Origin of the sequence: Janthinobacterium sp. GW456P (genome assembly GCF_002127655.1) — a bacterium.
Taxonomy (GTDB): domain Bacteria; phylum Pseudomonadota; class Gammaproteobacteria; order Burkholderiales; family Burkholderiaceae_D; genus Janthinobacterium.
In genome coordinates this window covers 1-53,714 of sequence record NZ_NEHB01000016.1, presented here as the reverse complement: position 1 = coordinate 53,714, position 53,714 = coordinate 1, and the positions used below count along the sequence as shown (strand labels likewise).

General features: G+C 63.5%; 60 protein-coding genes and 1 pseudogene (1 of these 61 running past the window's edge). 19 read left to right on the top strand and 42 right to left on the bottom strand.

From position 1 onward, the window contains the following. From CBW66_RS16485 to CBW66_RS16455, 7 genes are all read right to left on the bottom strand, one after another. Window positions 1-333, bottom strand: the 5' portion of a protein-coding gene (locus tag CBW66_RS16485) for a hypothetical protein (RefSeq protein WP_086138160.1). Its footprint begins 54 nt before the window's first position; the window shows 333 of its 387 coding nt (coding positions 1-333); the start codon lies at window positions 331-333; its stop codon lies off the left edge, out of view. Further along, window positions 327-695 (bottom strand): hypothetical protein, encoded by a 369-nt coding sequence (locus CBW66_RS16480; RefSeq protein ID WP_139841644.1) that lies wholly within the window; start codon window positions 693-695, stop codon window positions 327-329. Before CBW66_RS16480 ends, CBW66_RS16485 begins: the two co-directional genes overlap by 7 nt. 13 nt (window positions 696-708) lie before the next feature. Then, window positions 709-1,170, bottom strand: a complete 462-nt coding sequence (locus CBW66_RS16475; RefSeq protein WP_086138158.1) for a penicillin-insensitive murein endopeptidase — start codon at window positions 1,168-1,170, stop codon at window positions 709-711. 282 nt (window positions 1,171-1,452) lie between these two features. Further along, a complete protein-coding gene (locus CBW66_RS16470) occupies window positions 1,453-1,905 on the bottom strand; it encodes an HD domain-containing protein (RefSeq protein WP_086138157.1) in 453 nt (150 codons plus the stop codon). Between the two features lie 13 nt (window positions 1,906-1,918). After that, window positions 1,919-2,140: a hypothetical protein gene (locus CBW66_RS16465; RefSeq protein ID WP_086138156.1), complete on the bottom strand. Its 222-nt coding sequence runs from the start codon at window positions 2,138-2,140 to the stop codon at window positions 1,919-1,921. Continuing rightward, window positions 2,118-2,651, bottom strand: a complete 534-nt coding sequence (locus CBW66_RS16460) for a hypothetical protein (RefSeq protein ID WP_086138155.1) — start codon at window positions 2,649-2,651, stop codon at window positions 2,118-2,120. The genes CBW66_RS16465 and CBW66_RS16460 overlap by 23 nt, the downstream gene beginning before the upstream one ends. Before the next feature lie 118 nt (window positions 2,652-2,769). Then, entirely contained in the window at window positions 2,770-4,371 is a 1,602-nt protein-coding gene (locus CBW66_RS16455; RefSeq protein WP_230492012.1) for a sensor domain-containing diguanylate cyclase, read from the bottom strand. Between the two features lie 161 nt (window positions 4,372-4,532). Here CBW66_RS16455 and CBW66_RS16450 point away from each other — a divergent pair, with 161 nt between their 5' ends. From CBW66_RS16450 to CBW66_RS16435, 4 genes are read left to right on the top strand one after another with little or no spacing between them, the layout of a single operon-like run. Next, on the top strand, window positions 4,533-5,852 hold the full coding sequence (locus tag CBW66_RS16450; protein ID WP_086138153.1) for a sensor histidine kinase KdpD: 1,320 nt from the start codon (window positions 4,533-4,535) through the stop codon (window positions 5,850-5,852). A 56-nt stretch (window positions 5,853-5,908) separates the two neighbouring features. Further along, the gene (locus CBW66_RS16445) at window positions 5,909-6,658 is read left to right on the top strand and encodes a hypothetical protein (RefSeq protein WP_086138152.1); all 750 of its coding nucleotides are present in this window, start codon (window positions 5,909-5,911) and stop codon (window positions 6,656-6,658) included. A 5-nt stretch (window positions 6,659-6,663) separates the two neighbouring features. Next, the gene (locus CBW66_RS16440) at window positions 6,664-6,906 is read left to right on the top strand and encodes a hypothetical protein (RefSeq protein WP_139841643.1); all 243 of its coding nucleotides are present in this window, start codon (window positions 6,664-6,666) and stop codon (window positions 6,904-6,906) included. A gap of 50 nt (window positions 6,907-6,956) precedes the next feature. Further along, window positions 6,957-7,901 (top strand): SMP-30/gluconolactonase/LRE family protein, encoded by a 945-nt coding sequence (locus CBW66_RS16435; RefSeq protein ID WP_170932977.1) that lies wholly within the window; start codon window positions 6,957-6,959, stop codon window positions 7,899-7,901. Window positions 7,902-8,077: 176 nt separating this feature from the next. Here CBW66_RS16435 and CBW66_RS16430 read toward each other — a convergent pair whose 3' ends face one another. Beyond that, window positions 8,078-9,145 carry an SDR family oxidoreductase gene (locus CBW66_RS16430; RefSeq protein WP_086138150.1) on the bottom strand — a complete coding sequence of 356 codons (1,068 nt, stop codon included), beginning with the start codon at window positions 9,143-9,145 and terminating at the stop codon, window positions 8,078-8,080. A 99-nt stretch (window positions 9,146-9,244) separates the two neighbouring features. On the opposite strand from CBW66_RS16430, the gene CBW66_RS16425 reads away from it, so the two are divergent. Next, complete coding sequence (locus CBW66_RS16425) at window positions 9,245-10,141, top strand: LysR family transcriptional regulator (protein WP_086138149.1); 897 nt, start codon at window positions 9,245-9,247, stop codon at window positions 10,139-10,141. Between the two features lie 3 nt (window positions 10,142-10,144). On the opposite strand, the gene CBW66_RS16420 is transcribed toward CBW66_RS16425, so the two are convergent. From CBW66_RS16420 to CBW66_RS16360, 13 genes are all read right to left on the bottom strand, one after another. Beyond that, complete coding sequence (locus CBW66_RS16420) at window positions 10,145-11,107, bottom strand: ABC transporter substrate-binding protein (RefSeq protein WP_086138148.1); 963 nt, start codon at window positions 11,105-11,107, stop codon at window positions 10,145-10,147. Window positions 11,108-11,166: 59 nt separating this feature from the next. Beyond that, the gene (locus CBW66_RS16415) at window positions 11,167-12,141 is read right to left on the bottom strand and encodes an ABC transporter permease (protein WP_058051391.1); all 975 of its coding nucleotides are present in this window, start codon (window positions 12,139-12,141) and stop codon (window positions 11,167-11,169) included. Window positions 12,142-12,160: 19 nt separating this feature from the next. After that, window positions 12,161-13,693, bottom strand: a complete 1,533-nt coding sequence (locus CBW66_RS16410) for a sugar ABC transporter ATP-binding protein (RefSeq protein WP_230492013.1) — start codon at window positions 13,691-13,693, stop codon at window positions 12,161-12,163. Window positions 13,694-13,774: 81 nt separating this feature from the next. Then, window positions 13,775-14,641 (bottom strand): fumarylacetoacetate hydrolase family protein, encoded by an 867-nt coding sequence (locus CBW66_RS16405; protein WP_086138146.1) that lies wholly within the window; start codon window positions 14,639-14,641, stop codon window positions 13,775-13,777. Between the two features lie 21 nt (window positions 14,642-14,662). After that, on the bottom strand, window positions 14,663-15,418 hold the full coding sequence (locus tag CBW66_RS16400) for an SDR family oxidoreductase (RefSeq protein WP_086138145.1): 756 nt from the start codon (window positions 15,416-15,418) through the stop codon (window positions 14,663-14,665). A 19-nt stretch (window positions 15,419-15,437) separates the two neighbouring features. Then, on the bottom strand, window positions 15,438-15,767 hold the full coding sequence (locus CBW66_RS16395; protein ID WP_086138144.1) for an L-rhamnose mutarotase: 330 nt from the start codon (window positions 15,765-15,767) through the stop codon (window positions 15,438-15,440). Then, window positions 15,764-16,606 carry an amidohydrolase gene (locus tag CBW66_RS16390; RefSeq protein WP_205701173.1) on the bottom strand — a complete coding sequence of 281 codons (843 nt, stop codon included), beginning with the start codon at window positions 16,604-16,606 and terminating at the stop codon, window positions 15,764-15,766. Before CBW66_RS16390 ends, CBW66_RS16395 begins: the two co-directional genes overlap by 4 nt. Then, window positions 16,603-17,619 carry an aldo/keto reductase gene (locus tag CBW66_RS16385; protein ID WP_086138143.1) on the bottom strand — a complete coding sequence of 339 codons (1,017 nt, stop codon included), beginning with the start codon at window positions 17,617-17,619 and terminating at the stop codon, window positions 16,603-16,605. Before CBW66_RS16385 ends, CBW66_RS16390 begins: the two co-directional genes overlap by 4 nt. An 11-nt stretch (window positions 17,620-17,630) precedes the next feature. Further along, window positions 17,631-18,860 carry a UxaA family hydrolase gene (locus CBW66_RS16380; RefSeq protein ID WP_086138142.1) on the bottom strand — a complete coding sequence of 410 codons (1,230 nt, stop codon included), beginning with the start codon at window positions 18,858-18,860 and terminating at the stop codon, window positions 17,631-17,633. Beyond that, window positions 18,857-19,192: a UxaA family hydrolase gene (locus tag CBW66_RS16375; RefSeq protein ID WP_086138141.1), complete on the bottom strand. Its 336-nt coding sequence runs from the start codon at window positions 19,190-19,192 to the stop codon at window positions 18,857-18,859. Before CBW66_RS16375 ends, CBW66_RS16380 begins: the two co-directional genes overlap by 4 nt. Before the next feature lie 25 nt (window positions 19,193-19,217). Beyond that, complete coding sequence (locus tag CBW66_RS16370; RefSeq protein ID WP_086138140.1) at window positions 19,218-20,135, bottom strand: GntR family transcriptional regulator; 918 nt, start codon at window positions 20,133-20,135, stop codon at window positions 19,218-19,220. Between the two features lie 114 nt (window positions 20,136-20,249). Further along, on the bottom strand, window positions 20,250-21,386 hold the full coding sequence (locus CBW66_RS16365) for a D-mannonate oxidoreductase (protein ID WP_086138139.1): 1,137 nt from the start codon (window positions 21,384-21,386) through the stop codon (window positions 20,250-20,252). Between the two features lies 1 nt (window position 21,387). Then, window positions 21,388-22,398 carry a zinc-binding alcohol dehydrogenase family protein gene (locus CBW66_RS16360; RefSeq protein ID WP_086138260.1) on the bottom strand — a complete coding sequence of 337 codons (1,011 nt, stop codon included), beginning with the start codon at window positions 22,396-22,398 and terminating at the stop codon, window positions 21,388-21,390. A 339-nt stretch (window positions 22,399-22,737) separates the two neighbouring features. Here CBW66_RS16360 and CBW66_RS16355 point away from each other — a divergent pair, with 339 nt between their 5' ends. Together CBW66_RS16355 and CBW66_RS16350 are read left to right on the top strand one after the other, a co-directional pair. Next, entirely contained in the window at window positions 22,738-23,769 is a 1,032-nt protein-coding gene (locus CBW66_RS16355) for a MerR family transcriptional regulator (RefSeq protein WP_086138138.1), read from the top strand. A gap of 69 nt (window positions 23,770-23,838) precedes the next feature. Beyond that, window positions 23,839-24,918, top strand: coding sequence for a hypothetical protein (locus CBW66_RS16350; RefSeq protein WP_086138137.1), 1,080 nt, complete (start codon window positions 23,839-23,841; stop codon window positions 24,916-24,918). Here CBW66_RS16350 and CBW66_RS16345 read toward each other — a convergent pair. Then, on the bottom strand, window positions 24,893-26,113 hold the full coding sequence (locus tag CBW66_RS16345; protein WP_086138136.1) for a D-amino acid dehydrogenase: 1,221 nt from the start codon (window positions 26,111-26,113) through the stop codon (window positions 24,893-24,895). The two genes, CBW66_RS16350 and CBW66_RS16345, sit on opposite strands and share 26 nt — an antisense overlap. After that, window positions 26,110-26,562: a helix-turn-helix domain-containing protein gene (locus tag CBW66_RS16340; protein ID WP_086138135.1), complete on the bottom strand. Its 453-nt coding sequence runs from the start codon at window positions 26,560-26,562 to the stop codon at window positions 26,110-26,112. The genes CBW66_RS16345 and CBW66_RS16340 overlap by 4 nt, the downstream gene beginning before the upstream one ends. Window positions 26,563-26,648: 86 nt before the next feature. Between CBW66_RS16340 and CBW66_RS16335 the strand changes: the two genes are divergently transcribed. Further along, window positions 26,649-27,842, top strand: a complete 1,194-nt coding sequence (locus tag CBW66_RS16335; protein WP_086138134.1) for an MFS transporter — start codon at window positions 26,649-26,651, stop codon at window positions 27,840-27,842. Here CBW66_RS16335 and CBW66_RS16330 read toward each other — a convergent pair. From CBW66_RS16330 to CBW66_RS16315, 4 genes are all read right to left on the bottom strand, one after another. Next, a complete protein-coding gene (locus CBW66_RS16330) occupies window positions 27,839-28,534 on the bottom strand; it encodes a Crp/Fnr family transcriptional regulator (RefSeq protein WP_070221800.1) in 696 nt (231 codons plus the stop codon). The genes CBW66_RS16335 and CBW66_RS16330 overlap by 4 nt on opposite strands. 155 nt (window positions 28,535-28,689) lie before the next feature. Then, the gene (locus tag CBW66_RS16325; RefSeq protein WP_170932976.1) at window positions 28,690-29,367 is read right to left on the bottom strand and encodes a response regulator; all 678 of its coding nucleotides are present in this window, start codon (window positions 29,365-29,367) and stop codon (window positions 28,690-28,692) included. 3 nt (window positions 29,368-29,370) lie between these two features. Next, window positions 29,371-30,603, bottom strand: coding sequence for a GAF domain-containing protein (locus tag CBW66_RS16320; RefSeq protein WP_086138133.1), 1,233 nt, complete (start codon window positions 30,601-30,603; stop codon window positions 29,371-29,373). A 64-nt stretch (window positions 30,604-30,667) separates the two neighbouring features. Beyond that, window positions 30,668-31,249: a DJ-1/PfpI family protein gene (locus CBW66_RS16315; RefSeq protein ID WP_086138132.1), complete on the bottom strand. Its 582-nt coding sequence runs from the start codon at window positions 31,247-31,249 to the stop codon at window positions 30,668-30,670. Between the two features lie 171 nt (window positions 31,250-31,420). On the opposite strand from CBW66_RS16315, the gene CBW66_RS16310 reads away from it, so the two are divergent. Both CBW66_RS16310 and CBW66_RS16305 read left to right on the top strand, forming a co-directional pair. Next, window positions 31,421-31,855 carry a hypothetical protein gene (locus tag CBW66_RS16310; protein ID WP_086138131.1) on the top strand — a complete coding sequence of 145 codons (435 nt, stop codon included), beginning with the start codon at window positions 31,421-31,423 and terminating at the stop codon, window positions 31,853-31,855. A gap of 66 nt (window positions 31,856-31,921) precedes the next feature. Next, window positions 31,922-32,221 (top strand): antibiotic biosynthesis monooxygenase, encoded by a 300-nt coding sequence (locus tag CBW66_RS16305; RefSeq protein WP_086138130.1) that lies wholly within the window; start codon window positions 31,922-31,924, stop codon window positions 32,219-32,221. A 149-nt stretch (window positions 32,222-32,370) separates the two neighbouring features. Here CBW66_RS16305 and pncB read toward each other — a convergent pair whose 3' ends face one another. Beyond that, window positions 32,371-33,561 carry a nicotinate phosphoribosyltransferase gene (gene pncB, locus CBW66_RS16300; RefSeq protein WP_086138129.1) on the bottom strand — a complete coding sequence of 397 codons (1,191 nt, stop codon included), beginning with the start codon at window positions 33,559-33,561 and terminating at the stop codon, window positions 32,371-32,373. A gap of 78 nt (window positions 33,562-33,639) precedes the next feature. Further along, window positions 33,640-34,503 (bottom strand): cysteine hydrolase, encoded by an 864-nt coding sequence (locus CBW66_RS16295; RefSeq protein WP_086138128.1) that lies wholly within the window; start codon window positions 34,501-34,503, stop codon window positions 33,640-33,642. A 72-nt stretch (window positions 34,504-34,575) separates the two neighbouring features. Here CBW66_RS16295 and CBW66_RS16290 point away from each other — a divergent pair, with 72 nt between their 5' ends. After that, window positions 34,576-34,815, top strand: a complete 240-nt coding sequence (locus CBW66_RS16290) for a TIGR02450 family Trp-rich protein (RefSeq protein ID WP_086138127.1) — start codon at window positions 34,576-34,578, stop codon at window positions 34,813-34,815. Here the strand turns inward: CBW66_RS16290 and CBW66_RS16285 are convergent. Next, a complete protein-coding gene (locus CBW66_RS16285; protein WP_086138126.1) occupies window positions 34,797-35,051 on the bottom strand; it encodes a hypothetical protein in 255 nt (84 codons plus the stop codon). The genes CBW66_RS16290 and CBW66_RS16285 overlap by 19 nt on opposite strands. 137 nt (window positions 35,052-35,188) lie before the next feature. Here CBW66_RS16285 and CBW66_RS16280 point away from each other — a divergent pair, with 137 nt between their 5' ends. Next, window positions 35,189-35,488, top strand: coding sequence for a hypothetical protein (locus CBW66_RS16280; RefSeq protein WP_086138125.1), 300 nt, complete (start codon window positions 35,189-35,191; stop codon window positions 35,486-35,488). Between the two features lie 17 nt (window positions 35,489-35,505). On the opposite strand, the gene CBW66_RS16275 is transcribed toward CBW66_RS16280, so the two are convergent. Further along, a complete protein-coding gene (locus tag CBW66_RS16275; RefSeq protein ID WP_086138124.1) occupies window positions 35,506-36,060 on the bottom strand; it encodes a nuclear transport factor 2 family protein in 555 nt (184 codons plus the stop codon). 114 nt (window positions 36,061-36,174) lie between these two features. Beyond that, entirely contained in the window at window positions 36,175-36,780 is a 606-nt protein-coding gene (locus CBW66_RS16270) for an FMN-dependent NADH-azoreductase (RefSeq protein WP_086138123.1), read from the bottom strand. 134 nt (window positions 36,781-36,914) lie between these two features. Between CBW66_RS16270 and CBW66_RS16265 the strand changes: the two genes are divergently transcribed. Beyond that, window positions 36,915-37,832: a LysR family transcriptional regulator gene (locus CBW66_RS16265; protein WP_086138122.1), complete on the top strand. Its 918-nt coding sequence runs from the start codon at window positions 36,915-36,917 to the stop codon at window positions 37,830-37,832. A 238-nt stretch (window positions 37,833-38,070) separates the two neighbouring features. Then, on the top strand, window positions 38,071-38,298 hold the full coding sequence (locus CBW66_RS16260) for a hypothetical protein (protein ID WP_086138121.1): 228 nt from the start codon (window positions 38,071-38,073) through the stop codon (window positions 38,296-38,298). Window positions 38,299-38,301: 3 nt separating this feature from the next. Here CBW66_RS16260 and CBW66_RS16255 read toward each other — a convergent pair whose 3' ends face one another. The 6 genes from CBW66_RS16255 to CBW66_RS16230 form a co-directional block, all read right to left on the bottom strand. Further along, on the bottom strand, window positions 38,302-38,613 hold the full coding sequence (locus CBW66_RS16255) for a MerR family transcriptional regulator (protein ID WP_086138120.1): 312 nt from the start codon (window positions 38,611-38,613) through the stop codon (window positions 38,302-38,304). A gap of 3 nt (window positions 38,614-38,616) precedes the next feature. Then, window positions 38,617-39,543 carry a DnaJ C-terminal domain-containing protein gene (locus tag CBW66_RS16250; RefSeq protein WP_086138119.1) on the bottom strand — a complete coding sequence of 309 codons (927 nt, stop codon included), beginning with the start codon at window positions 39,541-39,543 and terminating at the stop codon, window positions 38,617-38,619. A gap of 94 nt (window positions 39,544-39,637) precedes the next feature. Beyond that, window positions 39,638-40,318, bottom strand: a complete 681-nt coding sequence (locus CBW66_RS16245; RefSeq protein ID WP_086138118.1) for a beta/gamma crystallin-related protein — start codon at window positions 40,316-40,318, stop codon at window positions 39,638-39,640. Window positions 40,319-40,477: 159 nt separating this feature from the next. Further along, window positions 40,478-41,470, bottom strand: coding sequence for a beta/gamma crystallin-related protein (locus tag CBW66_RS16240; protein WP_170932975.1), 993 nt, complete (start codon window positions 41,468-41,470; stop codon window positions 40,478-40,480). 102 nt (window positions 41,471-41,572) lie between these two features. Then, complete coding sequence (locus CBW66_RS16235; protein WP_086138116.1) at window positions 41,573-42,439, bottom strand: beta/gamma crystallin-related protein; 867 nt, start codon at window positions 42,437-42,439, stop codon at window positions 41,573-41,575. Between the two features lie 179 nt (window positions 42,440-42,618). Beyond that, complete coding sequence (locus CBW66_RS16230; protein WP_086138115.1) at window positions 42,619-43,296, bottom strand: beta/gamma crystallin family protein; 678 nt, start codon at window positions 43,294-43,296, stop codon at window positions 42,619-42,621. A 192-nt stretch (window positions 43,297-43,488) separates the two neighbouring features. Between CBW66_RS16230 and CBW66_RS16225 the strand changes: the two genes are divergently transcribed. The 3 genes from CBW66_RS16225 to CBW66_RS16215 all read left to right on the top strand — a co-directional run bounded on the left by CBW66_RS16225 (window position 43,489) and on the right by CBW66_RS16215 (window position 48,139). Beyond that, window positions 43,489-44,883: an MATE family efflux transporter gene (locus CBW66_RS16225; protein WP_086138114.1), complete on the top strand. Its 1,395-nt coding sequence runs from the start codon at window positions 43,489-43,491 to the stop codon at window positions 44,881-44,883. 18 nt (window positions 44,884-44,901) lie between these two features. Next, window positions 44,902-45,738: a PhzF family phenazine biosynthesis protein gene (locus tag CBW66_RS16220; protein WP_086138113.1), complete on the top strand. Its 837-nt coding sequence runs from the start codon at window positions 44,902-44,904 to the stop codon at window positions 45,736-45,738. Window positions 45,739-45,928: 190 nt separating this feature from the next. Beyond that, window positions 45,929-48,139, top strand: coding sequence for a S9 family peptidase (locus tag CBW66_RS16215; RefSeq protein ID WP_086138112.1), 2,211 nt, complete (start codon window positions 45,929-45,931; stop codon window positions 48,137-48,139). Between the two features lie 74 nt (window positions 48,140-48,213). Here the strand turns inward: CBW66_RS16215 and CBW66_RS16210 are convergent, their stop codons facing one another. The 3 genes from CBW66_RS16210 to CBW66_RS16200 all read right to left on the bottom strand — a co-directional run bounded on the left by CBW66_RS16210 (window position 48,214) and on the right by CBW66_RS16200 (window position 51,331). Beyond that, window positions 48,214-48,399 carry a CsbD family protein gene (locus CBW66_RS16210; RefSeq protein ID WP_034759763.1) on the bottom strand — a complete coding sequence of 62 codons (186 nt, stop codon included), beginning with the start codon at window positions 48,397-48,399 and terminating at the stop codon, window positions 48,214-48,216. 154 nt (window positions 48,400-48,553) lie between these two features. Continuing rightward, window positions 48,554-49,195: a bifunctional 2-polyprenyl-6-hydroxyphenol methylase/3-demethylubiquinol 3-O-methyltransferase UbiG gene (locus CBW66_RS16205; protein ID WP_086138111.1), complete on the bottom strand. Its 642-nt coding sequence runs from the start codon at window positions 49,193-49,195 to the stop codon at window positions 48,554-48,556. 66 nt (window positions 49,196-49,261) lie between these two features. Continuing rightward, window positions 49,262-51,331 carry a M13 family metallopeptidase gene (locus tag CBW66_RS16200; protein WP_086138110.1) on the bottom strand — a complete coding sequence of 690 codons (2,070 nt, stop codon included), beginning with the start codon at window positions 51,329-51,331 and terminating at the stop codon, window positions 49,262-49,264. A 155-nt stretch (window positions 51,332-51,486) separates the two neighbouring features. Between CBW66_RS16200 and CBW66_RS16195 the strand changes: the two genes are divergently transcribed. Beyond that, the gene (locus CBW66_RS16195) at window positions 51,487-52,314 is read left to right on the top strand and encodes an HDOD domain-containing protein (RefSeq protein ID WP_086138258.1); all 828 of its coding nucleotides are present in this window, start codon (window positions 51,487-51,489) and stop codon (window positions 52,312-52,314) included. Window positions 52,315-52,492: 178 nt separating this feature from the next. After that, the gene (locus tag CBW66_RS16190) at window positions 52,493-52,789 is read left to right on the top strand and encodes a flagellar protein FliT (protein ID WP_086138109.1); all 297 of its coding nucleotides are present in this window, start codon (window positions 52,493-52,495) and stop codon (window positions 52,787-52,789) included. Between the two features lie 419 nt (window positions 52,790-53,208). On the opposite strand, the pseudogene CBW66_RS16185 reads toward CBW66_RS16190, so the two are convergent. Beyond that, window positions 53,209-53,714, bottom strand: a pseudogene (locus CBW66_RS16185) (hypothetical protein); the annotation flags it as partial.

Here is a 53,714-nt window from a genome sequence, read left to right as displayed (position 1 = left end):
CAAATCAAACCCAAAATCACAGCGATAGCCATCCTTTGATCGATATCGGCACAGCAGCATGTCACGATTACGAATGCGTATTTGCGGATCGGCGCAGCCATCGCGCATATCCGGACCGATGGCTTCGAACAGGTCTTTTGCGGCGGTTCCCGTCAAGCGAAACGCGACTTTGGTATCGCCCGCAACCGGGGCCACGGCATCGTCGAGATATGCGCCATAGATCGCGTACGAACCTGAAAATTCCTTCTGTACAAACTCCCAGACGGCCCGGGCCTGATGCGCCAGCAGCAAGCACAGCATGGTGGCAAGTATCAGACTGACGCGTTTCAGCATATGGAGCCGCCGATGCTGCGCCCGGTCAGCAGATCAAAGCCGAAGTCGCAATGATGACCATCACGGGGATGGTAGGAGCAGCTCACTTCCGCCCGCTGGCGCAGGCGATATTCGCCATCCACGCCGCACGCGTTGCGCAAGTCGGGGCCCATCGCATCAAATAGCTGTTTCGCCGCCTTGCCGTCGATCCAGAACGCGATGCGCTTGTCTTTTCTGGTCGGCGGCTGTGGATCGCTCAGGCTTCCGCCATAAATCGCATAGCGGCCTTTGAATGGCTGATAAGAAAATAGCCATTTGGGGGCGGATTGGGCCATGGCAGTAGCCAAAACAAAGAGAAGAAAAACAGCGAGAAGACGTTTCATATCATCTGCTCCGCTACTTGATCGTGACATGAAAATGGTCGTCGTGGCGTATCAGTGATCTTATCCGGGGGATGGTGGGGTCATTAAAAAAGATAACCTGGACAAAGCTGAATTCAAAAAATACACTGATCAGCTGAGCCGTTGCATCCCGATCATACTGAGAGTCAAACCTTGTTACAGCGCTCTCCATTTTGTCTTTGCGAAGCAATCGGACGTCGACGTCTTTTCCGCTTCGATGACCTTTATGTTCACTGTAGGGAGTTCCATCAGCCAGGCTGATATTTCCAAAACCAATTTTCCGGCTATCGATGCCCTGCCATTGATGTTCAACCAAGAATAGCAGCGAAAGCAACTTGGGATGGGCATACTGGCCGGCACCGTTGGGCGGTGTTCCATAGGTGTAGTAACCCGCGCCTTCCGGCCTTTGCGGAAGATTAAAGTAGCCGCGTCTATCCTTGGGCTGCAATTCCAGCATGCGCACTCCTGAATGTAAAACCCCAGCGCTCAGCTCAAAGCAAATGGCGCCATGTGATGCTCCCGTATATATCACGGAGCATGTCAGGCGCCGATGCAGTTGGCAGAGCTCCCCCCTCGCTCGCAAAAAAACATGCGCACGCGACGATTTTTGCCGTTATGCATTTTCTGGGTATTGCTTAGAATCAAACATCCATACACTGATGGGATCGTTTTCAGGTGTTCCCGCTACTTGAAGCCATGATATTGATGCTGCGCAAAGGCGCACCTCGCCACCTTAAAATTAAGAACCATCCCCCCGCAAATACCCGATCGCCCGCCGATACTTCTCTATCCTCTCCATATCCTTCTGCGTCGGCTCCCCTATCCTCGACAGATCGCTATTCTCAGCCAGATCAGCCAGCTTGACGGCCTTGCCGACCTGGTTCAAGGCCGCGCGGGCGATGAAATCTTCATACAACTCGCCTTCGATCTTGGTCACGGCGCGCACGCCATCGATCACTTCCCGGGAAAACCCTTCACGCGCCAGGTCGTCGAAAGTGACTTTGCCGTCGCTGTCTTCCACCACATCATGCAGCACGGCGACGATCTGCTGGACACCGGCGGCGACGCGCAGCATCACGCGCAAAGGGTGCAAAATGTACGGCGCGCCGCCCTTGTCCGTCTGGCCGGCATGGGTGGCGGCGGCAATCTCAATCGCGCGCTCCAGGGTACCCCAACTTGCGTGTTCACTCATGTTCACTCCTTGTTCACTTCACGTTGGTTAAGATTTCCACTGCGCCCCAATCTCGTCTCTGCAAATGGCAGACGCTGCTGCACAGCAAAGCCGGTACCAACAAGTTGAGGATAGGCAGGAGCATCAGCAAACACAGCAGCAATCCCAGTGCAAAAATCGCCGCACGCTGTTCGCCGCGCAGCGCCGCTTGCTGTTCCATGCCAAGCACATCTTCAGCCGCCGCGCCGTAGCTCATCTGCACATTCCAGGTCAGCAAGTACGCGATCAGCACGCACATGGCCCACACGGGGGATCAGCAGGGAACGCAGCAGCAAGCGCGCCGTGCCGATGGCGCCGGCGATAAAAACCAGGACATAGAACAAGGCAGCCAGCGCCAGCAACGCCAGGGCGATCTGGCCGATCGACAGCAGGGCCTTGGCGGCGCAGTCCAGTCCGCCAGTGATATTGCCCATCTGCGTGACGGTGGCCGGCCCATTGGCCAGTGGCCCGACACCATTCATCACGCTCAGGCCCAGCAGGCCGGTGACGGACACCAGCGCCGGCATGGCGCTCAACTCGGCGAAGAAACGGCCGAAATAGCTGTACAGTCCCAGCCACAGCCACAGCGCCACGACGGCCATGCACCACAGTACAGAACGCCACCACAGCCCCGCATGACGGGCATCGCGCAACCCCAGGCCCACGCACGTGAAGGCTTCCCGCCAGGCCAGCAGCCAGGTTTGCAATTTTTTGTCACCTTCGGGCATGCCCCGCAATGAAGTAGCTGACACGTCGACCTGGATGTTGCCGATTGTACATGGGTCAGGCTGGCGCACGCGCAGCGCAGGGCAAACCCGACGCAGCGCCATCAGCCTTCATCAAAGGCTACCGAAACGCCAAAGCTGTCGCAGCCTGCTCGGCATGATCGCAAGCTGACGCATAGCAGACCCGGTTTCTCCCCGATGCCTTGGCCTTGTACAGTGCCTTATCCGCGAGTTCAACCAGCTCGACCGCCTGGTTTTCCAGGTACGTCGGCATCAACGCCGCCACGCCGACGCTGGCCGTCACCACGCCAAGAGGATTGCCACGATGCTCGATTCCCAGCGATTGCACGGCCTGGCGGACGTCTTCCGCCACCGTCAAGGCGCCCGGCAGATCCGTCCCCGGCAATAAAATGACCATTTCCTCGCCGCCATAGCGCGCCGCAAGGTCGCCCGGCCGGCGCATGCTGTAAGCCACCACCTTGCCGAGTTTTCTCAGACACTCGTCGCCGGCCACATGGCCATAGATATCGTTGTATTGCTTGAAGAAGTCGACATCGATCAACACAAGTCCAAGTGAGTTATTTTCACGCTGCGCACGGCTGAACTCGGCAAGCAGCGACTGGTCGAAGTGGCGCCGGTTCGCCAGCCCCGTCAACCCATCCTGATTGGCAAGGCGGGCCAGGGTTTCATTGATCAATTCCAACTCGTTGCGCGCTTCAACCAGTCCCGCCTCGCTTTTCACCCGCAAATCGATCAGCCGCACCACGCGGTATCCGATAAACGCGATCAGCAATACCAGCACCCCGCCCACGGCGTTTTGTATCACGGTATCGAGGCGCCATGCAGCGAGGACTTCATCCTGTGACAATGCGGCAGAGACCACCAGCGGATATTCTTCGACTCTTCGATAGCTATTGATACGCGTCACGCCATCGACTCTCGACTTGATCACGGCCGTGCCCACGGGACTTTTCGGTAAATAATCATGAAATAAGGGAAACTGCGAAAGATCGCGTCCCAGCAAACTCTCATCGAATGGCCTGCGCAATAAAAGAATGCCCGTGCCATTCGCAATAAAAATGGCGCCCTTTTCTCCTATCGCAAAACGTTCATAAAACAGCCTGAAATAATTCATATCGATGGTCGCCAGCGCCACGCCGCCGAAACTTCCATCCGGCATATTGATCCGCCGCGACACCGTAACAATCCAGTTTCCCGTCGATTTGCTGCGCACGGGAGGCCCGACATAGGGCCCCCGCTCATCATGCGTTCGATGGTAGTTGAAATACTCTCGATCGGAATTATTCAGATTGCTCAACAAGGTTTTCTGAGAGTTCACGAGCCAGCTACCATCCCTGGCATAGACGAAGATACCGTGCAGCTGCCGCAGCTCGGCTACGCGGGTGACCAGCAATTTATGGATACGGGCCAGTTCAAGGTCGGAAACACCGTCCGCCTCCACCCGTTCCACCAGGCCGACCAGCACCGTATCGGCCTCCTTGATGGTGTCATAGGCATGCTGGGCAACAGATTGCGCCAGGTTGGCGCTTTCGCGGGCAGCTTCATTCAATTGCACTTCCCGTGCACGCAAGGTCATCCATAACTGGGTCGCCAGGAGCGACAGGCACACGAGCACGACAAATGAGATCGCCAGCGGCAGCAAGGAAAATCCCCGGAAGCCCGCTCCCAACATTCGTGGCGGCAAGCTGCGTGACCTGATCATGGATACACTCCCGGTTTGATATCCGCCAAAGTGTGCACGAAATAGGCAGCAACATACTCACACTTGGTAACAAACATGATATAAAAAAGTCACCATGACACTTGCTGGGCCATGTCTCCTCTCGGCCATGGCATCGGTGAGTGCCATATCGGAGAGCACTGATGCAACCTCCGCTTGCATGCTGCGCCATGGCGCTCGCTCTATTCTCGCCGTCCCAGGCCGCGGATAAACCGCCGGCATGGACTGGCGAACCACGACCCTTGCGGGGTGACTATCAGATCTATGGCGGACCGCTGTCCGAAATGCTGCCGCCCACGCGAAACGACCGGAAAGTGGCAATCATGGTCAAAGGGGAATTGCTACGGGAGCTGCCAAGCGCGAACTCTTCTTCCACGGTACAAATCGGTACGCGGGTCGCCCCCAGCGCAGCGACCATGACAACCATGGTAAACGATCTGCTGGAATTCGCCAGGACACAGCTGGGGGGATGCATGCCCATTTCACCCACCTTGGGCGATCTGGGGGAAATCCGCAAGACGGCCGTCGAAAATGCCTCGGCCGCCCACCCGCAGTGCAAATTCGAGCTGAGCACCACGGGCGAGATGATCGGCGACTTCGATGCGGCCCGCCTGGCCCAGCTGTTTTCCAATTTATTCAACAACGCCGCGCAATATCGCACCGACGACCAGCCGGTGACCATCACGGCCTGCGGCGATGCCGATACGGCCGTGGTGCAGGTGAAAAATTTCGGCCGCCAGATCCCGGAAAGCTCGCTGAAGAGCATTTTCGATCCCCTGGTGCAGCTGGCCATTTCCGACGATCACAAGGCACGCAATGCCACCAGTATCGGCCTGGGCCTGTTTATCGCGCATGAAATCGCCAGCGCGCACGGCGGCACCATCGGCGCCGAGTCGAGCCTGGAATCCGGCACGGCATTTACCGTGCGCCTGCCCAGGGTGTGGCTGAACGAGGGAGCGAACGGCGGCCAGGCGCGCCCCCTCGTAGAAGACGACATCGCCAGCCGGGACAGGCTCGCCCTACCTGCGGCTGAGCGGCACATACTCGCCGGGCAAGCTGGCCGCTTCCAGCGCATCGGCAAAGGCCAGCAGGAACTTTGCCGGGCCATGGTCCGACACCAGCAGGGAAGCGCCCTTGTGGCGCAGCAGTTTCAGCACTTCCTGCTGGTGCGCCTGGTATTCGCCGGAGTTGCCGTAAAACGTCTGGTACATCTCCAGGGTTTCCATGGCCTTGGCGGCCAGGATGAATTCGGGCTTTTCCATGATATCTCCTCGTTGTTGGTGCTGCCAAAACCACGAAAAAAAATCCAGCGGCTGCGCCGGGCACTGCCTTGTGACAGCCGCATCCGTTTCCATCATACGCTTGAACCCGGCCATTGCGCAGTGCAATCGTGCATCTTTCCTGTTCCGCCCGTCCCGCTTCAAAGCAGCACCTGCCGCCGTCCCCTTGCGCGTGCGCGCTAGCAGCATCGCGCCGCGCATGGCATCATGCGCGTTGCCGATTCACTCCACACCCGCATATGGACCAATATCACTTTCTCGTAGGCGAATTCAAGAAAGATAGCCCCTTTGTTCCCGCCGCCGCCAGCGCGCAGTTGTTCGCCTGGTTCGCGCAGATCGGCGAGCGCGTCGAACGCTACGGCAACAAGCGCGGCAAGATCGTCAAGTTCTCACAGCGAAACTACGAGAAGATGCTGTTCGCGCCCGATACCGAAAGCTTTGACCTGTTTTCCCCACGCATCGTGCCGCCCGACGAAGCGTACGAGGCAACCAACTGCGACGCGCTCGCCATTTATTCATCGCGCTCCGAGCTCGTGCTGGCCATACGCGCCAGCAAGCTTTCGCTGGCGCAGCTGTTCGACGGTGCACGGGCCATTCCCGGCCTGTTCGAGCACTGCGAGTATGTGTACTGCTACGCTGAAACGCAGGGCTACGGCACCGGCTACGCGCTCGGCTACCGGCAACTCGATGAGGCCCATCCGATGACCTTTGGCATCCCTTGCCCGGCGAATAACTGGTCCGCCATCGAGCGGCGCGGGCTGAAAGGCGAGCACCTGCGCGATATATATACCATCAACGCTGTCACGCAAGCCAGACTGGACGCGCTTCCGCCCGAGCGCCGGCAAGCGCTGCACGATGCCATGCAGGCTTATGGCCGCTGCGAAGCACATGCGGGATGGACGTTCTGGCTTGTGCCACCCGAGGAACTGGACGCTGCCCGCGCCGCCCTGAACGCGCATGCCATGCTGGGCGCGTACATCAACAATTGATCTCCATGAAGCCACACCTTTCCCTACATTGCTATCTGCAAGACCAGCCCGCCGAGCGGCCCTTGCCCTGCTCCGACGTGACCATCCACGCCGACCCGGCCACCCTGCGCGCCATCGCCCGCTTCCTGCTGGCCAGCGCGGACGAGTTTGATCAGGCGCAGGAGCCTGCCGGCATGCATGCGCACCTGCAAGACCAATGGGCAGGCTGGCAGGACGATTTCCCCGACCTGGTCGTGGTGTCCGCCTAGGCCGGCGCGCGTCGGGTAACATACGCCACCTTTGCCATACAGAGATCACGATGCCCCACTCCCGATACGCGCTGCCGTGGCTGCGCAGCGCCATGCTGGCCGCCGCGCTGGCCAACCTGTCCGCCTGCGCCAGCCAGCCCGCGCACGAAGCGCTGTTCCTCGCCACCACCCTGACCGCGCCGCATTCCTTTACCAAGGGCATCGAAGGCCCGGCCGTCGATGCGGATGGCAATATCTATGCCGTCAACTTCGCGCGCCAGCAAACCATCGGCAAGGTCAGCCCCGGCGGCACCGGCGAGGTGTACCTGACCCTGCCCGGCACCAGCATCGCCAACGGCATCCGCTTCGGCAGCCGCGGCCAGATGTATTTGGCCGACTACATGGAACACACGGTCTACCTGGTCGACCCGGCCACGCGCGCGCTGACCATCCACGCGCGCGAGCCGCGCATGACGCAGCCGAACGACATCGCCATCACGGCCGACGACGTGCTGTATGCGAGCGACCCGAACTGGAAAGAAAACACGGGCCGCGTGTGGCGCATCGCGCAGGACGGCACGGTGACCCTGGCGCTCGACACCATGGGCACGGCGAACGGCATCGAGGTCAGCCCCGACGGCAAGATTTTGTACGTGAATGAAAGCGTGCAGCGCAATATCTGGATGTACGACATCGCCGCGGACGGCAGCCTGAGCGGCAAGCGCCTGCTGATCAAGTTCGACGATTTCGGCATGGACGGCATGCGCGTCGACGTCGACGGCAACCTGTACGTGACGCGCTACGGCAAAGGCACGGTGGTCAAACTGTCGCCGCAAGGGCGCATCCTGCGCGAAATCAGCGTGCCCGGCGCCAAGCCCAGCAACATCACCTTCGGCGGCCCCGATGGCCGCACGGCGTACGTGACGGAGGTGGTGCAGGGACGCCTGCTGCAATTTCGCGTCGACCGCCCGGGCCTCGAGTGGCAGCGGGTGCAGGCGCGCCGCACGCCGGAATAGTGGTGGTGTCGGATGACGGTCTTCGATCTGCCCCGACATACGCGCTGTTGTTGGTGGCGTCGGATTACGGTCTTCGACCTAATCCGACCTACGCATTGCCGCGATGGACGCGTAGATCGCGTAGGTCGGCTTAGCCGGCACGGCGTAAGCCGACGACATGGTTGAATGCGACCGGCTCAGCGCGGAATGACGCGCTCCGCCTTGAGCTTCTCGAACAGATTGAAGAAAGCCTCCGGCGTATCCTGGTAATCGAGGAAGCCCGCCTTGCGGCTCTTGCCCATGTCCGTCATCACTTCCATCGGCCGTCCCAGATCCGCATCCGTATGCCACCACGAAGCGAGGCGGCCGACATCCGACTCCGCCAGACCATGCTGCTGCGCGATGGCGCGCCATTGCGCGGGGGCGTCCTGCATGCGGCTGTCCAACGGCGCCATCGCCTCGGGCAAATCCGCCGCTGCCACGCCGAAGTAGGCGGCCAGGCGCGGCCATAGCCACTTCCAGCGGAATACGTCGCCATTGACGATATTGAAGTCTTCGTTGCGCGCGCAAGGGTTTTCCGCCGCCCATGCCAGGTGGCGCGCGATCTGGCCTGCGTCCGTCATGTCGGACAAGCCATGCCACTGCGCGGGCGAACCGGGAAAGACGAAGGGCTGGTCGCTGGCCTTGCACAGGTTCGCATACACGGCCAGGGTCAGGCCCATGTTCATGGCGTTGCCCAGCGCGTAGCCGATGATGGTGTGCGGGCGGTGCACGCTCCACGTAAAACCGTACTGCGCGGCTGCCGCGAATAGCCGGTCTTCCTGCTCGTAGTAGAAATTCTCCACGTCCTGGCGGCCCTGCTCTTCGCGGAACGGCGTGACGGGCACGCTGCCCTTGCCATAGGCGTCGAACGGTCCCAGGTAGTGCTTGAGGCCCGTCACCAGCGCCGCATGGCGCACGTGCCCATTGGGACCCAGCGCGGCCAGCACATTGGCGACCATGGCGCCGTTGACGCGGATGTTTTCCTGTTCGTTGGCCTGGCGTGCCCATGCCGTAAAGAAGACGTGGCTGGCGTCCAGGCCCGCCAGCGCGGCGCTGACGGCCGCGCCATCCGTCGCGTCGAGCGGCAAGCATGCGCAACCGGCAGGGACTGGGGTGCGACCGCGCGAGACGCCCGTCACTTGCCAGCCCTGCGCCAGCAGATGCGTGGCCAGGTTGCTGCCGATGACGCCGCTGGCGCCGATGATCAATGCGTGCTTGTGCATGGGTACTCCAATCGCTGTGTAAAAAAACCATGATATAGCGGACTGAAATTCTTATCCGCGATAGTATTTCACCTTATTCATGAAAAATATTCTCAAATCATGTCCGACCATTTGAAAGGCATCGCGCCGTTTCTTGCCACCGCCGAGGCCGGCAGTTTCACCCGGGCGGCCGAGAAACTGCACCTGAGCAGCTCGGCCGTGAGCAAGAGCGTGGCGCGCCTGGAAGCGCGCCTGGGCGTGATCCTGTTCGAGCGCAGCACGCGGCGTTTACAGTTGAGCAGTGCGGGGCATGCCTATTACGCCACCTGCAAGCGCGTGCTGCAGGAACTGGTCGATGCGGAAAACGTGCTGGCCGAGCAGGAAGGGGAACTGGCAGGCAAGGTGCGCATCGGCGTACCCGCTTCGTATGGCCGCATGCGCGTGATGCCGGCGCTGATCGATCTGTGTGAAAAATATCCGCAGCTGCAGCCGTCGATCGCCTTCAGCGACCGCTTTGCCGACCTGTTCGAGGAGCGCATCGATATCGCCGTGCGCATCGGCGCGCCGGGCAGCGGATCGCAAGCGCTGGGGCAACTGCATCTGGGCGAAGAGCGCCTGATCTTTTGCGCGGCGCCCGCCTACCTCGCGCGGCGCGGCACGCCGGTCGCCATCGCCGATCTCGATGCCCACGACTGCATCGCCTACGGGCGGGGCGACGGCACGGCGGCGCCGTGGCTGTTTGCAGGCGAGGATGGAGTGGAACGGCGCGCGGCCCAGCCACGCCTGACGGTGGGGGACGCCGAGGCGCAGACGGCCGCCGTGCTGGCCGGCCTGGGCATCGCGCAGCAGGCGACCTGGCTGGTGCACGAGCACCTGGCCAGCGGCGCCATCGTCGAAGTATTGCCCGCCTGCGCCACGCCAGGCTTGCCGCTGTCGCTGGCCTGGCCGCTGGCGCGCCAGCTGACCGCCAGGACCGGCACGCTGCTCAAGGAATTGAAGCAGCGCCTGACGATCTGAAAATTAATACAGCACGTTCTTCGCTTCCGGCTGGTCGACATTGGCCTTGGTGACGATCACCACGCCCGTGTTGACGAAGGGCGCGACCTTCTTGCCTTCGATCAGGCTGACGAGGGTTTTCACGCCCAGCGCGCCCATCGAGTAGGAACCCTGCACGGCGGTCGCGTACAAGGTGCCGTCCTTGACGAAATTTTTCAGGTCTTCATTGCCGTCGAAGCCCACGGCGATCACCTTGCCGGCCTTGCCCGCCTGCGCGATGGCGCGGCCCATGCCCACGGCCGTCGGTTCATTGGCGCCGAAGATGCCCTTCAAGTCGGGATTCGACGCCAGCACGTCGGTCGTCTGGTTCAGCGCCGTGGCCATCTGCGACTGCGAATAATAAGTGCCGACGATCTGCAGCTGCGAGTTCTTCTCGATGTAACGCTTGAAGCCGCCCACCCTGCCCGTCTCGGAACCGGCGCCCGCCACGTACGACATCACGGCGATCTTGCCCGTCTTGCCGACCTGCGAAATGAGGGCCTTGGCGCTGGCTTCGCCGGCCGCTTCGTTATCGGTCGACAGGAAGGACTGGTAATAGCGCTTGCCGCTGTCGGCCACCAGCGAATCGATCAGCACCACGGGAATCTTCGCTTCCCACGCTTTCTTCAGGGCCGGCACCAGCGCGTCCGGGTCCGACGCGGCCAGCACGATGCCGGCCACCTTGCGCGTGACGGCGTTTTCCACCATGCTGACCTGGTCGGCGATGGCCGATTCCGAGGCCGGTCCCTGGAAGGTCAGGCTGTAGCCCTTGGCGTCGGCGGCGCTGGCCGTGGCGCCCTTTTTCACGTTTTGCCAGTAGTTGGAATTGGTCGTCTTGACGATCACGGCGATCTCGCCCTGGGCGGCAAAGGCGGCGCTGGCGCTCAGGGCAAATGCTGCGGTCAACAGACCGAGCAAAACGGTGTTGAAGGCTTTGAAGGTTTTCATTGTCGTCCTCATGTAATTATAGATTTAATAGATTGACTTCATGCGTGCTGCTTGCTGCTTCAGGCGCGGTTGCGCTTCTGATCGATCCAGACGGTCAGCAAGATGACCAGTCCGATAATGATTTGCTGGATAAAGCTCGATACCCCGTTCATGTTCAAGCCGTTGCGCAGGATGCCGATGACGAAGGAACCGATGACGGTGCCGGAGATGGTGCCGATGCCGCCGATCAGCGAGGCGCCGCCGATCACGGCGCTGGCGATCGCATCGAGTTCGTACATCACGCCCTCGTTCGGCTGCGCCGTCACCAGGCGCGACATCAGCACGCAGCCCGTCAGGCCCGACAAGGCGCCGGACAGGGTGTACACCAGCAGGGTCACGCGGCCCACCTTCACGCCGGACAAACGCGCCGCTTCCGCATTCGAACCGACGGCATAGATATGCCGGCCAAAGGTGGTGCGGCTGAGCATGATGGAGACGGCCACGGCGATCACCACCATCAGCACCACCGGATACGGAATGCCGGGGAAAACGACTTCGGGAAAGGTGCCGCCCGTGTCGCGCTCGATGCGCCACAACACGCCATTACCGAGTTCGCCGAACGACTCGCCCAGGCCGGAAATGGCACGCGCGCCCGTCACCTGCAGCGCCAGGCCGCGCGCAATCAGCATCATGCCCAGGGTGGCGATGAAGGGCGGCAGTTTCAATTGCGTGATGCAAAAGCCGTTGACGGCGCCGCACATGGCGCCCACCACGATGCCGCCCAGCATGGCGACCGGCACGGGCACGCCGCTTTTCACCAGCAGCGCGGCGGCCACGCCGGCCAGCGCCAGCACGGAGCCGGAACTGAGGTCGATGCCGCCCGTGATGATGACGCAGGTGGCGGCGATGCCCAGGTAGGCGATCGACGTCACCTGCAAGGCCACGCTCATGCCATTGCTGACGGAGAAAAAGGCATTGCTGGTCAGGGAAAACACCAGCAGCAACAGCGACAGGCTGCCCAGCGCGGCGAATTTTTGGATCAGTTCTTTGTTCATTTTTTTAAGCTTTCTGTTTTTAATGGACTGCCGCCTGGCCAGTGGCGGGACTGGCTGCGCGCCCCGACGCCAGCTGCATGATCTCTTCCTGCGACGACTCGCGCGTATTGACGATGCCGCTGATGCGCCCTTCATGGAATACGGCCACCCGGTCCGTCATGCCCATGATCTCGGGCAGTTCTGACGTGATCAGCACCACGCCGATGCCTTCAGACGCGAGCTTGTCGAGCAGCTGGTAGATGGCGAACTTGGCCCCCACGTCGATGCCGCGCGTGGGTTCGTCGAAGAAGATGATTTTCGAATCGCGGTACAGCCATTTGCTGATGACGATCTTTTGCTGGTTGCCGCCCGAGAGGTTGCGCGCGATCTGTTTCGAGGTCGGCGTCTTGATGCCCAGCGCCGCGATGTACTGCTGCGCCACCGCCTCTTCCCTGGCGAAATCGATGAAGCCGAAGCGGTTGGCCAGCGCCGAGACATTCGTCAGGGTCAGGTTGGCCGCCACCGACATGCGGATCGCCAGTCCATGGCTCTTGCGGTCTTCCGACAGGTAGGCGATACCGTGTCCGATGGCGTCGATGGGGCTGCCTATCGTCACCGCCACGTCGCCCAGGTGGATGGCGCCGCCGGTGAGCGGATCGGCGCCGAAGATGGCGCGCGCCACTTCCGTGCGCCCCGCGCCCATCAGGCCGGAAAAGCCGAGGATCTCGCCGCGCCGCAAATCAAAGCTCAGCGGGCCGAAGACATCCTTGCGGTGCAAATCGCTCACGCGCAGCAGCACTTCGGCCGTCGGCGTCGAGACGCGGTCGGGAAATTTTTCATCGAGGGTACGGCCCACCATCCTGGCCACGATGGCATCGAGGGTGGTGGCGGCAAAATCGTCGGTGCAGACGAATTTGCCGTCGCGCAGCACCGTCACCCGGTCGATGATGTGCTGCATTTCTTCGAGCCGGTGCGAGATGTAGACCACGCTCACGCCGTTGCGCTTGAGTTCATTGATGATGTCGAATAGCTGGCCCGTCTCGCTTTCCGTCAGCGAGGACGTGGGCTCGTCCATGATCAGCACCTCGGTATTGAGTGACAGCGCCTTGGCGATTTCCACCATCTGCTGCTGCGCGCAGGACAGGTTTTTCACCAGCTGGCGCGGGTCGATACGCAGTTTTAGCCGGTCCAGCAGCGCCTGCGCATCGGCACGCATTTTCTTGCGGTCGATAAAAATGCCGCGCACCGGTTCGCGCGCCAGGAAAATATTCTCCGCCACGCTCAGGTGCGGGATCAAATTCAGTTCCTGGTGGATGATGGCGATGCCGGCCGCCTCCGCCTCCACGCTGCTGGCAAAGCTGCACACCTTGCCCTTGTAGACCAGTTCCCCCTCGTCGGCCTGGTACACGCCGCTCATCACCTTCATCAGGGTGGACTTGCCTGCGCCGTTTTCGCCGCACAGCGCATGGGCCTCGCCCTTGCGCAGGCTGAAACTGACGTTGTCGAGCGCCAGCACGCCGGGAAAGCGCTTGCTGACCTTGTGCAGCGCCAGTATCTCTTCGGATTGATTCATGGTGTGTCTCCTCCACTCCACTGCCATAGGCCGGCGCGCCGATGTCTGAGCACCTTGGCGGCACGCCGGTCTGCTGCCGTATTAACTGTCGATCAGCTGCGGATTCCACGCATGCACGGTCTGCCGCTGTTCGCCGAGGCCTTCGATCCCCAGGCGCATGGTGTCGCCCGGCTTCAAATACACGGCCGACGGTTTCTGCCCCATGCCCACGCCCGGCGGCGTGCCGGTGCTGATGATGTCGCCCGGGTACAAGGTCATGAAACGGCTGATGTAGCTAACCAGGTTCGCCACGCCGAAGACCATCGTTTGGGTATTGCCGTCCTGGACGCGCTTGCCGTTCACTTCCAGCCACAGGCCCAGGTTTTGCGGGTCCGCCACTTCGTCGCTGGTCACCAGCCAGGGGCCGATGGGGCCGAAGGTATCGCAGCCCTTGCCCTTGTCCCACTGGCCGCCGCGCTCCAATTGGTATTCGCGTTCGGACAAATCGTTCACCACGCAGTAGCCGGCCACGTGCGACAGCGCCTCCGCTTCGCTCACATAGCGCGCGGTGGTGCCGATCACCACGCCCAGCTCGACTTCCCAGTCGCTTTTCTGCGAATCCTGCGGCAGCACGACGGCGTCGTTGGCGCCGATGATGGCGCTGGTGGCCTTCATGAACAGCACCGGCTCAACCGGCACGGCCATGCCCGATTCGGCCGCATGGTCGGCATAGTTCAGGCCCACGCATAAAAACTTGCCCACGCCCTGCCACGGCGGCGCGATGCGGCCAGGGTTGGCCACCAGCGGCAGGCTGGCGATATCGACGGCGGCCAGGTTTGCCAGGCCATCCTTGCCCAGGGTCGCGGCCGTAATATCGGGCAGCACGCCGGACAGGTCGCGCACGGCGCCGTCGGCATCGATCAAGGCAGGTTTTTCAGCGCCCTTGGCGCCATACCGCATCAGTTTCATGTGTGTCTCTCGTTGTTGTAATTAATTTGACCAGCCGCCATCGATCACGTGGACCATACCGGTGGTAAAAGCCGATTCGTCGGAAGCCAGATACACGGCCAGGGCGGCGATTTCCTCTGCCCTGCCCACTCGTCCCATCGGCTGGCGTGCGACAAACGCCGCCTGCACTTCATCGATGCTCACTCCCGTCGCTGCCGCCTGCGCGGCAATGCGTTCCTTCAGCGAAGGCGATTCGATGGTGCCGGGGCAGATCGCATTGCAGCGGATGCCGCGCGTGACGAAGTCCGCCGCCACCGACTTGGTCATGCCCACCACGGCCGCCTTCGAGGTGCCGTAGATAAAGCGGTTCGGCGCACCCTTCACGCTCGATGCCACCGACGACATATTGACGATGGAGCCGGCGCCCCTGGCCAGCATGCCGGGCAGCACGGCGCGCATCAGCCGGTACATGGAGCGCGCGTTGATGTCGAAGGAGCGGTCCCAGGCCGCATCGTCGCAGTCGAGGATGGTGCCGCCGTCGACGAAGCCGGCGCAGTTGAACAGGATATCGACGGGGCCGATCTCGCCTGCCAGCGCGGTGATCGCCGCGCCATCGGTCACATCGAGCCGGCGGATGGCGCAACCCGTCGCTTCCTTCAGCGCGTCGAGCTGGGCCTGGTTGATATCGGTGGCGATCACGGTGGCGCCTTCTCGCACGAAGGCTTCGGCCGTGGCGCGGCCAATGCCCTGGCCGGCGGCGGTGAGCAGGGCGATTTTTCCTTGTAGTCTGGCGGTCATGTTGTCTCCTCTTTTAGGCCTAAGCCATATGAAATACGTGTTCCATCATCGCCCAGTGCTCGCCCTCGGCGCGCGAGGCCAGCGGCAGCTGGCAGGGGGCGCAAAAGGTCCACCAGCGCTGCGTTTCCGGGTCGGCGGCGATGGCCGCCATGTCGGCCGCGAAATCCCTGCCGTGGTATTCCCAGTAACCGAACAGCAGGTTTTCCGGTTCGCGCAAAAAGATCGAATAATTGCTGACATGCGCCGCCGTCAGCTTGGCCAGCACCTGCGGCCAGACGGCGGCGTGCAGGTTTTTGTATTCCGCGATGCGGTCCGGCGCGATGCCGATGACCATGCCCATTCTCTTCATGGCGTTTCCTGATTGAGGCCGTAAAAACGCAGTGCATTGAGGCCAAAAATATCGTCCCTGTCCTGCTGATCGAGATGCGCCAGCAGCGCCTCGCTGGCGGCCAGCCAGGCCGCATAGCCGCCGGCCAGGTCGACTACCGGCCAGTCGCTGCCCCAGATCACGCGCTGGGCTCCAAAAACTTCCAGCACATGCGCCACATACGGCCGCAAATCATCCACGTGCCAGCCGGACCGCGCTTCCGTCACCAGCCCGGACAGCTTGCAGTGCACGTTCGGCAGCCTGGCCAGCTGCGCCATGTCTTCGCGCCAGCGGCCAAATTCAGCTTCGGCGATCGGCGGCTTGGCCGCATGGTCGATCACGATGGGGAGCAGCGGACAGGCGCGCGCGCAATGCAGCAGCGCGGGCAGGTGGCGCGGCAGCACCAGCGCGTCCAGACGCAGGCCGCGTTCCACCATGGCGGCCAGGGCTGGCGCCAGCGCCGGGTTGGCGATCCATTGATCGTCGTCGAGGTCCTGCAGCATCGGGCGCAGGCCTTTGAGCTTGCCGTGCGACGCCAGGCGGGCAATCGCCGCCGGCGCGTCTTCGGCCAGCAAATCGGTCCAGCCCACGACGGCGCGGATAAAGCTGGTGTTTTCCGCCAGCGCCAGCAGGTAATCGGTATCGGCAGACGACGGCAGCGACTGCACCAGCACCGTGCCGGCGATGCCGTGCGCGGCCAGCAGGGGCGCCAGGTCGGCGGGCGCAAAATCGCGGTGGATGGCGGCCAGGGACGGCGGCGGCCAGCTGCCGCCGCGCGCGGCCAGTTGCCAGCAGTGCTGGTGGGCGTCGATGCGCATCATCCGGCTCCCCTGGGCACTGGTGCGCGCGCATCGATCAGGCCAGCTTCCTGCAAGGCTGTCCACAAGGCGTGCGGCAAGGGCGTGGCGAACCAGTCGAGGTTTTGGCGCAGCTGCGCCAGGTCCTGGCCGCCCGGGATGCAGGAAACGACGGCCGGATGGGCGAGCGGAAACTGCAGGGCGGCGGCCTGCAGCGGCACGTTGAATGCGCGGCAGATGGCGTCCAGGCGCGCCACGCGCTCGAGTATCGCGGCCGGCGCATCGGCGTAATTGAATTTGCCGTTCCCCGCCAGCACGCCCGAGTTGAACGGACCGCCGATCACGATGGCGTTGCCGCGTTCCACGCACAGGTCCAGCAATGGCGACAGCGAAGCCTGCTCCAGCAAGGTGTAGCGGCCGGCCAGCAGGGTGCAATCGAGGTCGAATTCCGCCATCGCCCGCAGCACGACCTCGCATTCGTTGACGCCCAGGCCCACGGCCTTCACCTGGCCGCCGGCGCGCAGTTCATCAAGGGCACGAAAGCCGCCGCCCTCGGTCAGCTGGCGCCAGTAGTGCTGCTCGCGTTCGCCATGCGTGGCCTTGCCGATGTCGTGCACGAACAGGATATCGATGCGCTCGAGCCCCAGGCGCTGCAGGCTGTCGTCGTGCGAACGCAGCACGCCGTCATACGTGTAATCGTAATGGGGGCGGAACGGCAGCGGCGCGGCAAAGCCGTCGTCGCCGGGACGCACGCAGGCGTCGGGCCGCATCAGCCGTCCCGCCTTGGTGCTGACGACAACATGATCGCGGGGCCGCTCGCGCAGCGCCGCGCCGAGGCGGTGTTCGGACTGGGTATAGCCATAGAACGGCGCCGTGTCGAAGAAGCGCACGCCGGCGTCCCAGGCGCCATCGAGGGTGGCGCGCGCCTGCGCATCGCTGACCGGCTGGTACAGGCCGCCCAGCGGCGCGCAGCCCATGCCGATGCAGGGCAGCGACAGGCCGCCACGCGGCAAGCTACGCAATTGTGTGACATCCATGAAGCCGGTCCTCAGGCAGCGCGCAAGGGGAAGCAGCCTGGCCCCACCGCGTCGAATTGTTTATAGGTCAGCACGAACTCCTGGTGGCCCAGGTCTTCCGAGCGGCTCGGTTCTCCATTGGCCACGTTCAGCACGGCGGCGACGATCTCCGCGCCCACCTCTTCCAGGCTGGCTTCGCCCGTGAGGATCTTGCCGGCGTTGATATCCATGTCGTCGGCCAGGCGCTCGAAGGTTTGCGGATTGGCGCACACCTTGATGACGGGCGAAATCGCCGATCCCACCACGGAGCCGCGTCCGGTAGTAAACAGGGTGATGTGGGCGCCGCAGGAAATGAGTTCGACGATTTCCGCGTTGTCCGACACGTTCGGGAAACCGAAACGCGGCTCGCCGTCCGGCACCACGTCGAGCAGGTACAGGCCGCCGCCGGCAGGCTGGTCGCCCGGTTTCAAAATGCCGACGATGGGTGAGGAACCGCTCTTGGCATAGGCGCCCAGCGACTTTTCTTCCTGCGTGGTCAGGCCGCCATCGGCGTTCCCCGGCGAGAAGCTGCCATGGCCCATGATGGTGTAGTAGCGCGCGGCCTTGGCCACGGTTTCGACGATGGCGTTACCCAGGTCCGGGCTGACGGCGCGCCGCTGCATGTGGTATTCGCAGCCCACCAGTTCTCCCGTCTCTTCGAAGATGCACGGGCTGCCGGCCGCGATCAGGGTATCGAAGGCGACACCGACGGCCGGGTTGGCGCTGATGCCGCTGGTGCTGTCGGAGCCGCCGCAGATAGTGGCGACGACGAGTTCATCGATGCCCATCGGCACGCGCTCCTGGCGCGCCAGGTGATCGAGAGCCCAGCCTATCCATTCGACGCCGCTGCTCACGCTGGGGCGCGTGCCGCTGTTTTCCTGGATGGTGATCGTGTGCACGGGACGGTCGCTGTCGGCCACGGCGCTGGACAAGCCATATTTATTGAAGCCTTCGCAGCCCAGGGAGACGAGCAGCACGGCGCCCACGTTCGGGTGCGTCAGCAGGCGGCGCATCACCTGGTCCGCGTATTCGTTGGGGAAGCAGCCTGTAAAGCCGATCAGGTGCACGGGCTGGCCGGGAAAGGCGTTGACCATCAGGCGCGCCACATGGTGCGCGCATTCGACCATATAGGCCACCACCACGATATTGCGGATGCCCTTGCGGCCATCGGCGCGCAGGTAGCCCGAGAGGACCGGGGCCGGTGTCGTTGCGGGAGCGTTCATGCTTGATCGTCCTTGTGCAGGAAATGGTGGCCGTCCTGGCCCAGGGTAAACGTGGGGATGTAGTCGCTTGCCAGGTTGTGCGTGTGGATATGCTCGCCGATGGCGACGGGAGCCGTGATGCTGCCGATCAGGGCGCCGTAGCGCAGCACCTTGTCGCCCACGGCCAGCGCGCGGCGCGCCACCTTGTGGCCGATCTGGATGTCTTGCGCCAGGGTGACGGGCAAGCCGTCGATGGCGACGATCTCGCCGCTGGCCAAGGCCGTCCTGGCGATCAGGCAGTTATCCTCGGGCGACATCAGCAGCAGGCTGGCAGGCCGGGAAGCGAGGCTCATGGCGCACCCTCCCCGGCAATGACGGCTAGACGGTCGGCTGGCTCAGTTTTTCGCGCGTGCCGATCGACGACAGCATGGTGCGGCGCGAGGAATCGAGGTGCGAACGCATGGCCTCGAGCGCCTTCGGTATGTCGTGTTCCGCCAGCGCATGCAGGATCGCCAGATGCTCCTGCACCGCGTACTGGTTGCGGCCCTTTTCCTCGCCCTTGTCCCACTGGTAATGATAGTGGAAGACAAACGAGACGATATCGTAGAAGCCCTGCGCGAAGCGGTTGTTCAAGAGGCCGATCAGAAAGGTGTGGAACTCGCGGTCCAGCGCCGGAAACGCATTGTGGCGCGTAGCTATCCTGGCCGCCAGCTTCTCGTGCTGTTTGATCAGGCGCGCCAGTTCCGCATACGCCGGATCGCCATGCGGCAGGTGCGCAAACTGCTCCACGGCCGCCATCTCGAACATGCGCCGCATGTCCGCCAGTTCGGTGGCGAACGAGCGATCGAACGCGCACAGGCGCCAGCCGCCGCGCGGTTTCTTTTCGATCAGGCCGAAGCGCGAAAAACCGATCAGAAATTCGCGCACGCTGACGGTACTGGCGCCCGCCTCGCGCGCCAGCTCCGCTTCCGAAAATTCCGCGCCGGGCGGCATGTCGCGCTGATACACGCGCTCCATCAGCACCTGCTGGATACGCTCGGCCCCCGACTGCAATTCGGAGATGTCGAAGTAGTCGCCCGGTATGGGTTTGCGCAGCAGACGCCGGTCCGCCGGGCTGGCGATCAGCCGCCGCGTCGACAGGTAAGCGATCGCGCTGCGGATGGCCGTGCGGCTGCCCTGGCAGATGGTGGTCAGGAACTGCTCCGTCGGCAGCATCTCGCCCACTGCGACATTCTCGGCGAGAAATTGCAACAGCAGATTGGTACTGCGCTTGAAGACGGTGGCGGGTTTGGACATGGAGGAATGAACGCGCTATGCCAGCGAAAGGGAAAGTGGATGAGTGGGCCATTTTAGTCGATATCGGATTGGATCGGCATGCCGAAAAAGAAACAACTGCGGTGACGGGGGCCTTCATGGCTGCGCTCCCGCCGCCAGCATGGCGCGCAAACGCGGCTGCGCCAGCGCGGGACAGAGCTGCCGCGCCAGCGCCGCCACGGGCGCCATGCGGCGCGCGATCTTGCCGGCGTGGTGCTGGGCGATGTCGGCCAGGCGGTGCGCAAGAAAGGGATTGCAAAAGCGTTCCCTGACCTGCGCCACGTAGGCCAGCGCGGCGTCGCCGTGCTGCGCGCCCATGGCGGCAAACACGGGCAGCACTTCCTCGCGCCACAAGGCTTCCAGCGCGGCGCGCATGGCGCCATCGTCCATCGCCTCGCGCACCGTCATGCCGGCCGGGCTGCCCCGTTCCATCCATAGCTGCGCCAGATACGTGTGACCGAGGTTGAGCAAAAACAGCTTGCGCTGTTCATACTCGCGCAGGCTGTTTGTGACCACCAGCTGCGGATGGCGGCACGGCAGCAGCATGCCTTCCTGCGCCTCGATGGCCCACAGCGCATAGGGCTCGGCCACGGCGCCGACCGGTTCGATCGGCTCGGAAACGATGCGGTCGACGAGGGAATTGATCCACAGGCAGCCCGTTTCCAGGTAGCCGATGAAGGCGGCATCGCAATGCCAGTGCCGCGCCAATGCGACGATCACCTGGCGCAGTACATGACCGTTGTCGGCCACCAGTTCGCACGGAAAAATCGAGAGGGGCGCGGCGCAGGCCAGGAAGCGGCCGTGCAGCAGCACCAGCAGCTTGGCGGGAAAGCTGGCGGGAACGGTATCGCCGTCGAGCATGCCGGCGTGGTCGGATGCATCGAGCTGGTAGCCCGTGTCGCCCGTATTCGAGACGATCACGCGCGCGGCCACCGCCGCATCGCGCACCTGCGGCCAGTCGCTGCCCGCCTGCCACGCTTGCGTGACGGCGTGGGCGCGGCGCTCGTCATCGACTTGCGCGCCGTCCTGCCAGCCGCGGATGCGCACGGGATAGCCGCCGGGCTGGCGAAACGCCGCCACCCTCGCCGCGCCCTGCGCGCTGCCGGTCGTTTGCACGATGGTGATCTGCCCCAGCGCCTGGCCTGCCTCGGCCGCCTCGCTGACGAACAGGTCGGCGTGCGCCTGCAGGAAGCGGCTGGTGCCAAATTGCAGTATGGGGTTGAGATCGCGCATCTCAGACCTCGACGATGGCCTTGATGACACCCGCCTCGGGCTGCATCCAGCGATCGAGCACGCCGGTAAATTCGTCGAGCGTGGTGCGGTGGGTATTGAGCAGCGCGGTGGGGACTTTCCCCGCCTTCATGGCCGCCACCACGTCCTCGAAATCGTCGACGGTGGCATTGCGGCTGCCCAGCAAGGTGGTTTCGCGCTTGTGGAATTCAGGATCGGAGAACGACAGGCGGTCGCGCACGATCGACACCAGCACATAGGAGCCGCCGTGGGCGACAAAGTCCAGGCCCCGCTCCATGGCGGCGATGTTGCCGGTGGCGTCAAACACCACGTCGAAGAATTCGCCGCCGGTGGCATCCGACAGCTGCTGCTGGTCGCCCTCGCCCAGCGGCACCGTGCGGGCGATGCCCAGCGCGTCACGGCAGAACCGCAGGCGGTCGGCGCGGCCATCGAGCACCGTCACGTCGGCGCCTTTCAACGATGCGAACAGCATCACGGCCATGCCGATCGGGCCGGCGCCCACCACCAGCACGCGCTTGCCGGCGTCCACCGCGCCGCGCTTGACGGCATGCGCGCCGATGGCGAGAAATTCGATCATGGCCGCGTCGTCGAGCGAGATGCCTTCCGTCTTGAAGACAAAGCGCTCGGGCAACGCCAGGTATTCGCTCATGCCGCCGTCGCGGTGCACGCCCAGCACTTCGATGCGGGTGCAGCAGTTGGTCTTGCCCTGGCGGCAGGCCACGCAAGTACCGCACGACAGGTAGGGCATGACGTAGACCTGGTCGCCCACGGCCAGGCGCGAGCCGGCCGGCGCGCTGTGGATATGGCCGGACAATTCATGCCCCATCACGCGCGGATAGCTGAGGAAAGGCTGGGTGCCACGGAAGATATGCATGTCGGTGCCGCAGATGCCGACGCGGCGTATGCGCAGCAGCACTTCGCCCTCGGCGGGCACGGGCACGGGGCGCTGCTCCATGCGCAAACTGCCGGGCGTATCGCAAACGATACTTTTCATCATGGTCGTCTCTCTCGCCGCCCGGATCTTCCAGACGGCATATTATATTTAACGTACAAACCAACTGTGAAAAAAATCCGTCTGCGCGGATTGTCTTTCCAGCCCTGCCAGTGGCGCTTCTTGCTGCGCCGCACAACGAGCATGCCGTCATGCCGCCTGGCCCGAAGCTGTTTCTTTTACTGAAATCATGATTCGGTTTTATAAATATACCGTACAAAAAAATGAAGGTCAACGGATTCTTTTTCGGTTTTTTTTGGGCTCTCTGCTACATTCCTGCTTGACCCTGACGTGGCGTCAGGCGTCATCGTGGTAGCACGCACTGAAGACAAGGAGAAGACGATGCTGTTGAAAATCGGTGAACTGGCCAGGCTCACGGGCCTGACCATCCGCACCCTGCACCACTACGACAGCATCGGCCTGCTCTCGCCTTCGGGGCGCACGCAAGCTGGCTACCGCCTGTACCAGCACGGCGACATGGACCGGCTGCACCGGATCATGGCGCTGCGCAAGTTCGGGCTGTCGCTGGCCGATATCGCCAACGCCCTCGCCGGCCCGGACCTGCCCTTGAGCGCCATCGTGGCCCGGCAGATCGCCATGCTGGACCATCAGATCGCGCAAGCTTCCACCCTGCGTGTGCGCCTGCAAGGCTTGCAGGCGCAACTGGGACAAGGACAGGCGCCGGAACTGACCGAGTGGCTCACCACTATGGAGTTGATGACCATGTACGACAAATACTTTAGTGCCGAAGAACTGCAACAGCTGCCGCTGCTATCCGATGCGGCCGTGGAACAGGAATGGAAGGCGCTTGTCGCCCGAGTGCGCGCGCTGCAGGGGACGGGCGCTACGCCCGATGATGCGCGGGCGCAGGCCCTGGCCACGGAATGGATGGTCAAGCTGGTGCGCGACACGGGCGCCCATCCGGGCCTGTTCGCGCGGCTGAACAACATGCATGCGCAGGAGCCTTCCATGCAGCACGCCACCAGCGTCGATGCGGACTTGATGCGGTTCATCCTGGGGGCTTTCAATGCCTCGCGCATGGCGCTGTACAAGCCATTCCTCGACGAGCAGGAATACGCGCACCTGGTGGCCAACTACGGCAAGCGTTCGGGCGAGTGGCCGGCCCTGATCGCCGCCGTGCGCGCCGCCATCGATGCGCGCACGCCGCCCACCGACCCGGCCGTGCTGCAGCTGGCGCGGCAGTGGCTGGAACTGTTCCGCGCGTATGCGGGCAACAACCCGGCCACGCAGCTGAAATTCCGCCAGGCGCATCAGCAGGAACCGCGTTTGATGGAAGGCAGCTTTGTCGATGCCGCCATGCTGCAGTACCTGGGCGCGGCGATGGCCATCGTGGCGCAGGAAAAGCAAGGGTAACAGTTGGCGTGCGGTATTTTCCCGGCCAGGCCATGTAGAATCGGTCATCGCCAATCACAGGAATAACCGATGCGCCGCCTCTTGTTTGTATGTCTGTCCCTGCCCGCCCTGAACCTCGCCATGGCGGCCGAACCGCCCGTGCAAGGGGTGTGGCAGGGCACTGTGGGCAAGGCCGATATCGTCGCCTGCTTCAATCAACCCAGTCCCACGCAGGGCGCCGACCGCAGCGGCAGCTATTACTACACGCGCTACAAGACGCCGATCACGCTGACCAAACCGAACGGCAAAATCCTGTGGCAGGAACTCGACGCCAAGGGCGACACGACGGGCACGTGGTCTTTGAATGCGCCACAGGGCAACAAGGTCACAGGCACCTGGACCGAGCCGAAAAGCGGCAAGACCTTGCCGCTTTCCTTGAGCCTGGTGGAGGCGGCGGGCGACCGCGAGCATCCATCGTGCGGCAGCGATGCCTACAACCTGGCGCTGGAGGTTTTTCCCAGTACCAAGATAAGCAAGCCCATCGCCTTTGAGGGCAAGCAATACCGCAACCTGCAAGTGGGCGACACCATCACGGTGGAATTGATCGCGCCTGGCGACGGCATCGCGAAAATCAACGCGCAGCTGCGCGCCGTGCTGGCGAAGAACAAGAAGGACCTGGCCGACTTCTATGCCACGCGCCGCGAATACCTGGGCCGCAACGGTTTCACGGTAGAAGACGAAGTGTATACGGAACCGATCTACTGGTCGCCACGCTGGGTGACCATCAAATTCTACCGCTGGGCGGCCGGCTATGGCGCCAACGGCATCTCCATGAGGTTCCGCACCTGGGACGTGAAGACGGGCCAGGAAACGGACGTGTGGAACTGGTTTGGCGCCAGCGCCAGCGATGGCGACGACAAGGCCGAATTGCCGGACCGCCTGCGCCAGGCCCTGTTCAAGGATGTGAAAATCGACGCCGAATGCAAGGGCACGGATTACGACGGCCGCGGCCGCTTCCACCTGTCCTTGAAACCGGAAGGCGTGTCGTTCTGGGAAGACTCGAACGGCAGCGGCTGCGAAAACGATTTTTTACTGCCCTACAACAAGGTCGGCCCCTTCCTCACCGTCAAGGGCCGCGCCGCGCTCAGCGATCTGCTGCCGAAGAATTAAGCAGCGCCTCTGCCACCATCTCCGCCGTCGCGGCCGCCAGGGTCCAGCCCAGATGGCCGTGGCCCGTGTTGTAGTACACGCCCGGCACCTTGCCGGGCCCCACTTTCGGCAGCATGGCCGGCAGCATGGGGCGCAGGCCTGCCCACGGGATCACTTTGCGCGCATTGACTTCAGGAAAGCACTGCTCCACCCATTGCAGCAGCGGTCGGATGCGGTCGGCGCGGATGTCGTCATTGAAGCCGTTGAACTCGGCCGTACCCGCCACCCTGAGCCGGTCTTCACCCAGGCGGCTGCTGACCAGCTTGGTCGCATCGTCGAGCAGGCTGACGGACGGAGCCGCCGACTGGCTGGCTGCGTCATCGAGCTGCACGGTAATCGAATAGCCTTTCACGGGATACACGTTGACATGGTCGCCCAGCATGGCCGCCATGGCGCGGCTGGCCGTGCCCGCGCAGATGACGACGGCGTCGAACACGGCGCTGTCTTCGTCCATGGAAACACGCACCTTGCCGTGCTCGCGCGCCAGCGCGGTGACCTGCGCACCGTAGCGGCAGGCCACGCCCAGGCGGGCGCAGGCGTCGGCCAGGCCGCTGGTGAATTTGTGGATGTCGCCCGTGGAATCGCTGTCCGTGTAGTAGCCGCCGTAAAAGTCGCCGTGCAAGCTCGGTTCGATGGCGCGCATCTCCTGCGGCGTGACGGCGCGCCGCTGCAAGCCGCCCTGCGCCAGCAGGCGCGACACGCCGGCCGCCCGCTCGAAGCCGTGCCGGTCCCGATACACATGCAGGATGCCGGCGCGGCGGTGATCGAACGCTATCTTCTCTTCTTCCGCCCATGCAAACAGATGTGCGCGCGCGGCGATCGCCATGCGCGCCGTGGCGATGGTGTTGCGCTCGTAATCCGGCATGGCGGCGAGAAATTCCGCAAACCAGCTCAGCTTGTGCCAGCTGGGAGTCGGATTGAGCAGCAGCGGTGCATCGCGCCGCGTCATCCATTTCAGCGCATTCCATATCGTTGCCTTGTGGTTCCACACTTCCGCGTGCGAGGCCGACAATTGCCCGCCGTTCGCGTACGACGTTTCCATGGCGGCATAGCGGTGGCGCTCAATCAAGCTGACATCGACGCCCCGTTTCGCCAGCGCGTAAGCGGTGGTGACGCCCGTGATGCCGCCGCCGATGACGGCCACCGAGCGGCTCATGGCGCCCCTACCTTCTGCACGACGGTATCGCCCGCGTGCAAGACGCGGCCATCCTCGGCCAGCACGTCCATGCGGAGCACGGGCAAGCCTGAACCCCGTTGCAGCAAGGTCGAATGCGCCTCACCCGCCTCGAACAATTGCGCCTCGCTCCACTGGCGCAAGCCGACGACGACGGGAAACAAGGCCAGGCCTTTTTGTGTGAGCACATATTCCTGGTAGGCCGTGCCGTCCGAGGCGGGCGCAATGGTAAAAATACCTTCCTCCACCAAGGTATGCAGGCGGTCGGCCAGGATGTTCTTCGCCACTCCCAGGCTTTTCTGGAATTCGCCGAAGCGGCGCATGCCGTCGAAGGCGTCGCGCACGATCAGCAGCGACCAGCGCTCGCCGATCGCGTCGAGCGCGCGCGCCACGGGACAGGGGTCGGTTTTCAGGCTCTTGCGCTTGGCCACGGATGTCTCCTTGATTGAGTGGTTGCATTTTAAAACTTCTCGGCGTAGACTCCAACTGGTTTTAATTTGAAACCACATAGACATCCATGCGCGACACAACTTCTCCCCTTTCCCCGGCAACGCTTGCCCCCTCCCTCGTCTGGCTGTTTGCCTGTGCCGCCGGCCTCAGCGTGGCCAATGTGTATTACGCCCAGCCCTTGCTCGCCACCCTGGCGCGGGAATTCGGCATGACGGAGGCGGCCAGCGGCATGGTCATCACGGCCACGCAGCTCGGCTGCGCGCTGGCCCTGCTGCTGCTGGTTCCCCTGGGCGACATGCTGAACCGGCGCCGGCTGACCCTGTTCCAGCTGGGCTTGCTAGCCGTCACGCTGGCGGCGCTGGGCTGCGCCCGTTCCACGGCAGCCTTGCTGGGCGGCATGCTGCTGGTGGGCTTGCTAGGCACGGCCATGACGCAAGGCTTGATCGCCTATGCGGCCAGCGCGGCGGCCAGCCATGAGCGGGGTCGGGTCGTCGGCATGGCGCAGGGCGGCGTGGTGATCGGCCTGCTGCTGGCGCGCACCCTGTCCGGCGTGGTGGCCGATCTCGCCGACTGGCGCGCCGTGTATTTTGTCTCCGCAGCCATCGCCTGCGCCCTGCTGTTGCTGCTGTGGCGCAAGCTGCCGCCGGCGCAGGCATCCAGTCAGAAGCTGGCATACGGCGCCCTGCTCGCCTCGATGCTGGAGATGCTGGTGCACAACAAGGTGCTGCGCGTGCGGGGCATGCTGGCCCTGCTGATGTTTGCCGTCTTCAATATTTTCTGGAGTGCTCTGGTGCTGCCCCTGACAGCGCAGGGCTACAGCCATGCGGCCATCGGCGCATTCGGCCTGGTCGGCGTAATCGGCGCGCTGGGCGCGGCGCGTGCGGGCGACATGGCGGACAAAGGCCGCGCGCAGTGGACGACGGGCGCGGCCCTGCTGTTGCTGCTGGCCGCGTGGCTGCCGCTCGGCTTTGCGGGCGCGGCCCTGTGGCCCCTGGTCGTCGGCATCATCGCACTGGACCTGGCGGGCCAGGCCATCCACGTGACGAACCAGAGCCTGATTTTCAAGCAGGACAGCGACGCGCACAGCCGCCTGGTGGCGTGCTACATGCTGTTTTATGCGGTGGGAAGCGGACTCGGTGCGATTGCCGCCACCAGCGTGTATGCGCTGGCGGGCTGGCATGGGGTATGCGCGCTGGGCGCGGCGGTCAGCTTGCTCGCCCTGCTGTTCTGGCGGCTGACCTTGCCTGTTGAAAAAGCTTAGTTCAGCATGGCCGCGGCGGAACCGTGACGATAGGTTTTCAACGCATCGGGCTGGATCTGGATCAGCGAACCGCTGACTTTAATCAGGTGCAAGTCCGTCAGCTGGTGCAGCACGCGCGACAGGGTGGCGGGCGCCAGGTTCAAAAACGATGCCAGTAAGCTTTTCTTCAGGTCCAGCTTGACTTCGTTCGAACGCTGCTGATCCGATGCCTGCAGCAGATACTCGACCACGCGCTGGGTGGCGTTCTGCACGGAGCAGCGCTCCACGTTGCGAATGAAGCCCATCAGGTGGTGCGACAGGCTGTTCATCATCTGGCGCGCAATGCGGGGCGACTGGTCCAGCAGGCGCAGCAGCGCGTGCGGCGGGATGCGCAGCAGCAGGCAGTGCTCGAGCGCTTCGGCGCAGAACGGATACGGTTCATCGAGGAAAATCATGGCTTCGCCGAAGCTCTGGCCCGGGCGGATCAATTCCAGGACCTTGTCGGTCCCTTCCATGGAAAACACGCTCAGCTTGACGAGGCCGAAGACCACCACGTAGGCGCCTTCCGCCACTTCGCCCTTGCGGAACAACACTTTGCCTTTTTCCACTTCGACACGCACGACATCCTGGCGCAATTGCTCTAATTGCGAAGGGGAAATATGACGGAACAGAGCCTGGCTCGATAGCAAGCCATCGACGTTGACCTTATGCATGACACTCTCTTATTAGATTAGCGAATGACTAAGAGTGTAATGCGCAGGCACGGTCAAGGCCATACGTCAAAGGAACTAGGGTTGTCTAGGCCGGAACGCCATGCAGATCAAACAATCGCGCATTCCTTGCGCACTATTTGCGCTTTGTTTGATCTTTATTTGCCTAACTCACGCTCGACCGCATACACGGCGATCTGCACGCGGCTGCTGAGCTTAAGCTTTTTGAGGATGTTTTGCACGTGGATTTTCACCGTGCTTTCGGCCACGTCCAGCTGGCGCGCGATTTCCTTGTTGCTCAGCCCTTGCGCCAGGCACGCCATGGCTTCGCGTTCGCGCGGCGTCAGTTTGTCGTAGTCTTCCTGCGGTGCGTTCTGCCCCGCGCGGAACTGCGACACGAGCTTGGCCGTCATGGCGTCGGCAATCACCGATTCGCCGGCGGCGGCGCGGCAAATGGCCAGGCCCAGCTGCTCGGCTTCTATATTTTTCAACAAATAGCCGCGCGCGCCCGCGCGCAGGGCCGCGCCCAGATCGGCCGCGTTTTCCGACACGGTCAGCATCAGCACCACCATCTGCGGCATGTCCTGCAAGATCAGCTGCAGCGCCTCGACGCCCGTCACGCCGGGCATGTTCAAGTCCATCAGCACCACATCGGGCCGCAGTTCTGCCGTCAGGCGCACGCCGTCAAGCCCGTTCGATGCCTCGCCCACCACCTGGAATTGAGGATTGCGCTGCAATAGCAGCTTGACGCCGCTGCGCAGCAGGGTGTGGTCGTCGACCAGCAGGATTTTGATTGGTGCGTTCACTATGTTTGTTGCCTGATAGGGATGAATCATCTGTTACGCGGCCTGGCGCCGGGCCGCCGGCAGGGCCAGCGAGATCGTCGTGCCGCCGCCGGGCGTGCTGTCGATGGCAAATTGCGCACCGAGCCGCTCGGCCCGCTCCTGCATGATACGCAAGCCGATCTGCAATTCCGTTTTCTTGTCGCGCAGGTTGGCGGCAAAGCCTTCGCCATCGTCGCGTACCTGCAGCGCAAAGTCGCGCCCGTTTTCCACGCGCAGCGCCACGTTGCTGGCCTGCGCGTGCTTGCGGATATTCGACAGCGCTTCCTGCACGATGAACAGAATCTGCAACTGCTGCTCGGGCGCCAGCGGCGCGCCATTGCCGCTCATTTCCAGGCTGCCGGCGACGCCCGTCTGCAGCTCGAACTTGGCCAGCACTTCCGACAGCTTGCTTTCCAGGTCGCTGCCATGCCAGCGCGTGCGGAAATTGACCAGCAATTCGCGCACGTCCTGGTAGCTTTGCTCGACGCCCATGCGCATCAGCGGCAACACTTCGGCCGCCTCGTCGAGCTGGCCCCGGCGCACGGAATCGTCGAGCATCTGCACTTGCAGGCTGATGAAGTTCAGGCTTTGCGCGATACTGTCGTGCAAGCCTTCGGCCAGCAGGCTGCGTTCGCGCGCCACGGCAAATTCCTTCTCGCGCGCGATCAGGCGCTGGTTCTCGATGGCGATGCCCAGGCTCTGGCCCAGGGTTTCCAGCCAGCCCTGCTGCTGCGCATGCACGGCTTGCGGGCGGGCAAAGTGCAGCGAAAAACTGCCCACCACCTGCTCGCGCGCGAGGATGGGAAAAACGGCGATGGCGATAAAACCTTCATCTTGGCAACGGTAGCGCTGCAAGGCTTCGACCTGGCGGAAATCGCGGATCTGAATCACGCCCTGCGCCACGGCCGCGCCGCACAGGCAATCGTTGTTGCGGATACAGTGTTCCTCTTCCACCATGGCGTCGGAAATACCCTCGTGCACGATGATGTGCACGGTGTCCTGCTGCGGATCGAGGATGCGCACGGTGCCGCCTTCGGCCTGCGCGAACTGCATCACGTGGCGCAGGAAGCCACGGCACAGCGCATCGATGGCGTGTTGTCCCGCCAGCAGGGTAGAAATGTCACGCAGGGTGGCCAGCTGGCGTTCCTGCGCGGCGCTCAGGCCCGATGCGGCTTGCGCCAGGCGGCGCTGGCGCCAGCGCGAGGCTGGAAGTTGTTTGCGGGAAGGTTGACTGCGCGGCGCATGCATGAAGAACTCGAATCTGAAAAGTGATACGCCCGGCAAACGCTGCGGCCTGCCGGACAGGTAAAGGTTACAAACGGATCTCGGTGCCGAGCAGCTTGACGAACTGCGCCAGCCAGGCCGGATGGGCGGGCCAGGCCGGGGCCGTGACGAACTGGCCATCGGTGACGGCGTCCGTGACGGCGATATCGGCATACGTGCCGCCCGCCAGTTTCACTTCCGGCGCGCAGGCGGGATAGGCGGAAATACGCTTGCCGCGGATGACGTCGGCGGCGGCCAGCAATTGCGCGCCGTGGCAGACGGCGGCGACGGGCTTGCCCGCCTCGGCGAAATGGCGCACGGCGGCGATGACTTTCTCGTTCAGGCGCAGGTATTCGGGCGCGCGGCCGCCGGCGATCATCACGGCGTCATAGTGGACCGGGTCGATCTCGTCGAAGCTGGCGTTCAGGGTGAACAGGTGGCCCGGCTTTTCCGTGTAAGTCTGGTCACCCTCGAAATCGTGGATGGCCGTCTTGATCGTCTCGCCGCTTTTCTTGCCGGGGCAGACGGCATGCACGGTATGGCCGAGCATCAGCAGGGCCTGGAACGGCACCATCGTTTCATAATCTTCTGCAAAATCGCCGGTCAAAAACAGAATTTTCTTCGCTGCCATTTAGTTCTCCTATGAAAGATTGATTCCGCAAGGCGTATCTTAGCGCGACTTGGTAGCCATACTGGATATTTATCAAACTTTTGCGCCTTGATCGAGGATTTTACAGGCTGAGGCAGAATTTTTTACAGGCTCGCCGGTCAAATCAGGTACACCTCCTTGAAAGGCCGGGCCATGGACAGCAGCACAAACAGCGGCGGCAGCACGCTGATACGTATCTTCGACCATTTCCCCGATGCGGAGCGCGCCCGCATCCGCTTGCTGGCCGAAGGCTTTCCTCCTCACGCCGTACAACTGGACGCGGGCGACGACGAGGCCGGCCCAGTGCAGGGCAATTTTACGGTCGGCAACCGCGACACCATGACCAGCCGGCTGGAACGCGCGATCAACGCCCTGTTCGGCGGCGACAACCATATGTACCGGCGTAACTACGGCAAGACGGCGTTTCGCGGCATGTTCCGCCTCATTGTCGCCGTCAGCGATCCGCAGGAGCAGGAACGGGCGCACGCCATCGTGCAGGCATGCAATGGCTGCGACATCGAACAGCGCACGGCCAGCCACGCGGGCGGCCGGCGCGCCGATGCAGGCACACCGGCGCTGGCGGGCTGACGCCCTCCCCTGCACGGCGAAATTATGGCAAGATCACCGTTCCTTCATTCCACAGCGGAACTTGCCATGATTTTTGAAATTGCCCATATCCAGATCAAATCAGCCACGCATGAGGCCTTCGAAGCGGCCGTAGCGAAAGCCGTGCCCCTGTTCCAGCGCGCGCGCGGCTGCGAATCGATGCGACTGGAGCGCTCGATCGAAAACGGCGACGCCTACCGCCTTGTAGTGGGCTGGACGACCCTGGAAGACCATACCGTGCATTTCCGCGGCAGCGACGACTTCCAGGCCTGGCGCAGCCTGGTCGGCGAATTCTTCGCCGCCCCGCCGCAAGTCGAGCACATGGACACGGTGCTGACGGGATTTTAAGCGGGCGTTTTAAGCGCGGATTTTCAAACATACCCGGGTACAGCCCGCCGCATTTGTCCGCGACTTGGAGCGCGGTTTTGTCGGATTACGCACGGCGTTGCCGCGCTGATCCGACCTACGCCACCCATCCGACCTGCGCCACTCGGCGCTTAGACGGCTGGATGGTGAAACACCTGCCGTAAATATGCGAGGAAGGTTTCATCCTTGCACAGGGTCTTGCCCGGTGAATCCGACAATTTCGCCACGGACTGACCATTGCAGCGCACCAGTTTCATGACGATGTTGAGCGGCGTCAAACCGACGTCGTTGGTGAGGTTGGTGCCGATGCCAAAGCCCGTCATGATGCGGTCGGCGAAGTGCTGGTACAGGGCGAATGCCTTGTCCAGGTCCAGGCCGTCGGAAAACACGAGGCGCTTGGTGTTGGCGTCGATGCGCAGGGCCGCATAGTGGGCCAGCGCCTTCTCGCCCCACTCGACGGGGTCGCCCGAATCGTGGCGCAAGCCGTCGAACAGCTTGGCGAAATACAGGTCGAAGTCGGCCAGGAAGGCATCCATGCCGACCACGTCCGTCAGGGCGATGCCCAAGTCGCCCCGGTATTCCTGCACCCAGTCTTCCAGGGCCGCCTTTTGAAAGTCGCGCAAGCGCACGCCAAACGACTGGAACGATTGCATGTATTCATGCGCCATGGTGCCGATCGGCACGATGCCGAGCTTTTTCGCCAGGTAGACATTCGACGTGCCCTTGAAGTATTCGGGCACTTCGCGTGCCAGCCGTTGCACCACCTCGTCATGCCAGGCACCGGAAAAACGCCGGCGCACGCCAAAGTCCGAGAACTCGAACGGATGCTTGCGCCGCGGCAGCTTGCCGAATTCCTTGACGGCCGCCACTTTCAAGCCCAGGCGGTGGCGCCCTTCGCGCATGGCCGCATCGAGGTCGAAACGGCGGAAATACAGTTCGTTGATAATGTACAGCACGAAAATCTCGAAACCCATCACGTGCACCTGCGGCCCGGCCGCATGCACGAGCAGGGTGTCGCCATCGGTGCTGACGTCGATGAACTTGCGCTGGAAACGGAATACCGTCAAAAAATCGACGAAATCGCTCTTCATGAAGCGCAGCGTGCGCAAATAGGCCAGCTCGTCGTCGGCAAACGACATCGAACACAGGTGGTCGAGCTGTTCTTCCAGCTCATCCTTCAGTTCGGCCAGGGGAAAGGCGGTGGCGTTGCGGCAGACAAATTCGTATTCGGTATGGGTATTCGGATGACCGTGCAGCAAGGCTTGCCACATTGTAAATTTATACAGATCGGTTTCCAGCAAACTGCGCACTATCGGGGTCATGTGTGTTTTCTCCAACTTCCTGAAGCCAGAATAGTACGCCACCGCAAGCATTTCAGCAGGGTTCGCTTGCAGAAAGCGTCAATCGCCTGCGTTGGCCAGCAATTCAGGCACGACGTCGGTGGACGTGGCCAGCCGCGCGCCGCGCTCATGCATGGCAGCCAGGAAATCGCGCTGCTGCGCCGCAAAGCCCGTGACGGGACTCATGCAGTCGGTCAGCAAGACCAGGCGCGACAAGGCCGCCCTGCCTTGCTGCGCTTCCAGGTAATCGGCGATGTGCTCGGTGCTGGCTTTGACGCAATGGCTGCCCGCCTCGCCGGTGACATAAATCTGCTGCGCCGGCAGCAAGGTGTCGAGGAAGGCGCGGTTGAGCTGGGTGGCCGCATCCTGCGCATCGGGCACTTCCGCCATGACGGCCGAGTAATGCTCGGTCCACGGATTGGAACCCTTGCTCAGCTTGGCCACCACTTGCAAGTTGGCCGCTTCCCAGGCGTTGTAGGCGGCGCGCACGGCCGCGTGGATATTCTGGCCCCAGCTGCCGATCTCGCAATGCACGGGCCATACCATCAGCTGGTAGCGTCCCGCCTGCTGCAAGGCGTCGAGGTAGGCCAGCGCGCGCGGCAAGGCGCCGCTGGCGGCGGGCAGGAACAGGCGGTCGCGCACTTGCTGAGCGCTGATCTGCGTAAACGGCGGCACGGCGCCGCCATCGCCCGTGCGCCAGAAGGCGGGGTGGGCGATGTCGTAGCGGTGGTGGGCGTCGAGCGTCACGCTGATCTGCGTCAAGCCGCTTCCCCCTTCGCGGATCAGCTGGGCCACGCGCAGCATGTCCGCGTGGGCGCCGGGCACGGGCAAGGCCGGCGCCGCATCGGGCGGCAGCCAGGTGGCAGGCAAGTCGCAAAAATCGTTTTGCGGGTCGATGACGAGCAAGTGCAGCTGGCGTTTCATGGCGGTCCTCGTGCGTGGCAGGAAGTTGCATGATAATGGCAACATCGCCATCACGCCAATCCGGAGCCCGTCATGCACCATGCCAATCGCAATAACTTGCGCCCGAACAAGTTACTCAACAGCAAATGGACGGCCGTCACGCCCGTCAACAAGGAAAAGCATTTTCTCGTCATCAAGCTGTGCGCCCCGGCCACGCCGGATGAACCGGCCACGCACGTGGAACTGGAAGCCGTGCATTCGGGCCGCGTGCAGATCCTGCCATGGCGCGCGCTGCAGGATGCGGCGCAGTGGCATCAGGGGTGGAAGACATAGCGGCGCCGGCGCCGCTCGACCAGCTTGACGGCCGCCTCGCCCGCTTCCGCCATGGCATCCGCTTCCGTTGTAAACTGGTGGTCAGCCGACACCCTGCGCTTTTTCACCAGGTTCACCCTGTGCATGGGATTGGCGGTAGGGGCATAGATGGCAACATAGGCGCCCCATAGCTTGCAGCCCCGCAAGGGTTCCGCCGTGTAATTCACCTCATAAAAATCAACATACTTTATCGGCACGATGTGCGCTCCAAAAATGACATGGCCGGACAGCTTGTCTCTACGGACTGACGCGGTGAGGGTAAAACCATGCGCTCGCGATTGCTCAGGATACTCAATTCAGCTCTCTTTTTATCACGCGGCACAGGAGAAAAAGGATGAATGACTACATCATCTTCATGCATGACGACACGGAAACACCGATGGACGTCGCCACGTCCGCCTGGGAAGACTACTTCGCCATGCTCAGGGCCAGTGGCCGCTTCTGCGGCGGCAGCTCCATCGGTCCCGGTATCTGCGTGCACCGGTCCGGCCAGGCCAGACCGGTCACGCCACACTTGTCAGGCTATATACGTGTGCAAGCTGAAAGTATAGACGATGCAAAAAAATTGTTAATTGGAAACCCCGTACTGAACGCAGGGGGCACGGTGGAAATTCGCGAACTGCCGCGCGACTGACGCGGCATCGCTGGCCCCTACTTCCCCGCCTCGGCAGCGGGATGCATGGACCAGACGACGCTGAGGATTTTCCATTCGCCGTCGCGCTTGACCATCTGCCACGCTTCCACGCCATAGTTCGACAATTTGTCACCGACAAGGAATTCGTAATCGAAGTTGACCCACGCCACATGGCGGTCCTGGGTGATCTTGACGTTGTAGAATTTTTCTTCCGTGCGCTGCGGTTCGCGCTGGATGAAGTTGGCGAAACCGGCATAGCCGGCCGCCCCGACGCCGTCGAAGTGGACGTCCGTCGTGGCGCGCGTTTTCTTGATGAAAGCATCGTCGGCCGGCGAGGCGAACAGGATATTCGTGTGCAGCATCAGCGACGACAGCCGCTTGACATCCTTGGCGATCAGGGCCGCCTGGAAGTCGGCGACGACTTGCTCGATGGCGCGGATATCCTCGGGCGTAGAGGCGTGGCGGCCCACATGGGGCGGCGCAGGCGGCGCAGCGGGCGCAGTCTGCGCCAGCGCCATGCCTGCCGAAAACAGGGAACAGCCGAACAGTATTGCGCTTGCCAACTTGTGCATGAGGGACTTTCATGGCGAACGGCTCGCCGGCCTGGCACGGGGCGTACCGCCGGCAAGCTTATGTCAACCATGGCAGATTGGCAATCCCTCTTTGGAACTAGAGCGGGGCCAGACTCAGGCAGCCAGGGCCTCGATCGACGCGCGGCCCTTGGCGATCGCGCTGGCGACGGCATCCTCGCCCATGGCCACGCCTTCGGCTTGCACGAACTCGATGTCGGTAATGCCGATGAAGCCCAGCGCCGTGCGCAGATAGGTGCTCAGGTGGTCATACGCGGCACCCGGACCTTCGCTGTAGACGCCGCCGCTGGCCGTGAAAATCACCGCTTTCTTGCCCGTGGCCAGGCCGACGGGACCCGTTGCCGTGTACTGGAAAGTGCGGCCCGCGCGCGCCACGTGATCGATCCACGCCTTCAGGGTCGACGGCACGGAAAAGTTGTACATGGGCGCGGCCAGCACCAGCACGTCGGCGGCCAGCAATTCATCGACCAGGGTATCGGACAGCTGCACCGCCGCTGCCGCCTGCGCGCTGCGCTGCTCGGCCGGCGTGAAGAAGGCGCCCATCACCTCTTCCGTCAGGTGCGGCACCGCTTGCGCGGACAGGTCGCGCTCGACGACGCTGGCACCTTGCGCGGCCAGTTTCGCGACGAATTCGCCCGACAATTGACGCGACAGGGAACCGCTGTTGCGCACGCTGCTATTGATGTATAAAACCTTGCTCATGAAGTGCTCCTGGGAAAACGGGTGACGGGATGGGCCGCATCGCAGCCCTTGCATACAGCATAGTTCAGGTCTACCATCGAGAAAACCATGTAAATATCAATGATTAACATCGAATTTTTAGATAGGGATTTGCCATGAGAGAACCGGGCCAGCCTTCGCTCGACCAGTTGCGCGTGTTCGTCGCCGTCATCGACGCGGGCGGCTTCGCCCACGCGGCGCGCCAGCTGCACCGCACGCAGTCGGTGATCAGCTACACCATCGCCAACCTGGAAGAACAGCTGAATGTGGTGCTGCTCGACCGCGGCAAGCGCAAGCCCACGCTGACGGACGCGGGCAAGGCCCTGCTGGCCGACGCGCGCGCCGTGGCCCTGAAGGTCGATGCCATGCGCGCGCGCGCCAAGGCGCTGGCTGGCGGGCTGGAGGCGGAAGTGTCGGTGGTGGTCGACGTGATGTTCCCCACCTGCGTGCTGGTGCGCGTGCTCGAGGCGTTCCAGGCCCAGTTCCCCACCGTCGCCCTGCGCCTGCGCATCGAAGCCATGGGCGCCGTGGCGCAGCTGGTGATGGATGGCAGCTGCCACATCGGCCTCGGCGGCTGGATGACGGCCACGGCCAGCGTCTTCGAGCGCCTGGCCGTCGGCCACGTGCGCCTGATTCCCGTAGCCGCGCCCAGCCATGCGCTGGCGCAGCTGGAAGGCCCGATTGCGTCCGGCGTGGCGCGCGAACACGTGCAGCTGGTGCTCAGCGACCGCAGCGTGCTGACGGAGGGCCAGGATTTCGGCGTGCTGGGCTTGCGCAACTGGCGCCTGGGCGACCTCGGCTCCAAGCACGCGCTGCTGCGCGCGGGCCTGGGCTGGGGCAACATGCCAGAAGCGATGGTGCGCGAGGATTTGACGGAGGGACGGCTGGTGCACCTGCCGCTGGCCGTCGACAACGGCGAGAATTACCCGATTTACCTGATCCAGCGCGCCGACACGCCGCCGGGCCAGGCGGGCAAGTGGCTGACGGAGCGGTTTGCGGAGCAGTTGCCGCTGCTGCCAGAAGCGGGGTTCTAGATAAGTGAGCGCGAAGGTATGATAGTGGCCCGCGGCGGGAATCTGGCGTCAGACGGGGACGCCGAGTCCCTCAACAGCGCCACCGCAAGGCTGAGTGCCAACGTGTCCGGGGGCTGACCCCAGGGCTTCTAGAAGAACGCGCGGACGGGTATCATGCCGCAGCAAACCCCAAACAAGTGCCGGGGTCAGACCCGACGGGTCTGACCCCGATTTCAGACACAACCTTGAAGAGATTCACATGGCCGGCATCGACGACTTCGTCAACAAGCAAAAACCAGGCGCGCGCTTCGTCATCACGGCGCAGATGCTGCGCATGACGCCGCAGCAGTTCGACTCGCTGGCGCAGGAATGGATGGAAGACGGCGGTCCCGGCTTCGACGTGGCCGGCATCCCGCACCGCGTGGTCGTCGATGGGCAGTTTTATATTGCGCGGCTCACCGTGGCACGCCACGGCGAGCCTGAGTAAAAGCTACTCGACGCCCAGCACGTGCAGGCGGCGGCGCAGGCGCGCCACTTCCTCCGATAAATCAACCACCAGCGCGGCCAGTTCGGCGTTCGCGCCGAACACGGATTCGATTTCGTGCAGGCGGCGCGCGCGCACCAGGTCCAGGCTGGTGAAGCGCCACGCCGTCAGCTGGCCCGCCGGCGGGCCGTCCTGCAGCAGCACGCCCGTCTGCACATGCTGCACCACCCAATCCGGTTCCACCGCGCAGGCGCGCGCCAGTTCTTCCAGGCTCAGGGCACGATCTTCGAGCAATTCGCCAATTACCTTGTTTGTCATGATTTACCCTCCCAGCTTCTGGCGCGGATTGAAAGCCATCTCGCGCGCCATGGTTGCATACAGTTCGCGCGCCTTGTCATCGTTCGCCGGCGGCAGCACCACTTCCAGCAGCAGATACAGGTCGCCCGGCTGGGCGGCGGGAATGCCGCGCCCCTTCAGACGCAGCTTGCGCCCCGTCTGCGAATTGGGCGGCACCGTGACGGTCACGGTGCCCGATGGCGTGGGCACGTCGATGTCGCCGCCCAGCGCCGCTTCCCACGGCGTGACGGGCACCGTCTCGAACACGTCGCGCCCTTCCACCTTGTAGCGCGCATCGGGCCGGAAGCGGATTTCCAGGTACAAGTCGCCGGCGGGCGCGCCTCCGCTGCCGGGATTGCCCTGCCCCTTCATGCGCAGCTGCTGTCCTTCCGTGACGCCTTTCGGTATCGTCACCTCCAGCGTGCGTTCGCGCGTCACCACGTGGCCTTGCGCATCCGCTTCGGGCACGCGCATGACGATGTGGCGCCTGGCGCCCTGGTAGCTGTCCTGCAGGTCGATGGTGATGGCGGCGTGGCTGTCTTCGCCCTGCATCTGGAAACTGCCGCCGGCGCGGCGGCGCCCGCCCACGTGGGCGAACAGGTCGGCAAAGAAGTCGCTGTCGTCGGCGCCCGACGATTCGTAGCCCGAACCCCAGTCCGGCGGCGGACGGAATGGCTCGCCCCGTGGATGGCCTTGCGCGCTGCGCCCAAGTTCATCGTAGGCGGCGCGCTTTTCCGCGTCGCCCAGCACGCCGTAGGCCTCGTTGAGGGCCTTGGTGCGCTTGTCGGCGTCCGGTTCCTTGCTCACGTCGGGATGGTATTTGCGCACCAGCTTGCGGTACGCTTTCTTGATCTCGGCCTCGGACGCCGTCTTCTCGACGCCAAGCTCCTTGTAATAATCCTTGTATTCCACCGTGCTCGCTCCCCATGGTTGAACTGCCTATGGGAAGAGTACACGAATTGGGCGCTGGACAGCGTGTGCACGATACAACGCTGCCCGACACGTATCAGCGCACGCGGCGCAGCGAGGAAATGCGGCGGTCGAGGCCACCGTGCAGGCGGCCATAGCTGCCTGGCCCCATCACCACGCAGCGGCCGCGGAAGTTGGCATCGACGCAGAATTGCCAGCGGCCGTAATTGACGACAATCGATTCGGCGCGGTCATTGAAGCCATAGCGGCTCAAGTCGCGCACTTCGCGGTCCAGGCGCACGGGCCGGCCGCGCATGCCGGCATCGGGGAACAGCAGCACGGCGCCATTCATGTCGGGACGGTGGCCGCCGCCGTGGCCGGGATAGCCAGGATAAGGACGCTCCGGCTCCGGACGCGGCGGGCGCGGTGGATACGGGCGGTGATCGCCGCCGCCATGGCCCGGACGGCCCACTTCGCGCACGGAGGAAACGGCGTCGTTCATGCCCGGCATGCTGCCGTAGCGGCCAGGTCCGAAGGTACGGCAGTTGCCACGGTAATTGGCGTCCTTGCACACTTCCCAGGTACCCGAGCGCACGATGATGCTCGAGGTCTTGTCGTTAAAGCCCATGCGCGACAGGTCGCCCGTGTCGGAACGCAGGGTCACGGGGCGCCCGCGGAAACCGGCGTCTTCGAACAGGGTGATTTCACCCGCGGATGCGGCAAGGGGGGCGAGGAAGGTGGCGGCGCACAACAGCGCGGGCCGGAAAGATCGAACCATGACAACTCCAATACGGATACATTTTCGCCAGTGTAGACCTGGCGGCAGGCGGCGAGTGTAACAAAGGGCAAGCAAATGTCAGCGCACGGCAGCGAATGTAAAAACCGCCTGACGGGATCAACCCGGCAGGCGGTGTGTCAGCACGACGTCAGGACGGGATCAGCGTACGCGGCGCAGCGAGGAAATCTGGTTTTCCATGCTGTTCAGGCGGCCATATTCGCCGGGCCCGATCACTTCGCAGCGGCCACGGAAGTTCGAATCGCTGCACACTTCCCACTGGCCCTCGTAGACGACGATGGACGAGGCGCGGTCATTGAAGTTGTAGCGCACCAGGTCTTCCGCATTGCGGTCCAGCGCCAGCGGCTCGCCGCGCATGCCCGCTTCGGGGAACAGCAGGACGGCGCCGCGCTGCTGGTACTGCGGCTGCTGGTATTGCGGATACTGCGGCTGGTCGTACTGCGGCCGCTGGTACTGATTATCGTACTGCTGCTGGCGGCGCCCTTCGCGCTCGTCGACCATGCGCGCCGACGAGACGCGCCCATCGAGGCCGCGGCCCAGGTCGTCATGGCGGCCAGGGCCGAAGATGCGGCACACGCCGTTGTAGTTCGAATCGCTGCACAGCTGCCAGTAGCCGTTATACACGACGATGCTGGTGGTGCGGTCGTTGAAACCGATATTGACGAAATCGTCCGTGTCGCGGTTCAGGCGCGCCGAGCCGCCATTCTGGCCCGCGCCCGAATACACTTCCAGGGTGCCGCCACGGCCATAGCCGCCATGGCCCCGGTCGGGATCGCGTCCCGGGCGTCCCGGATTGTAGCCATCGCCGCGGCCCGCTTCGCGCACCGAGGAAATGGCGTCGTTCATGCCCGGCATCGAACGGTATTCGCCCGGCCCCAGGGTACGGCAATTGCCGCGAAAACCGGCATCGGTACACACATCCCACGTGCCCGAACGCACCAGGATGCTCGACACCTTGTCGTTGAACCCAAAGCGCGACAGATCGTCCGTCGTCTCGCGCAGGTTTACTGCGCGGCCGCGCAGATCAACGTCTTCGAACAAGGTGATATCGCCCGCATGGGCGGCCGCATGGGCCCCCAGCGAGAGCAGCAAGGTGGCCGCGCATGCCAGCGTGTGTTTGAAAGGGCCCGTCATGATTAACTCCATTCTTCATTCTTTGGTGATGATTTGCCTGGCTGTTGCGCCAGGATGCTAGTGTAACAAATACAAGGGCACGCGACAGGCCCGATCACGCATTCAATACAGGCGGCGCAGCGAGGAAATACGCTTGTCGAACGTCGTGTTCAGCACTTCATACTTGCCCGGCCCCATGCGCTCGCAGGTGCCGTTGAACTGCGAGTCCGTGCAGACTTCCCAGGTGCCTTCGTTGATGGCGAGGGATGCGGCCTGGTCGTTGAAGTTCAGGCGCACCAGGTCGCTGACGTCACGGTTCACCTGCAGCCCTGGCCCCTTCAGGAACGCGCGCCCATACAGCACCACCAGGCCCTCGTCATTTTGCGGACGGTTCTCCTCGCGCGGATCGACCAGGCGCGCCGACGACACCCGTCCATTCAGGCTGCCCAGATCATCATGGCTGCCAGGCCCGAACACGCGGCAGCTGCCACGGTAGTTGGAATCGCTGCACAGCTGCCAGTAGCCGTACTCGACGCGCGCGCTGCTGGCGCGGTCGTTGAAGCTGATGTCGACCAGGTCGTCGCGGTCCGAGTTCACGCCGGCCGATGCGCCGCGCTGGCCGCCGTCGGCGAACAGCTCCAGCGCCGCGCGGCGCCCGCCGCTGTTGCCACTGCTGCCACCCAGTTCCCGCACGGACGAGATTTTATCGTTCATGCCCGGCATCGAGCGGTAATCGCCCCGCTCCAGGGTCTTGCAATCGCCCTTGAAATCGGCATGCGTGCACACTTCCCAGCTGCCCGAATCGACCTGGATGCTCGAGACGGTGTCATTGAAATTGACACGCGACAAGTCGTCCGTCGTATCGCGCAAGACCACCACCCTGCCCTTGAAATTGTCATCGGTGTACAGGCGGATCTCGCCGGCCTGCGCCGCGAGGTGAACAAACAGCGAACTGGCACACAGCAGAGCAAAGGCGAGCGGGCGATGCATGGGGCGGTCTCCGGTGGCGGCAAAAGTAAGTGATCGACATGACAACTGATGTCAGTGTAGCCATCCACAGAAAAAACGGTGTAACAAAGTATGGGAAAAGCACAATAAATTGTTACCAAAAGCAATAACTGGCCCCGCAGGAGCCGGTTATTGCCACTTCGCGTACTATCCGCGTCGCGTCAGCGCACTTCGCGCACCGACGAGATGCGGTTGCTCATGCGCTCCAGGCTCGCGTACTCGCCCGGCGTCAAGGTGCGGCAGCGGCCACGGAAGCCCACGTCTTCGCATACTTCCCAATAACCGGAGCGCACGCGCACGCTTTGCACCGTGTCGTTGAAGTCGCGTTCGCGCAAATCGGCGGAAGCGTTGCTCACGTTCAAGCTGCGGCCGGCGAAATCGTCGCGCGTATAGAAGGTCAGTTCGCCGCCCAGCGAGCGCCCCGGCAAATGGCCGCGCTCGCGGTCACGCTCCCGGCGGCCGTCCCAGTCGCGTCCCCGGTCGCGGTCGCCATCACGGTCGCGGCCCCGATGACCATCCCAGCCGCCGCGCACTTCGCGCAGCGAGGTGATTTTGTTGGCCTGGCCGTCCAGCGACGGATACTCGCCTGCCTCGAGCAGGTAGCAGGCGCCGCGGAAATCGGCTTCCTCGCACGCTTCCCAGCGGCCCGAGCGCACGCGGATGCTTTGCGTCGTGTCGTTGAAACGCAGGTCTTCAAGGTCGGCGACGGCGTCGCGCACGGTCTGCGAGCGGCCGTGATAATCGTCGCGCGAATACAGGGTCAGTTCGCCGGCGCCGGCCAGTTCGGCCGTCATGGCGGCGCCCAGCAACAGGGCGCAGTTCAGGGTGTGTTTCAGCATGGTCTTGCTCCATAGTCAGGGTACTGCGGTTGACTATTTGGTCATTTTGCCAAATAGAGCGCGCAGTCTATCCGCGACTGGCCCGCTTAGCTGTAACAAATGATTACCGTGGCGGGCCGCCCACCGCAGCGCGGCGTCGGACAAGCGCGGCGAATGCCGGTAGAATCTTGTGTTTAGTCAAGCTTGCCGCCCATGCCACACACTACCTCGTTCACCCTGCCCGCCGTCCGCACCGAAGTCTCGTCGCTGTGGAAGCTGGCCTGGCCCATTCTGATCGGCCAGCTGGCCACCGTCGGCATGGGCGCGGCCGACGTGGCGATGACGGGGCATACGAATCCCGAGGAACTGGCGGCCGTGTCGCTGGGCGCGGCCATCTGGTCCATCGTGCTCGTCACCGTGAGCGGCATCATGATGGCGATCAATACCCTGGTGGCGCATGAAATCGGCGCGGCGCGCCACGACCGGGTGCCGCACATCGTGCGCCAGTCGCTGTGGAAGGCGCTGCTCGTCGGCCTGGTGGCCTGCCTGCTGACGAACATGGCGGCGCTGGTATTCGACCACCTGATGCTGGAACCGGCCGTGGCATCCAAGGCCAAGCTGTTCGTGCACATCATCAGCTGCGCGCTGCCGCCGTTCGCCGCCTACCGCGCGCTGTACGGCTACAGCACCAGCATCAACCAGACCAAGCCCGTGATGGTGATCGCGCTGGCCGCGCTGGCGCTGAATATTTTCGTCAACTACCTGCTGATCTACGGCCACTGGGGCATGCCGAAACTCGGCGGCGTGGGCTGCGCCGTGGCCACCACCTGCTGCGTGTGGATGATGCTGCTGGCCATGCTGGCCTGGATCAAAATCGCGCCCGTCTACCGCGCCACGTATCCGTTTACGCACTGGGAATGGCCGCAGCGCTCGTCCATCGGTCCCATGCTGCGCCTGGGCCTGCCCATCGGCGTCACGTATTTTGCCGAAGTGAGCGCCTTTGGCGTCATCAGCCTGCTGGTGGCGCGCTTCGGCGTGATCCAGGTGTCGGCGCACCAGATCGCCCTCAATTTCTCGTCCGTCGTCTTCATGGTGCCGCTCACCTTCGGCATCGCGCTGGTCACGCGCGTGGGCCATGCCGTGGGCGAAGCCAATTTGCGCAAGGCGCGCTTCATTTCGTGGGTGGGCGTGGCCATGTCGCTGACGGCGGCCATCGTCTCGGCCACCGTCATCACCATCTTCCGCCACCAGATCGCGCAAGCCTACACGTCCGACCCGCAGGTGCAGGAACTGTGCGCGCAGCTGCTGCTGTTCGCCGCCCTGTTCCAGCTATCCGACGCGACGCAGGTGGCCACTTCCTGCGCCATCCGCGGCTACAAGGTAACGCGCCAGCCGATGCTGATCCAGCTGCTGGCCTTCTGGGGCTTCTCGCTGCCGATCGGCTATGTGCTGGGCCTCGCGCCGCAAGGCTTCATCTGGTCGCCGGCCGAGCCGATGGCCGCCGCCGGTTTCTGGATCGGCCTGGTGACGGGCTTGACGGTGGCCGCCGTGCTGCTGACCTGGTATCTGAACCGCCTGTCGCTGCAGCGGCTGCGCGCAGCCCGATAAGCCAACAAGGAAGCCGCCATGCAGCAACGCCCCTTCACGCAGGTCGATGTCTTCAGCAGCGTGCCCTTCCTCGGCAATCCGCTGGCCGTGGTGCTGGACGCGAATGGCCTCGATGCGGCGCAGATGCAGGCCATCGCGCGCTGGACGGGCCTGTCGGAAACCACCTTCGTGCTGGCGCCGCGCGACCCGGCAGCCGATTACCGCGTGCGGATTTTTTCGCCCGAGATGGAATTTCCGTTCGCCGGCCACCCGACCCTGGGCACGGCGCACGCCCTGCTCGATGCGGGCATGCAGCCCAGGGGCGCGCGCATCGTGCAGGAATGCGGCGTCGGCCTGGTGCAGATAGAACGGGGCGCCGGCGGCGTGCTGGCGTTCCAGGCGCCGCCCTGCGCCACGCGCGCGCTCTCCGCGGATCTGCTGCCGCTGCTGCACACGGCGCTGGGCGGAGAACTGGCCGCAGTCGCCACCATCGTCGACATGGGCATCCGCTGGCTGTGCGTGCCGCTGGCAAGCGCCGCCGCCTGCCTGGCCGTGCGCGCCGACATCGCCGCGCTGACGCCATTGCTGGCCGCCGCCCGCGCCGACGGCCTGGCGCTGTATGGCCCGCACGCCGCCGGCGGACCGGCCGACTACGAAGTGCGCGCGCTGCTCAGCGAGCACGGCGCGCTGGTGGAAGACCCCGTCACGGGCAGCGCCAACGCCTGCATCGCGCAGCTGCTGGCGGGCAGCGACTACACGGTTCGCCAGGGCACGTGCCTGCAGCGCGATGGCCGCGTTTCCGTCAGTTTCCGCGCCGGCCATGCCTGGATAGGCGGCGCCTGCCTGACCGTGATCGCAGGGTCGATATTGGCCTGAACGGGGCAAAGCGCCATGGAATGGGCGGCTGTTGGATATTTTTGACGAAGGAAATACGGCCATGAACGGTTTATTCCGTGGCCGGCGCTATCGCATAAACAGGCACGCTCTGGTATCGTCTTACGCTTAGGCAACGCTCAAGCTCGCCTTTACATGCAGTGCCCTTCTTCTTCCAACTACCGAGACATCCATGCGTTTTATTCTTTGTTTTCTGGCCGCGATGGCCAGCGTTCCCGCATCGGCTGAAAAGCTGACCCTGGAACGCATCCACGCCGATCCGGCGCTGGCCGGCCCCGGCGTGCGCAACCTGAAGGTCTCGCCCGACGGCGAACGCGTCACGTTCCTGCGCGGCCGCGCCGACAACCAGTTCCAGCTCGACCTGTGGGAATTCAAGCTGAAGGACAAGAGCACGCACCGCCTGGTCGACTCGAAGGCGCTGGTGCCGAATGAAGTCATCTCGCCCGAAGAGCAGGCGCGCCGCGAACGCGAGCGCACGGCCAGCCTGAACGGCATCCTCAGCTACAGCTGGTCGCCCGATGGCAAGCAGCTGCTGGTGCCGCTGGCCGGCAATCTGTACCTGGTCGACGCGGCCCACCCGGACAAGGCGCGCCTGGTCGCCAAGGGCAATGTACTGGACCCGAAAATCTCGCCGAAAGGCCGCTACGTGTCGTTCGTGCGCGACCAGAACATCTATGTGATCGACCTGAAGTCGGGCCAGGAACGCCAGCTCACCACCGACGGCAAGGGCACGATCCGCAATGGCGAAGCCGAATTCGTGGCGCAGGAAGAAATGGGCCAGCGCACCGGCTACTACTGGGCGCCCGACGATTCGGCCATCGCCTACAAACGCTATGACGAAGCGCCCGTTCCCGTCGTGCGCCGCTTCGAAATCTTCGCCGACCGCACCGACGTCGTGGAACAGCGCTACCCTGCCGCCGGCGACCCGAACGTGCTGGTGCAACTGCTGATCGTCTCGCCGGAAACGGGCGCGCAGCGCCAGGTGGACCTGGGCGCGAACCCGGACATCTACCTGGTGCGCGCCGACTGGAGCGCGGACAGCAAGTCGCTCGTCTATCAGCGCCAGTCGCGCGACCAGAAGACCCTGGACCTGGTCGCCGTCGATGCGGCCACCCTGGCGCAGCGCACCCTGCTGACGGAAACGGCAAAGACCTGGGTCAGCATCCATGACGACCTGCGCTTCCTGTCGAACGGCACCTTCCTGTGGTCGTCCGAGCGCACGGGCCGCAACCACCTGTACCTGTACGACATGAGCGGCAAGCTGCTGCACCCGGTCACGTCCGGCGAGTGGGGCATCGACAGCGTGCTGGCCGTGAACCAGAAGACGGGCAAGGTCTTCGTGTCGTCGAACCGCGACGCCGTCATCGACAAGCAGACCTATGCCCTGGCCCTCGACGGCAGTACGGCCGACAGGCCGCAGCGCGTGACGAAAGCCGACGGCTGGCACGACACGACGTTCTCGCGCAACGGCGAAGTCTTTGTCGATACCTATTCCGACCCGGCCACGCCGCCGCAAGTGAGCATCCGCCGTCCGGACGGCGCCATGGTGGGCTGGCTGGAAGAAAACGCGCTCAACGCCAGCCACCCGTACTTCAAGTACAAGGCGGACCACCTGCCAACGCAATACGGCACCCTGAAAGCCAACGATGGCCAGACCCTGCACTACTCGCTGGTGAAACCGTCGAACTTTGACGCCAGCAAACGCTACCCCGTCTACCTGTCGACGTATGGCGGCCCGCACTCGCAGCACGTGGCTCGCCGCTGGGGCAACAACTTCGACCAGTACATGGCGCAGCAGGGCTTTGTCGTCTTCCGCCTCGATAACCGGGGTTCGTCACGCCGCGAACGCGCGTTCACGGACGCCATCTACCACAACCTCGGTGCTGCCGAAGTGGCGGACCAGCTGGTCGGCATCGACTGGCTGGGCAAGCAAAGCTTCGTCGATCCTAAACGCATCGGCGTGTTCGGCTGGAGCTACGGCGGTTTCATGACCCTGCGTTTGCTGTCGGCCGCATCCGACAAGATCGCCATGGGCGTGTCGGTGGCGCCCGTGACCGACTGGTCGCTGTACGACACGCACTACACGGAGCAATTCCTCGGCATGCCGAAAGAGAACGTGGACGGCTACAAGGCCAGCACCGTGTTCGCCCACCTCGACGGCCTGAAGTCGCCCCTGCTGCTGGTGCACGGCATGGCCGACGATAACGTCTTGTTCAGCAACAGCACGCGACTGATCGACGCGCTCGTGAACCGCGGCGTGCAGTTCGACCTGATGACGTATCCGGGCGCCAAGCACGGCATCTCGTCGCGCGCTGGCCAGCGCCACGTGTACAAGAAAATCGAGCTGTTCTTCAAGCAGAACCTGATGCAGCCAGCACAGTAAGCTTGCGCTGCATCCAATAAAAAACCGCCGCCTGTCTCGCGACAGGCGGCGGTTTTTTTATGCTGGAGCAGAAATTATGGCTTGCGCGTGACGGTCTCGACCGCGTCCTTGACGTCGCCAACTTTCTTCTGCACTTTGCCTTCGACCTGGTTTGCCAGGCCCTTGGCTTGCTGTTCTTCGCTGCCGACGACTTTGCCAGCGGCTTCCTGGATTTTACCGCCGACTTCCTTCAGTTTACCTTCGACTTGATCTTTGTTCATGATGGATCCTCACTGTAGTTGGTACATTTGTTGTCCAGCCCCAAAGGACCGGTACTGCGGCTCACACGCTGCTTGTTGCGTGTCGATGTGTCCATAGTACGCAGGGGGGATCAAAGGCTCTGTACGGTTCCTAACACAGTGCCAACATCGTCGATCAGGTCGCCAAATCCTTACGCCAGACGGTAGCCAGCCACGGCTGCTGCTCGCGCGGCAAGCCCGGCGGACGGTAATACTGCTCGACCAGGCTGAAACCGGCCGCCTGCACATACGCAGCCCAGCTCGCTTCGTCGTGGTAGCTGCCGTAGCGCGCGCCATTCCAGCCTTCCTGGTTCTGCCCGCGCGGGTTCGAGCTGAACAGCACGCCGCCCTCCTTCAAGCACCCGTGCAGGGCGCGCAGCACGCCGGGCAAGGCGGCGCTGGGCACGTGGAACAGCACGGCATTCGCGAACACGCCGTCGAAGTGGGCGGCGGGCAAATCGAGGTCGACGAAATCCTGCTGCCACACGGTGCAGCCGCTGTAGGCGCGCGCCATCTCGACAAAGCGGGGGCAGCCATCGACGCCCGTCGCGTGGTGGCCCATGGCCGTGAACGCCTTCAAGTCGCGGCCGGGGCCGCAGCCGAGGTCGAGGATCGCCAGCGGCGCCGGCCTGCCGATGGCGTTCAGCAGCGCGCTGATGTTCTGGCTGACGTCGTGATCGCGCGTGCCTTCGAAAAACTGCTCGGCGCTGGCATCGTAGTGGGCCAGGGTGCGGCCCGTGATGGCGTGGATGGGATCTTGCGGTGGGGTCGGCTTCATGGCGCTCCAATCAGTAATCACGCCATTTTACGGTGCCGGCGCGCTGTGCGCCGGCGCCGCTTATGACTACCAGACGCGCACGCGCTGTTCCGGCGCCAGGTACAGCTGCTGCCCCGGCTTGACGTCGAAGGCCGGATACCAGGCGTCGAGGTTGCGCACGGTGGCGGCGCGGTATTGCGCCGGTGCATGACCATCCGTGAGGATTTGCTGGCGCTCCGCCGCTTCGCGCGCCTTGCTGCGCCAGCTGACGCCGTAACCGATGAAGAAATCGCGGTCCGCGTCCGGCTGCGCCGGCTTGCCCTGCTGCGACAGGGTGAACGCATCATAGGCGGCCGCCACGCCGGCCAGGTCGGCCAGGTTTTCGCTCAGGGTCAACTGGCCATTCACCGCCAGGTCGGGGAACGGTTTGTAGGCCGCGAACTGTTCCACCAATTGCTTGGATGCCGCCTGGAAATGCGCCAGGTCGGCCGGCGTCCACCAGTCGCGCAGCTTGCCCTGGGCGTCGAACTGCGCGCCCTGATCGTCGAAGCTGTGGCTGATCTCGTGGCCGATGGTGGCGCCGATGCCGCCATAGTTGGCCGCATCGGATGCCTGCGGGTCGAAGAATGGCGGCTGCAGGATGGCGGCCGGAAAGTTCAGCGCATTTTGCAGCGGCAAGTTGACGGCATTGACCAGCTGCGCCGGCATGGCCCAGGCCTTGCGGTCGGGAGACTGGCCCAGCTTGGCCAGTTCCTGCCGGTAATGAAACTGCTCCGCCCGCTGCACATTGCCCAGCGCATCGCCGCGCACCACGCGCAAGCCCGCATAGTTTTCCCACTGTTCGGGATAGCCCACGCCCACGTACAGGGTCTTGAGTTTTTCCTGCGCCTGCGCCTTGGTGGCCGGCGCCATCCAGTCCAGCTTGTCGATGCGGCGCGAGAAGGCGGCGACGATATTCGTCACCATGTCTTGCACGCGGGCTTTCGATTCAGGCGGGAAATAGCGTTCCACGTACAGCTTGCCGACGGCGTCGCTCAGGGCCGCATTCGTCGCGGCCAGCGCCCGCTTGCTGCGCAGCGACTGCTGTGGCGTGCCGCTCAGGGCGCTGCCATAGAAGGCGAAGCGCTGGTCGGCGGCCGCCTTCGGCAAGATGGTGCTGAAATGGTTGATCGCGTGGAAGGCCAGGAAATCTTTCCACGTGGCCAGCGGCACCTTGGCCACCAGCGCGGCACTGCCCGTCATGGCCGTCGGATGCCAGACGATGAAATCCGTCTGCCGGCCCAGCCCTGCCGCTTCGAAGAAGACTTTCCAGTCGAGTCCCGGCGCCTTGCTGGCGAAGTCGGCGGCGCGCCACGCATTGTTGCCCTTGGCGACATCGGCCGAATCCTCGCGGCTGGCGTGACTGGCGGCAATTTGCTGTTCCAGCGCAAACACGCGCGCGGCGCGGGCCGGCGCATCGCCGTAGCCTGCCTGCTGGAGCATGGCGGCGATATGCGCCTGGTAGCCCGCGCGCAAGCCCTGCATGCGCGCGCTGTCGCTCTGGTAAAACGCGCGGTCGGGCAAGCCCAGCCCGCCCTGCAGCAGGTAGGCCACGTTGCGCGTGGTGTCGTTCAAGTCTTGCGCGACCCACAGGCCGAACAGGTTTTCCGTATAAAAATTGGTGGCGTTGAGCGGGTCGACGTCGGCGCGCAGGCTCTCGCCCAGCGCGCGGGCCAGCCCTGCCTGGTCGCGTATGCCGTCGATCTTCTTGAGCAGCGGCTTGATCGGCGCCCAGCCTTTCGCTTCGATAGCCGCTTCATCCATCCAGGAACGGTAAAAATCGCTGACCTGGCGCGCCGATGCATCCGCCTGCGGCGCCGCCGCCAGGCCTTCGACGAGGGCGATGATGCGCTCGTTGGTGGCGTTGGCGAGCATGGCGAACGAGCCCCAGCTGCTGCGGTCGGCGGGAATTTCCGTGGCGCGCAGCCAGTCCCCATTCACGTAATCGTAGAAATCGTCACCGGGCAAGGCCTTCGCGACAGCGGGGGCGGCGGCGCTGGCGGCCCCTTGCTGGCCATGCGCCTGGGCAGGAAAACCGGTGAGCGAAACGCCGGCCAGGGCGAGGATGATGGCGGCCTGGACTGGCGTCCGGGACCAGGAAAAACGCAAACCGTGCATGGCGATCCTTTCGATGTAATAGCTAAAATCATACCCTGAAAATCCTGCCTTTTTGGGGCGAAAAAGCGTCCCCTAACTTTTTTGCATGTGGACAAAAAATCGGCATATAGTTGCACGACCGCATCCCGTACCGCACGAACGCCAAGGAGATTGCCATGCAACTGGAAGCGCTGTTCCAGCATCCCCACGCCCTGCCTGCCGCCCCGAAGATCGTCGATGAACTGGTGCGCAGTTTCGACAACCCCGCCATCGCCACCGAAGACATCGCGCGCAAGCTGGGAGCGGACCCGGCCTTGAGCGCCAAGCTGCTGCGGCTGGCCAACTCGGCCTATTACCATGTGTCGCGCAGCATCGGCACGGTGGAAGATGCCGTGCTGATGCTCGGTTTTGTGACCGTGCGCACCCTCGTCATCAGCTCGGGCCTCGTCAGCGGTTTCAAAGCCGTGCCGGGCCTGAATTTGCCGCAGTTCTGGCGCTACAGCCTGCACAGCGCCGTATCTGCCCGCTGGATCGCCAGGCAGACGGGCGACAACCAGGACCTGGCGTTCACCATCGGCATGATGCATGCGATCGGACAACTGGTAATCCATGCGGCCATGCCCGAGCAAGCCATGCAGCTCGACAAGATCGCCCCGCCGCTCGACGCACGCCGGCTCGATGCTGAGCGAGTGTCGCTGGGCTACGATTATGCGCAGGTGGGCGCCGAACTGGCGCGCCGCTGGAAGTTTCCACCCGCCTTTGCCGAGGCCATCGCCGCCTTTCCCGCTCCGCTGGCCAAGCCACCGTTGAACCGCCTGGCCGCCATCACCCACCTGGCCGCCTGGCGCGCGCGCATCGATGAAAACCAGCTGAGCAATGAAGAAATCATCGCCTGCTATCCCAACGAGGTGGCCGAAGCGCTCGGTTTGCCGCCCTCCGTGCTGGTCGACAGGATGCCGCCGCTTGCCGAACTGAGCGCGGGCCTGGAAGATCTCGTCAAGTAAGCTGGCCGTTGCCCGCATCGCCAACCGAGCAGGCATGCGGGTTTGCGGGCGATGCCGGCTGCCGGCCAAAAAACATCCAAATTATTTTCACTTTTTTTCAAAAACACCCTCAAGTTCCCGTTGGACCCGCCGTTAATCTAGACAAGCGGTAATCCATTCACTAGTTACGGGTGTGCTCATGACCTCCAACGACGTTCTCTCGATGTATGAAAATATTGCAGGAATGACCAATCAAATGGTCGTGGCCGCACGTTCGAGCGACTGGGATGGCTTGGATACCCTGGAAAACCAGTGCGCCAGCGCCGCCAGCGCGACCATGACGGGCAAGATGCCTGCCCTGGCCGGTGCCTCGCGCCTGCGCAAGATCGACTTGCTCAAGCAAATCCTGGCCAATGACCGCGAAATCCGCACCATCACGGAACCATGGATGACGCAACTGCCGAACGCCATGCAGGGTGCGCGCGCACGCATGTAAGAAGCTTGCCGCGCCAGAAACGACAAAAGCACCCGCAGGTGCTTTTTTTTCGTCTATCACCCTGGCATCAAGCGCGCCATCTGCAGCGCTCAAAAAGCAAGGCGGGGGAATGTGGAAGGCGAGCCCCAGGTATCTCCTGGCGTCGCCTCGCTGCCGGTTGCATCCGGCGTTCGCAAGCACATCGTCGGCATCGCGAACCGCTTCCAGACCCAGGCGTTTATGCAACGCTACACCTGGTTTGCCGCGCCACACTATCGTTGGTGACTGCGCCAGGCTGGGGCTGTTTTGTCGTAGAGCAAGTCCACTGAATTAATCATATCACCATCTTTAAGAAACAAGCAACGTGATTGGCAAGCGTTTCCCTGTATTTTTTCAATATCTTTTTTTATATCAAATTTCAGCGCCGTCTTGCGGCAGCATTAACGCGAGAACGGCTCCGGCTCCGGCTCCGGTTCCGGCTCCGGCTCGGCCGCCACCCCTTCTTCCAGCGCTTCCGTCAAGACGGGCACATCCTTCTTCCTGCGGCCGAACGGCTTGCGCAGCAAGACCCAGTATTTCGACGGCGCGCCCGGACCCGCCGCCTGCCTGCGCTTGCGCACGATGTACACGATGAGCGCCGTCAGCAGCAGGAAGACCAGCGTGCCGATACCGAGCCACAGCATGCCACCCGATTTCTTTTCCTTGTCGGCTGCCGGCGCCGCGTGCAGGGGCTTCGGTTTGGCATGCGGCGCTTCCGCCACGGCCGGCGCGGCGGCGGGCGGCACGGTGGCTGCAGGCAAGGCCAGCGCCTTTTGCAAGACGCCGATCTTGCCTTCCAGTTCACCCAGCTTTTCAGTCAGGGCCGTGTTTTTCTCGTCCAGCCCCACGCACGCTGCCGCCTGCCCCGTGGCCGCCTGCGGCGCGCAAGCGGCCACGGGGGCCGTGG

What these genes read in the sequence shown, in the direction of transcription:
- CBW66_RS16480 (WP_139841644.1), bottom strand. Translation starts at nt 695, where the DNA reads ATGAAACGTCTTCTCGCTGTTTTTCTTCTCTTTGTTTTGGCTACTGCC.
- CBW66_RS16475 (WP_086138158.1), bottom strand. Translation starts at nt 1,170, where the DNA reads ATGCTGGAATTGCAGCCCAAGGATAGACGCGGCTACTTTAATCTTCCG.
- CBW66_RS16470 (WP_086138157.1), bottom strand. Translation starts at nt 1,905, where the DNA reads ATGAGTGAACACGCAAGTTGGGGTACCCTGGAGCGCGCGATTGAGATT.
- CBW66_RS16465 (WP_086138156.1), bottom strand. Translation starts at nt 2,140, where the DNA reads ATGAGCTACGGCGCGGCGGCTGAAGATGTGCTTGGCATGGAACAGCAA.
- CBW66_RS16460 (WP_086138155.1), bottom strand. Translation starts at nt 2,651, where the DNA reads ATGCCCGAAGGTGACAAAAAATTGCAAACCTGGCTGCTGGCCTGGCGG.
- CBW66_RS16455 (WP_230492012.1), bottom strand. Translation starts at nt 4,371, where the DNA reads ATGATCAGGTCACGCAGCTTGCCGCCACGAATGTTGGGAGCGGGCTTC.
- CBW66_RS16450 (WP_086138153.1), top strand. Translation starts at nt 4,533, where the DNA reads ATGCAACCTCCGCTTGCATGCTGCGCCATGGCGCTCGCTCTATTCTCG.
- CBW66_RS16445 (WP_086138152.1), top strand. Translation starts at nt 5,909, where the DNA reads ATGGACCAATATCACTTTCTCGTAGGCGAATTCAAGAAAGATAGCCCC.
- CBW66_RS16440 (WP_139841643.1), top strand. Translation starts at nt 6,664, where the DNA reads ATGAAGCCACACCTTTCCCTACATTGCTATCTGCAAGACCAGCCCGCC.
- CBW66_RS16435 (WP_170932977.1), top strand. Translation starts at nt 6,957, where the DNA reads ATGCCCCACTCCCGATACGCGCTGCCGTGGCTGCGCAGCGCCATGCTG.
- CBW66_RS16430 (WP_086138150.1), bottom strand. Translation starts at nt 9,145, where the DNA reads ATGCACAAGCACGCATTGATCATCGGCGCCAGCGGCGTCATCGGCAGC.
- CBW66_RS16425 (WP_086138149.1), top strand. Translation starts at nt 9,245, where the DNA reads ATGTCCGACCATTTGAAAGGCATCGCGCCGTTTCTTGCCACCGCCGAG.
- CBW66_RS16420 (WP_086138148.1), bottom strand. Translation starts at nt 11,107, where the DNA reads ATGAAAACCTTCAAAGCCTTCAACACCGTTTTGCTCGGTCTGTTGACC.
- CBW66_RS16415 (WP_058051391.1), bottom strand. Translation starts at nt 12,141, where the DNA reads ATGAACAAAGAACTGATCCAAAAATTCGCCGCGCTGGGCAGCCTGTCG.
- CBW66_RS16410 (WP_230492013.1), bottom strand. Translation starts at nt 13,693, where the DNA reads ATGAATCAATCCGAAGAGATACTGGCGCTGCACAAGGTCAGCAAGCGC.
- CBW66_RS16405 (WP_086138146.1), bottom strand. Translation starts at nt 14,641, where the DNA reads ATGAAACTGATGCGGTATGGCGCCAAGGGCGCTGAAAAACCTGCCTTG.
- CBW66_RS16400 (WP_086138145.1), bottom strand. Translation starts at nt 15,418, where the DNA reads ATGACCGCCAGACTACAAGGAAAAATCGCCCTGCTCACCGCCGCCGGC.
- CBW66_RS16395 (WP_086138144.1), bottom strand. Translation starts at nt 15,767, where the DNA reads ATGAAGAGAATGGGCATGGTCATCGGCATCGCGCCGGACCGCATCGCG.
- CBW66_RS16390 (WP_205701173.1), bottom strand. Translation starts at nt 16,606, where the DNA reads ATGATGCGCATCGACGCCCACCAGCACTGCTGGCAACTGGCCGCGCGC.
- CBW66_RS16385 (WP_086138143.1), bottom strand. Translation starts at nt 17,619, where the DNA reads ATGGATGTCACACAATTGCGTAGCTTGCCGCGTGGCGGCCTGTCGCTG.
- CBW66_RS16380 (WP_086138142.1), bottom strand. Translation starts at nt 18,860, where the DNA reads ATGAACGCTCCCGCAACGACACCGGCCCCGGTCCTCTCGGGCTACCTG.
- CBW66_RS16375 (WP_086138141.1), bottom strand. Translation starts at nt 19,192, where the DNA reads ATGAGCCTCGCTTCCCGGCCTGCCAGCCTGCTGCTGATGTCGCCCGAG.
- CBW66_RS16370 (WP_086138140.1), bottom strand. Translation starts at nt 20,135, where the DNA reads ATGTCCAAACCCGCCACCGTCTTCAAGCGCAGTACCAATCTGCTGTTG.
- CBW66_RS16365 (WP_086138139.1), bottom strand. Translation starts at nt 21,386, where the DNA reads ATGCGCGATCTCAACCCCATACTGCAATTTGGCACCAGCCGCTTCCTG.
- CBW66_RS16360 (WP_086138260.1), bottom strand. Translation starts at nt 22,398, where the DNA reads ATGAAAAGTATCGTTTGCGATACGCCCGGCAGTTTGCGCATGGAGCAG.
- CBW66_RS16355 (WP_086138138.1), top strand. Translation starts at nt 22,738, where the DNA reads ATGCTGTTGAAAATCGGTGAACTGGCCAGGCTCACGGGCCTGACCATC.
- CBW66_RS16350 (WP_086138137.1), top strand. Translation starts at nt 23,839, where the DNA reads ATGCGCCGCCTCTTGTTTGTATGTCTGTCCCTGCCCGCCCTGAACCTC.
- CBW66_RS16345 (WP_086138136.1), bottom strand. Translation starts at nt 26,113, where the DNA reads ATGAGCCGCTCGGTGGCCGTCATCGGCGGCGGCATCACGGGCGTCACC.
- CBW66_RS16335 (WP_086138134.1), top strand. Translation starts at nt 26,649, where the DNA reads ATGCGCGACACAACTTCTCCCCTTTCCCCGGCAACGCTTGCCCCCTCC.
- CBW66_RS16330 (WP_070221800.1), bottom strand. Translation starts at nt 28,534, where the DNA reads ATGCATAAGGTCAACGTCGATGGCTTGCTATCGAGCCAGGCTCTGTTC.
- CBW66_RS16325 (WP_170932976.1), bottom strand. Translation starts at nt 29,367, where the DNA reads ATGATTCATCCCTATCAGGCAACAAACATAGTGAACGCACCAATCAAA.
- CBW66_RS16320 (WP_086138133.1), bottom strand. Translation starts at nt 30,603, where the DNA reads ATGCATGCGCCGCGCAGTCAACCTTCCCGCAAACAACTTCCAGCCTCG.
- CBW66_RS16315 (WP_086138132.1), bottom strand. Translation starts at nt 31,249, where the DNA reads ATGGCAGCGAAGAAAATTCTGTTTTTGACCGGCGATTTTGCAGAAGAT.
- CBW66_RS16310 (WP_086138131.1), top strand. Translation starts at nt 31,421, where the DNA reads ATGGACAGCAGCACAAACAGCGGCGGCAGCACGCTGATACGTATCTTC.
- CBW66_RS16305 (WP_086138130.1), top strand. Translation starts at nt 31,922, where the DNA reads ATGATTTTTGAAATTGCCCATATCCAGATCAAATCAGCCACGCATGAG.
- pncB (WP_086138129.1), bottom strand. Translation starts at nt 33,561, where the DNA reads ATGACCCCGATAGTGCGCAGTTTGCTGGAAACCGATCTGTATAAATTT.
- CBW66_RS16295 (WP_086138128.1), bottom strand. Translation starts at nt 34,503, where the DNA reads ATGAAACGCCAGCTGCACTTGCTCGTCATCGACCCGCAAAACGATTTT.
- CBW66_RS16290 (WP_086138127.1), top strand. Translation starts at nt 34,576, where the DNA reads ATGCACCATGCCAATCGCAATAACTTGCGCCCGAACAAGTTACTCAAC.
- CBW66_RS16280 (WP_086138125.1), top strand. Translation starts at nt 35,189, where the DNA reads ATGAATGACTACATCATCTTCATGCATGACGACACGGAAACACCGATG.
- CBW66_RS16275 (WP_086138124.1), bottom strand. Translation starts at nt 36,060, where the DNA reads ATGCACAAGTTGGCAAGCGCAATACTGTTCGGCTGTTCCCTGTTTTCG.
- CBW66_RS16270 (WP_086138123.1), bottom strand. Translation starts at nt 36,780, where the DNA reads ATGAGCAAGGTTTTATACATCAATAGCAGCGTGCGCAACAGCGGTTCC.
- CBW66_RS16265 (WP_086138122.1), top strand. Translation starts at nt 36,915, where the DNA reads ATGAGAGAACCGGGCCAGCCTTCGCTCGACCAGTTGCGCGTGTTCGTC.
- CBW66_RS16260 (WP_086138121.1), top strand. Translation starts at nt 38,071, where the DNA reads ATGGCCGGCATCGACGACTTCGTCAACAAGCAAAAACCAGGCGCGCGC.
- CBW66_RS16255 (WP_086138120.1), bottom strand. Translation starts at nt 38,613, where the DNA reads ATGACAAACAAGGTAATTGGCGAATTGCTCGAAGATCGTGCCCTGAGC.
- CBW66_RS16245 (WP_086138118.1), bottom strand. Translation starts at nt 40,318, where the DNA reads ATGGTTCGATCTTTCCGGCCCGCGCTGTTGTGCGCCGCCACCTTCCTC.
- CBW66_RS16240 (WP_170932975.1), bottom strand. Translation starts at nt 41,470, where the DNA reads ATGACGGGCCCTTTCAAACACACGCTGGCATGCGCGGCCACCTTGCTG.
- CBW66_RS16235 (WP_086138116.1), bottom strand. Translation starts at nt 42,439, where the DNA reads ATGCATCGCCCGCTCGCCTTTGCTCTGCTGTGTGCCAGTTCGCTGTTT.
- CBW66_RS16230 (WP_086138115.1), bottom strand. Translation starts at nt 43,296, where the DNA reads ATGCTGAAACACACCCTGAACTGCGCCCTGTTGCTGGGCGCCGCCATG.
- CBW66_RS16225 (WP_086138114.1), top strand. Translation starts at nt 43,489, where the DNA reads ATGCCACACACTACCTCGTTCACCCTGCCCGCCGTCCGCACCGAAGTC.
- CBW66_RS16220 (WP_086138113.1), top strand. Translation starts at nt 44,902, where the DNA reads ATGCAGCAACGCCCCTTCACGCAGGTCGATGTCTTCAGCAGCGTGCCC.
- CBW66_RS16215 (WP_086138112.1), top strand. Translation starts at nt 45,929, where the DNA reads ATGCGTTTTATTCTTTGTTTTCTGGCCGCGATGGCCAGCGTTCCCGCA.
- CBW66_RS16210 (WP_034759763.1), bottom strand. Translation starts at nt 48,399, where the DNA reads ATGAACAAAGATCAAGTCGAAGGTAAACTGAAGGAAGTCGGCGGTAAA.
- CBW66_RS16205 (WP_086138111.1), bottom strand. Translation starts at nt 49,195, where the DNA reads ATGAAGCCGACCCCACCGCAAGATCCCATCCACGCCATCACGGGCCGC.
- CBW66_RS16200 (WP_086138110.1), bottom strand. Translation starts at nt 51,331, where the DNA reads ATGCACGGTTTGCGTTTTTCCTGGTCCCGGACGCCAGTCCAGGCCGCC.
- CBW66_RS16195 (WP_086138258.1), top strand. Translation starts at nt 51,487, where the DNA reads ATGCAACTGGAAGCGCTGTTCCAGCATCCCCACGCCCTGCCTGCCGCC.
- CBW66_RS16190 (WP_086138109.1), top strand. Translation starts at nt 52,493, where the DNA reads ATGACCTCCAACGACGTTCTCTCGATGTATGAAAATATTGCAGGAATG.